Origin of the sequence: Chryseobacterium sp. MFBS3-17, from assembly GCF_020687745.1 — a bacterium.
GTDB lineage: Bacteria > Bacteroidota > Bacteroidia > Flavobacteriales > Weeksellaceae > Marnyiella.
Genome location: NZ_JAJEWK010000012.1, coordinates 346,029 through 403,405, shown reverse-complemented (window position 1 = coordinate 403,405; position 57,377 = coordinate 346,029). Strand labels below are relative to the sequence as shown.

The following is a 57,377-nucleotide window of genomic DNA, read 5'->3' as shown; positions in this document are numbered from 1 at the left end:
ATCCAGGCTTACGCTGTTTGCTTTTGCTTTTGCGCTTACCAGAAAACTGAATTCCGGTCCTGCTTCCAGATAAAGGTTGGGCATAGCGTTGTACTGAAACATCACCGGCACAGAAATATAATCCAGATTCACTGACGCATCACCATCCTTGGCACCTTTGCCATTATACAGAACCTCCGGCTGAATACTGAAACTGGAAGCCAGCGGCATATTCATGAAAGCACCTGCGTGGAAACCTACTTTGGCATCGGCTTCCAGATTGGTTATATTAGTAATGTTGAGGCCAGCCTTAACCCCAAACGACTGAGCATTTACCGCTCCGAAAAGTGCCACAGCACCTGCAATGAAAATCTTTTTCATGTTAAAATGATATATAAATTTAAATCAATCAGAATTTATAGGTAATTCCGAACTTACCTCCATTGAACACAGTTCCGGCATTAGCCTCGGCGTTCAGTCCGAAATTATTGGTGATAAAGTAACGGCCGCCTACCTGTGCAGAAAATCCTGCTTCAGAACGGTGTGGCCTGCGCCAGTTGTCATTTTCCGGATGGTCATAATTGAATGTATTGAACCCAATAGTAGCACCGGCATAGAAGTCCCAGTTGTTTGGGATGCCAATCAGCGTATTGAAGTGGTAGTTTCCGTTGAATCCGATTCCGAACCATCTTCCGTCTGCGTAATTATCATAATGTTTGGATCCGAAACGGGCTTCAACTCCCAAGGTTACATCCGGGTGAATTCCGTAATCCAGTCCTGCATACACACCTACATTATCTGCATACCGGTGCGGAAACGCCAGACCTGCATTGAGTTGTAAATCTCCTTTTTGTGCTCTCTGGCCAAAAGCGGTTGCAGATAAAACGACCGCAGCTCCTAATAATAACTTTCTCATAGTCCTTCTTTATTTAGGGGCAAAGATAAACATAGAAAGCGTAGGGTAAAGACCATCTGTGCAAAATCAGATGATTATATAAAAATTACTGAAAAAGATATAATATTTACTTTAATATTTAAAGTAAATGCGAAAAATTCCGGCGTTACTCATCCTTCATTCGTTTTTCCTCCCGGCTGTAGGCGTGGATAATTTTCCGGACTACCGGGTGACGCACCACATCTTCCTCGGTGAGATGTACAAAACCGATTTCATTCACATCCTTCAGAATCCTCATGGCTTCCTTCAGTCCGGATTTTTGTTTCAGGGGCAAATCTACCTGGCTCGGGTCTCCGGTGATGATGAATTTGGCATTCATCCCCATTCTAGTCAGGAACATTTTCATCTGCGAATGGGTGGTATTCTGGGCTTCATCCAGTATGACAAAAGCTTCATCCAGCGTACGCCCGCGCATGAAGGCAAGCGGTGCCACCTCGATTATTTTTTTCTCTATAAACCCTTCCAGCTTTTCATGCGGAATCATGTCCCGCAAGGCATCATATAAAGGCTGAAGATAGGGATCCATTTTTTCTTTCAGGTCGCCGGGCAGAAATCCAAGACTTTCACCGGCTTCCACTGCCGGCCGGGTCAGGATGATGCGTTTCACTACTTTATCCCGCAAGGCACGGGCAGCCAGTGCTACAGAGGTATAGGTTTTGCCGGTACCGGCTGGACCGATGGCAAAAACCATGTCTTTCTTCTCGCTTTCGCGCACCAGTTTTTTCAGATTGGTGGTTTTGGCTTTGATGACTTTTCCGTTGACCCCTTTTACAATAATATCCTGGTCAAAAACCAGTTCTTTCTCTGCAGCATCTTTTATATGAAGTATATTTTCCACATCCTTCAGCGTGATGCTGTGATTTTTGGAGATAAAACTTACAATATCATCCAGTTTCAGCCGTAAGACATCCAGGGTTTCCTGATTTCCCATGGCAAAAATCTGGTGATCCCTGCCCGTGATTTTCAAGGTGGGAAAGGTAGATTTTATGAGATTAAAAAATTGATTATTGACGCCGTAAAATATTTTAGGATCGATACCCTCCAGATCATAATTGAGTTCAAACATCCGGTAATTATTATAATTGATTCAGTTTTTAAATGTATCATTTAATTTTGAAACCAGGAAATTTTTGTTATCCACAATGACTTTCGTTTTCTAATATTTAAACTATTTTTGCACTTCACTACTATTTTTCTGCTGCACAAATGCCTATTATTACCTTAACGTCAGATTACGGATATACAGATTACAGACTGGCCGCCATAAAGGGCAGCATTTTGTCTCGAAATCCTGATGCGAAGATTGTGGACATTACGCATAACATACAAGCTTATGACCTGCAGCAAACAGCATACATTGTAGGCAATGCCTACCGGCACTTCCCACCGGGCAGCATTCATATCATATCGGTAGACAGTTCTTACCATAAAGAGCGCAAATACATCATCTATAAGGCAGACGGCCATTATTTTCTGGCTGCAGACAATGGCGTGCTCAGTCTCATTTTTTACGACATCAAACCGGAAAAGATTTATGAAATTACCATCAATACAAGGTTTGATGATGTGGTGAATTTCGCCACCACTGATATTCTGGTGCCTGCAGCACTGCATCTTCAGAACGGTGGCCTGCCGGAGGTCATAGGGCGGAAATACAAAACACCCAGAGAACTTTCTTTTCCCAACGCGGGATCCAAAGACGATTTCATCTTCGGCGAAGTACTGTATATAGACAATTACGGAAATATTATATCAAATATCACCAAAAAACTTTTTGATGAGATGATGAGCCTGCATACTTCTTTCAGCATCAGGTTCCGGACGCTGGCGCTCAGCAAAATTTACCGTACGCATACCGGGGTCGTGACCGACTGGGAGACCGAGCATGAACAGCACGGCAAACCTGCAGCCATCTTTAATGACTCCGGCCTGCTGGAACTTACCATCTACAAGGGAACGGCAGAAAATGGCGCGCGGACACTCTTCGGACTGAAGGTAGGTGAACCCATCTATATTGAGTTCAAAAAGAACTAAAGCAGCAAGCACCCTCTTCCCCGTTTTTGGTGAACAGCAGTGTGCATCTCTTGCCACCATTGCTTTCTTACAGCAGATGCCACACCATTTAGAATGCGGAACAGAGCCCCTGTCTTGTTAAAAATTACAGATTTCTCAATTTTTAAGCAAATTTTTATATATTTGTAAAAATCTAAAATTTAAAAATGGCAGAATACAAGTTATTACTTCCTTCGATGGGCGAAGGCGTGATGGAAGCTACGATTATCAGTTGGATGGTGAATGAAGGAGATGTGGTAAAAGAAGATGATTCCGTAGTAGAAATTGCTACCGATAAAGTGGATTCGGATGTTCCGACACCGGTTTCGGGGAAAATTGTAAAGATTCTCAAACAAAAAGACGAAGTAGCCAAAATAGGCGAAGCAATTGCCATCCTGGAAATTGCCGGCGAAGGTGAAGCGGTAGCGGCACAACCTCAGGAAGCCAAATCCCACCAGGAAGTCCAGTCCGAAATCCCGGCACCAGCTGCTGCAGATATTCAGGAACTTGAAAAACCACTGAGCACAGCAACTCCAACATTTTCCGGAGACCTGTACCTGTCGCCACTGGTAAAAAATATTGCCCAGCAGGAAAATATTTCTGAAACCGAGTTGCAATCCATCAAAGGCAGTGGACTGGAAGGCCGCATTACAAAAGAAGATATTCTGGCTTACGTGAAAAACCGCGGCACTGCTCCGGCAGCAGCTCCTGTTCAGCCTCAGAAAACCGCAGCTGCACCGGCTCCGGCAGCTGTTCCGGTTCCGGTTTCAGAGGGAGACGAAATTATTCAAATGGACCGCGTGCGCAAAATCATTGCAGATGCAATGGTGAACTCCAAGCGTACTGCTCCGCACGTAACCTCCTTCATCGAGACCGATGTAACCAATGTGGTAAAATGGAGAGCGAAAAACAAAGGTCTTTTTGAAAAGCGCGAAGGCGAAAGACTCACCTTCATGCCGATCTTTGTAAGAGCGGTTGTGAAAGCGATTCAGGACTTCCCGATGATCAATGTATCGGTGGACGGAGATAAAATCATTAAAAAGAAAAACATCAATATTGGTATGGCCACTGCCCTGCCGGATGGCAACCTGATTGTTCCGGTAATTAAAAATGCAGACCAGCTTTCACTGAGCGGACTGGCAAAAGCCATCAACGATCTGGCGTACAGAGCAAGAAACAAAAAACTGAGACCGGAAGACACTCAGGGGGCTACTTATACCATTTCTAACGTGGGAAGCTTCGGCAACCTGATGGGCACCCCGATTATTCCTCAGCCGCAAGTAGCCATTCTGGCCATCGGAGCCATCGTGAAAAAACCTGCTATACTGGAAACTCCGGACGGTGATGTGATTGCCATCAGAAACCTGATGTTCATGTCCCATTCCTATGACCACCGTGTGGTAGACGGATCTCTGGGTGGCATGATGCTGAAACATGTTCACGATTATCTGGAAAACTGGGATCTGAATACTGAAATTTAATATCCCTTTCATAATATTTAGAACCTCCGCTGCACCGGAGGTTTTTTATTGAATGCTGATGAAACCAAAATATTTGGAAAGACCTGCAGATAATTAACAATTTACTTGCATGTTACGGTGATAATTGATACTTTTGCACCTCGAAATAATTAACTAATTTTTTAACATTATGAACAATTACGAAACTGTTTTCATTTTAACTCCCGTTCTATCTGACGCACAGGTGGAGGAAGCAGTGAAAAAATTTGAAGATCTTTTGACTTCACACAATTGCGAAATCGTTGCCAAAGAAAATTGGGGACTGAAGAAATTGGCTTATCCTATTCAGCTGAAAAAGAATGGATTTTACACTTTGATCGAATTCAAAGGTGAAGGTACTGTAGTAGCAGATCTGGAACTTGCTTTCAAACGTGATGAGCGCGTAATCCGTTATCTGACTACAAAACTGGACAAACACGCAGTAGAGTACGCAGTGACAAGAAGAGCAAAAAACAAAACTGCAAAAGCTTAATTTTAACCCTTAAAAAATTACAACAATGGCAATAGATGATATGGCTAAACAAGCCTCCGCTGGTGGTGAATCTGAAGTAAAATTCCTTACCCCTCTGGATATTAATACAAAATCTGCAAAAAAATACTGTAGATTCAAAAAATACGGAATCAAGCATGTAGATTATAAAGATGCAGATTTCCTTCTTCAGTTCGTAAACGAACAAGGGAAAATCCTTCCAAGAAGATATACCGGAACTTCCCTGAAATATCAGAGAAAAGTTTCTGCAGCCATCAAAAGAGCAAGACACCTTGCCCTGATGCCTTACGTGGCAGATATGCTGAAGTAAAAATTATAAAGCAATTTTGTTGCTGAATTATCAATTAAAATTCTAACTGTTCCGGCCATCCGGAATGTAACAAAGGACAACAACAATGGAAATTATTCTAAAAAAAGACGTTGAAAACTTAGGACTGGAGTTCGACGTGGTAAACGTAAAACCGGGATATGCAAGAAACTTCCTGATTCCTCAGGGTTATGCAGCACTTGCTACTCCCAAAAACAGAACTGCTCTGGCTGAAACTCTGGAATCCAGAAAAGAAGAAGAAGCAAAACTGATTGCAGATGCTACTGCTACTATAGAACAACTGAAGAAAACTCCACTTACCATCGCTACAAAAGTTGGTTCCGGCGACAAGCTTTTCGGTTCTATCAATAACGCCAACCTTTCTGAAGAACTGGCGAAAGCAGGTATTGAAATCGACAGAAAATACATCAAAATTCCTGGAAACAACATCAAGAGAACCGGTAAATTTACCGCTTTGGTGAGACTTCACAGAGATGTGGAATACAATTATGAGTTCGATGTAATTTCTGACGCTCCTGTAGAAGCTCCGGCTCCTAAGGAAACGGCAAAACCAGCAGCTGCTGCAGAAGAAACTCAGACTGAGGAAGCTTAATAAGCCCCTTCAGTAAAGATAAAACCGGTTCAGACGAACCGGTTTTTTTTATGGAATGAACTGATGAGTAAAATAACCATCGGTTTGCTAATTCACTTACCGTCATTTTGAAAACTTTCAGCTGCTGTTTGCTCCCTCCTTTTACCTTTACCAAATAATTGCCTTTGGCTAAACGATGCTCCAGACCGAAGTGCTGTACCTTGTTTTTTGATAGCTGGCTGGAGAAAACCATTCTTCCCGAAGCATCATAAATATGTACACTACAGAATTCTTTCTGCAGAATGCTTCCCTGCAGGCTGAAGTTTCCATTGTTGGGATTATTGAACAATACCAGATCTTTGGTACTGTCTGTTTCAGAAGTTGACATAGGGTTCATCAAATCAAATCTGGCCACATTATTTTATGCGAAAACCATGGCTATGGTTTTATTAAACAGGTTATCCTGTTGAACACTCACTGAAAGTTTTTATATGTACTTTTGAATTTTTCAATCTCAACAAAACCTATAATCCATCCCCTTTTCGCCCCCGGAATTCCTTCATGGTATCATAAATCCCGAACACATCGCGCATGACCCAATCAAAAACAGGCAGCGGCAACAAGCCCTGAGACAGCCGGATGAACCAATACGGCATGGGCATTGCCAGTAATTTTGTTTTCTTTTCTATGGCACAAATAATCCTTTCTGAAGCTTTTTCGGGCTCCAGCACCGGCAGCACCCGTGATTTCACCCCGTCAAACATCCCGGTACTGATGTAGAAAGGCATCACCGTGGTCACTGCAATATCTTTTTTCAGTTGCTGCATTTCCAGCCGCAAACTGTCACTCCACCCCGTCGCAGCCCATTTGGAAGCCGCATATACCGACATTTTGGGATTGGAAATCAGCCCTGCAGAAGATGCTATAGTACATACCGCACCCGAATTTCTGCGCAGCATCTCTGGCAAAAATTCCAGGGTCACATGCATGGGCGCGTCTGCATTGATTTTCATGCTTTTGGAAATATCGTCATGACTGTGTTCATGAAACATTTTGCCCACCACAATACCGGCATTATTGATGATGACATGCGGCACACCTGCCACAGAACGTGTCTGCGCTGCTGCCCACTGAATCTGTTTCACATCCGAAAGGTCCATCACAATCCCCGTGACCTCGCCGCCAAGACTTGAAAATGCTGATTCGGTCTGCTGCAAACCTTCGGGATTCAGATCCCAGATAACCAGATGAGCAGCACCCCTTTCCAGCACTTTACGACCCATTATCTTCCCGATTCCGAAAGCACCGCCGGTAATCAGTACCGTTTTATCTTTAAAATCCATATTGATATAATAAACAGGCACCAATTTAGTTGAATTAATAATACCCAATGTCTTTTTAAATAAAAAAAACAGAACTTTGAGTACAGAAAAACCACCCCTTATGACGCATTTTGAGCAAATACTTGAAAATCAACGCATATTCTTTAAAACCCATAAAACCAAAGATCTGACTTTCAGAAAAAGCAAACTGCAACAACTGAAAAAATTGCTGAGCGATAACGAAAAACAACTGTACGAGGCCATTCACAGTGATTTTGGAAAGTCAGGATTTGATACCTATACCACAGAAATTGCAATCCTGTACAGTGATATTGATTACTATACTAATAACCTGAACCGTCTGGCCAAACCCAGATCCGTAAAAACAAATCTGGTTAATCTGCCCGGAAGCAGCAGCGTTTACAGTGAACCGCTGGGATGTACACTGGTGATAGGTGCGTGGAATTATCCTTATCAGCTTTCCCTGGCTCCCATGATTGCGGCCATTGCTGCCGGAAACACCTGCATCATTAAACCCAGCGAGGTGGCGCCGCATACTATGAAGCTGATGGCAGAACTCATTAACTATCATTTTCAGCCCGAATATCTGTTTGTTGCTGAAGGTGGTGTAGAAGAAATGACCGAAATTCTGAAACTGAAATTCGACAAAATATTTTTCACCGGAAGCCCGAAAACAGGCCGCATTATTTATGAAGCCGCTGCCAAACACCTGACACCCGTTACCCTGGAACTGGGCGGTAAATCACCGGCCATAGTCACCGAAAGTGCGGACTTGGAACTGGCGGCCAAAAGAATTGTCTGGGGAAAATTCCTGAATGCCGGCCAGACTTGTGTGGCTCCTGATTATATTCTGGCAGATGAAAAAATCCAGACCAAACTGCTGGAGTATCTGCGCCACTATATTCAGAAATTTGAATACGGCCCCGAGCAGCCCCAATATACCCGCATCATCAATGACCGCCATTTTGAACGCCTGAAGGCGCTTATTGATCCACAAAAGATCTATTATGGCGGAAAATCTGATGCTTCACAACGCTATATAGAGCCTACCTTGCTGCAAGATGTATCCTGGGATGATGCCGTAATGCAGGAAGAAATTTTTGGTCCGGTGCTGCCCGTACGCTCCTACCGCTATTACCGGGAAGCCCTGAATGAAGTCCTGGAACAGGAAAAACCGCTGGCTGCCTATCTCTTCAGCAAGAATGATGACGAAAAGGATCTTTTTACCAGGCTTTTATCCTTCGGTGGCGGCTGCATCAATGATGTCGTGATGCATCTCAGCAACCCGAATCTGCCCTTTGGCGGCGTGGGCAACTCGGGCACGGGTGCTTACCACGGAACGTTCGGTTTTGATGCATTTTCCCATAAAAAATCAGTACTGAGCAAAGCGGTCTGGGGCGAACCCAACTTGAAATACCCGCCATATTCTGACGAAAAAATGAGATGGATCCGCAAAGTGATGTAAGCAGTTTTGATTTATCTGTGGTGCGCAAACAACTGTCCCAGAATAATGCCTGCAGCCATAGAGACATTCAGGCTTTCCGTGGCCTGCGAATTCCCGAAACGCGGAATTGTGATGACGTCCTGCAGCAACTCTTCCGTCTCCGGGCGGATTCCGCTGCCTTCATTGCCCATAATGATATTCACCCGCTCGGGAAAGCGGAAATCATACAGGTTGTGGCCGTTCATGTCCGTACCCAGATTCACATTGGAAGTTTGGTTAAGAAATTCCTGAAGCGGCGTGTACACCACATTCACACGGGCAAAAGATCCCATGCTGGCCTGTATGACTTTGGGGTTATAGACATCTGCAGTATCTTCCGAACAGATGATCTGGGAAATCCCGAACCAGTCTGCCAGGCGGATAATGGTTCCCATATTTCCGGGGTCCTGTATACCGTCCAGCACAAGCTGCACCGGTGGTTCGGGCTTCATCTCAGAAACCGGAAGCACACAGAGTGCTACCGAATCCCTGGGGTGTTGCAGAAAACTGATTTTGTTCAAATCCCGCTCCGTGATGGTAGTTATGGGAATATGAGGCAGATTGGAATCTATGGGATTTATAGAAAATATTTCATTAATTTTATACCCTGAATTCGGCAGTTCACGTATAATTTTGTTACCTTCAACCACGAATAACTGGTGTTTTTGCCGAAACTTTTTTTTGTCCAGAGACTGTAATATTTTTATTGTATGAGCCGTAAGCATTTAGGAAAATATCTTCAAAAATATCATATATTTTTATGTTCTGCAACCGTAATCTTTTTTCTTTACGCCTGCAGTACCACCCGAAAAGTTCCGGACGGTGAATATTTACTGGTCAAAAATAATTTCAGATATGATGGTGAGAAAATTCACGAAGATGAATTACCCGACTACGTGAGCCAGAAACCCAACAGAAAACAACTGCTCTTTCTCCCGGTGGGACTGTGGATGTACAATATGGCAGATCCGCGGTACGATACCATTCTGAATGAATACATGACCTACCCGTCTGATATGAGAAATCAAAAACTGCGGGATTCCCTGTTCATTAAATACGACCATCCCGAAATGGTGGGCAAAAATCTCTTCTGGAACCGTTTTTTCCACAATGTGGGCCAGGCTCCTGTTATTCTGGACCAGAGTAAAAGTGAAACCAGTGCCAACTCCATACGGAAGCAGCTGGTGTACCGCGGGTACTGGGATGCGGAAACAAAATTTGACCATGAACTGGATTCTGCTGCCAAAAAAGCAGAAGTTCATTACCTCATTACGCCCAACGATCCCACCTACATCAGCGAATATTATTATGATATTCCGGATCCGGCCATCAAAGGGATTTATGAAGAAAAAATTCAGGAAACCGCGGTGCGCTCCAGACAAATTCTGGATCAGACCAAACTGGAAAAGGAAGTGAGCAGAATAAACGACCTGATGCGCAGCAGAGGTTATTATCAGTTCAACAATTCCGGGCAGGAGATTTTCTATATGGCAGATACTCTGACCAGCCGAAAAAATGTGCCGGTAACGCTGGAAATACACCGCGATTCGGCAGATACACCCTATAAAAAATCTACGATAGGCAATATAGATGTGGCCGTGGTAGACAATGCCGGAGATTTCCCGGAGAATACCGCCAAAGATTCGCTGCGGGGCATCAGATTTCACAAAATTGATGACCAGTATAAGACCAATGCCCTGTGGCGGGCCGTGATTCTGAGAAACGGAGAACTCTATGACCAGAGCAATCTGGACCTTACCCGCAGGAATTTCCTTGCCATGAACAATTTCAGCGTCATTAAAGCCAAAGATTCACTGCGCCGCGGCGGCAACGGAACGCCAAATGACAGCATTATTGATGTACTTTACCTGCTGAAACCGCTGCCGAAATATGAACTGAAAGTAGCAGCAGACCTGAACTATTCGCAGCTCCTGAATCTGGCAGCGTCACCGTCTGTGGATCTTACCACCAGAAATGTTTTTGGCGGTGCAGAAAACCTGAATACGTCCATATCCTGGATTGTGGGCCGTGTGCGGAACTCCAAAGACCTGGATACCCGCGTCTGGGCTCATGAACTCTCGGCCAATGCCAGTCTGAGTTTCCCCCGGCTGTTGTTGCCATTCAGCTATTACAAACTCATCCCGAAACGGTATTCTCCCGTATCTTCCATCAATTTGGGAGCTTCATTTCAGAAGAACATCGGGATGGACCGCGTAAACCTCAATACCGGCCTTAATTATTATGCCAATGTGAATGATGTGGTGACCCACCGGCTCACCGTGCTGAATACCCAGTTGAGTCTCACCCGCAACAAAGACCGCTATTACGAATATTTCCCACGGGATGGCGAGGTCCGCAATCATATTTTTCAGCAGTATTCACCCCAGCTGAACCAGCAGTATATAGACGGACAACTGACTTCTGATCAGTACTCCAGCATCATCATCAATGATCCTTCGTTTGCAGCATCACTTGCCGGCGATGATCTGGATACCTACAACACCTTCCTGCAATCGCTCATCAACAAAGACCGGCAGACTCAGGATGTCCTCATTTCTTCCTTCATCTATAATTTTATTTATAATGAAATCGGAAAGAAAGAATTTGAAAATCCGTTCTATTTCAACGGTAAAATGGAAGTAGCCGGAAACCTGCTGAATCTGGCCTCCGGCAGTTTCAGTGAAGATGGAATCACTACCGGGGAGCAGAAAACACTCTTCAATATTCCCATCGCGCAGTTCATTAAGCTGGATTTTGATGTAAGAAAATACTTCACTTTTGGCCGGCAGACCCTCGCCGCAAGACAGTTTATTGGGGTGGGCATCCCCTACGGAAACTCCAATCAGATGCCGTTTGTACGGTCTTATTTCAATGGCGGATCCAATGATATCCGTGCCTGGAGACCATTTGGCGGACTGGGACCGGCAGATTCCCAACTGGACGAGAAAGTAAGGACTTTTGTGATGGACAATGTAAAGCTGACCACCAGCGTAGAGTACAGAATTCCGATTAATGACATGTATGAAACCGCTGTTTTTGCAGATGCAGGAAATATCTGGAGTCTGCGTGCCAACGGATCCGGGAACGAGTTTAAATTCAATAAATTCATCAGACAGATGGGTCTGGGCAGTGGTTTCGGACTTCGAATCAATGTGGCCTATATCACCGCCCGGGTAGATCTGGCCTACAAAATATACGACCCGAATAAACCCGAGGGAGACCGCTGGCGTTTCGACAAAATTCAGCCGCTGAAACCCACGCTGAATTTCGCTTTCGGATATCCGTTTTAAAACACTAAAGTCTGCTGCAAAAGCGGACTTTATATTTTATAAACCCGGGACAAACCACCAGGTTTTTCCTCCAAAAAAACTCCTCAGGATTTCGTCATATTGAAACTAACCACTCTGGTCATCGTCCCGAAAGAAATTAATCTTTCTCTGATTAATAAGCATAACCTGATCAAAAAATGAATCAATCCGGTGATATGCCCAGCAGAAAATACAGCACTGCGCTTACCCGGGCCAGCACTTCGCGGGACTGATTGCGGTAGAAACTCTCCGGCCGGGAAACATCTTCTGCATCAAAACCCAGTGCATTCAGCTGATTGTTCCGCGCAAAAAACAATGCCCGCAGATTATGAAATCCCTGGGACACAATGATGACATCCCGCGCTTGATAAACTTCCTTACAGCGGATGATGCTCTGGTGCGTGTTAAATCCCTTCGGGTCTTCTATGATGATGTTTTCCGGAACACCCTGCTGATAGACCAAAAAACGCTTCATGGCCGCCGGTTCATCATATCCTTCACTTTTTTCGCCACTCACAATGATTTGTTTCACTTTGCCGTGATGATACAGCAATGCCGCAGCATCCATACGCTTCAGAAAATAAGGATTGGCAGCACCGGATCTCATTCTGGGAGAGGTACCCAGCACCAGTGCGGTTTCCCGGTGCGGAATCTTGGAAATCTGAGTGTAGGTACGGCCGTTGGTCAGTGAGAACACCCAGAAATTGGCAAGCATCATGAGCAAAATCCCGACTTCCAGCAGGGATAAAGAGGTGCGCACCAGATTCCAGAGTTTCTTCATCAATATTGGTTTACTGTAATTCTAAATCAGATCAAAATTAAGTTTTATTTTTTTGCTCATGGCCACAGACATACAGGCCAGAATTTTCCCGGAAGCTTCCTCCTTCTCGGTCAGGTATTCATTCTCCAGCAATTCTACTTCTCCTTCCTCCAGCATACATTCGCAGCTGCCACAGATTCCGGATTTGCAGGAATAAGGCACCGGATAGCCGTCTATAAGCAATTGCTGCAGTAATTTTACTTTATTGTTCTTCAGCTGTGCCGAATATTCTTTGTTAAAGAGTTTAAAGTCAAGCGTAATATCTTCAATCAGCGGGAACTCCTTCTCCACCGGATAAATATCATCATTATACTCCTCGAAGAGTTCAAAATGAATATTTTTCTTCGGAATTCCGTTGTTGTAGCAGGCATTGGCCAGGTTTTTTATCATCTCACCTTTACCACAAATCAGCACTTCATCCACAGAATCCCAGAGGGTAGATTCCTCATCGGTATCATCAATCATCATCAGTTGGTTGATGATCAACTCCACTTTCTTCTCATCCAGGCGGCCTTCCAGAAAGGCATTGCCCACCTTTTCGCGGGAATAAAAATAATGCACTTCAAACCGGTCTGCGTACTTCTCATGCAAAGCATCGATCTCTTCTTTAAAAGGGACTTCCTGCTTGCTTTTGTTCCCGTAAAACAGAAACAGCCGGGTACGGGGTTCCAGATGCAGAATATTTTTAAAATGACTGAGCAGCGGTGTGATGCCAATTCCGCCTGCAAAACCAATGATGGTCCGGAATTCATGTGGTTTGGACACCAGCGTAAACCGGCCACGCGGCTCCGAAACGTCCAGCAGGTCACCCGGTTGAAACGCCTCGAAAAGATCTTTGGTAGAACTGTCTTCACGGTTGATTTTAATGCCGAGTGAAATCCGCTCCTCATGCGGCGCCGAGGTCATGGAAAAGTCGTTATGATAAATTTCGCCCCCGGAAGGATATTTAATGGTGACATATTGTCCTGCTTCAAAGCGGAAGGCAGGTTTCAGCGCATCGGGAATTTCAAAATCCAGAGTGAACGTATTGGCCGTAATTTTTTTCTTTTGGGTTAAACGCAGCTTGTGAAAAGCCACTTGTCTTATTTTGGGTGATTTTTTTTCTGTATCCATTGCAGGTCAAAATTAATAAAAATAAGTGATTTTTGCACACCACTACACAGGTTGGCAACGATTATTCCGGCAAGTATCCCGGGAAATACCTGATGATGTGAATGGTGGCGTATGATTTAAAATTACAATTTCTGTGATAGAGAATGAAATCTGAGCACAACATGCGTCGCCGCGGCCAGCGACTGGGATTATTTCCCGGGAAAAGCACCGCAAGTCGTGCATCTGCAACAAAAATCTTTTTTTACCTTTGTAAGATATAATCTAAGCTGAAGAACACATGAAAAAAACAATTGCATTGTTACTGGTTGCCATCACCTTTACCGCCTGCAAGAAAGAGGCAAAAACTGCGGAAGAGGATTTCTCACAAGAAACGGTAACCTATCCGGAATCCAATGAAATCACAGAACCGGCTACGCCTTTCGTTCAGGTAGAATGGTCGCCCGTGCAAACCGCGGAAATGCTGGCGGCCAAAAATAATGATACCCTGTATGTAACCAATTTCTTTGCAACCTGGTGCGGACCGTGCATGCGGGAAATTCCTCATTTCAAAGAAAAAATGGAGGAACTGAAAGACCAGCCGGTAAAATTCACCTTCATAGGCCTGGATCCGAAAGAAGACTGGGGCACTAAAGTGAAGACCTTTGCCGAGGAAAATAACCTGTCTGAAAATATAGTACTGCTGAACGGCGAACTGCTGACACCCGAATTCTTCCCTGCCAATTTCAATGAATGGGACGGAGGTTCTATTCCGTTTACGCTGATGAAAAAAGGCGACCGCACCGACGAAACCATTGGGATGATGAGCAAACAGATGCTGGATTCCAAAATTGCTTCTTTCCGGTAATATTTTTATATAATCCGCGCGCTCTGTGGAGAAAAACTTTAAAATCATTTGCCTGTTTCTCATCACCGCAATCCTGATTTCGGTGATCATTAACCTGAATACGGGGTTTTTGCCACTGAGCCTTGCCGATTTTTTTGGCAATACGGGTTCGCATGCAGAAATTGCGGGACTTCGGGTAAACCGGGTTTTGGTTATGCTGCTGGCCGGGATTTCCATTCCCACCTCAGGATTTCTTCTTCAGGAGTATTTTCAGAATCCGCTTGCCGGACCGTCGGTACTGGGCATCACGTCTGTGGCCAGTCTCAGTGTGGCATTTTATATATTCTTTGCTCAGGACTGGCTGCTCCCAGATTTTCTGCAAAACAGTTTCCTCAGTTTTTCGGCCATTGCAGGCAGCCTCCTGCTCATGCTCATCCTCATCGGATTTTCGCACCGTTTTCAGGATAAATCCTTTCTCATTATTTTTGGATTTCTGGTTTCGGCGCTGGCCGGAGCGGTCATTTCCGTATTGCAGGTCTATGCCGAAAATCAAAGTCTCAAGAATTATGTACTCTGGAGTTTTGGTGCCAATAATCAGGTTTCCGGCAGTCAGATGGCAGTGCTGGCCCTCATTGTTTTGGCCGGGCTGATCTTTAGTTTTAAAAGCATCAGACCGCTTATCGGCAATTCCCTGGGTACGGCGTATGCCCAAAGTGTGGGAGTAAACCTCACCCGGCTGAAGTTCATCATCATCCTGGCATCTTCCCTGCTGTCTGCATCGGTAACGGCATTTCTGGGGCCGGTTTTATTCATCGGGATTGTGGTACCTCATTTCTGCCGACTGCTGTATAACCCGGCAAAATTATGGCAACAATGGATACTCAATATGCTGCTGGGCATCTTCATCATGGAATTCTTCTCCATTATTTCAGAACTCACGCGCTATCCGCTGAATGTTATCACCTCCCTTTTCGGAATCCCCGTGATTTTGCTGATGATGCTCAAAAAGAAATAAATTTGGTTAACCGTTAAAAAAAACGAAGGATGTTTCTCAATATTAAAAATGCCACAATAGGATACACTTCGCCCCTCATCCGGGATGTGAATGCCGGGCTGGATACCGGAGAAATCTGCTTGCTGATTGGCAATAACGGTGCAGGTAAAACCACTTTAATCAAAAGCATACTGCACCAGATTCCATTGCTTGGTGGCGGGATATTTCTGGACAATAAGCCGGTAGAACAGATGACGTCTCAGGAGATTGCAGAAAAAAGCGCAGTGGTTTTTTCCAAAGCAGATATCCCCGCAAATTATACCGTATATGATCTGGTGGCATTGGGAAAATTCATCCATTATCCGTATTATTTTGAACTGCGAGATGAGGACAAAGCAGCGGTTTCAGAAATCATAGAAAACCTGGGCTTGCAGGTGTACCGGGATTATCCGCTGAACCGGCTTTCTGATGGTAATCTTCAGAAAGCATTCATAGGCAGGGCGCTGGCCCAGAATGCGCCCATGATTATTCTGGACGAACCGACCACGCATCTGGACGAGGAGAATAAAATTATGATTCTGAAACTCCTCCGCAATCTGGCGCGTACCCGGCATAAACTCATTCTTTTCTCCTCCCATGACTGGCGACTGGCCAAAGAGTTTTCAGACAAAATCTGGCTGGTGCGGGATCAGCAACTCACCGGCGGGATTACCGAAGATGTGCTGATCCGAAACCGGGATCTGATAGATCCACATCTTTTTCATGTGAATGATGACTATGTAGCACCCGCCATTCTGGCGCCGGATGCAGAGAAAGAAATGCTGTATTCATTTCTGCAGAAAAATATGCAGAAAGATCTTTCGGCATTCACATTTCAGTTTCAGGATGGTTCGTGGTTTATTTCCGGTAATACCCGGCAACAAAAATGCAATTCCTTTGCTGAAATCGCAAAACTGCTGCAAAACCATGATGGATTCAGCATTTAACTCCTTCAAAAATCAATATTTCCGCTTGTTTTCCTATGGGAAACATATTACTTAAAACATTAACAATCAAACATTTATAATTTTAATTAAAAAATACTATGCATGCATAGTATTTTTTATTATATTTGTCTATAACACAAAAAAGGAAAACATGAGCAAGAACAACAATGAAAAAGTAGACAGTATAGACCTTGTACTGAAGTCCACCTGGTTATCTGTTTCCAAGATGTATTCGGAACTGGCCAATGACCATTCGGCAACTGCAGTGCAGGCGCTCACACTGCTGAAAATAGACCCGAAAGAAGGCACCCGCAGCACGAATCTGGGACCCAAAATGGCCATAGAGCCTACTTCCCTCACCCGCATCATCAAACTGCTGGAAGACAACGGCTATATCTACAAGGAGAAAACTACCAATGACAAACGTGAAGTCATCATCAAACTCACAGAAAAAGGATTGAACTCCCGTAACATCTCCAAAGAAGCCGTACTGAACTTTAACCGCAGTGTGGTAGAACGCATCGCACCGGAGAAACTGGAAACCTTTAAGGAAGTGATGAATGAAATTCAACAAATTGCTACCGAACTGAATCATAAAAATAAATAAATGAAAAGACGAATCAAACACGTTACGGTATTGGGTTCAGGAATTATGGGATCCGGCATCGCCGCACATTTCGCCAATATAGGCGTACAGGTGCTGCTGCTGGACATTGTTCCGTCTGAACTGACCGCAGCCGAACAAAAAAAAGGACTGACGAAAGAAGATCAGGCTGTACGCAACAGGATTGCTGCAGAGAATCTGGAAAAGCTGAAAAAAGCCAATCCGGCACTGCTCTATACCCCCAAATTTGCCGACCGCATTACCGCCGGAAATTTTGAAGACGACCTGAAAAAAATCAAAGATACCGACTGGATCATTGAAGTAGTCGTAGAAAGACTGGACATCAAAAAATCCGTTTACGAAAAAATCGAACAGTTCCGCAAGCCGGGAACGCTGGTTTCATCCAACACCTCCGGCATCCCCATCCATCTGCTCACAGAAGGCCGCAGTGACGATTTCAAAAAGCACTTTGCCGGAACCCATTTCTTCAATCCGGTGCGCTATCTCCCGCTTCTGGAAATCATTCCCACTGCAGATACCGATCCGCAGGTGCTGAAATTTTACATGGACTACGGTGCCGCATTTCTGGGTAAAACCACTGTTCAGGCCAAGGATACTCCCGCATTTATTGCCAACAGAATCGGCGTATTCTCCATGATGAACCTGCTGCATGAAGTAAAAAACCTGGGACTGAACGTGACGGATATAGACAAACTCACCGGCCCGGTAATCGGTCGCCCCAAATCTGCTACCTTCAGAACCGCAGATGTGGTAGGTCTGGACACGCTGGTACTGGTGGCCAACGGTGTACGTGAAAGCGGTGTGGAAACTCCCGAATTTTACAACGTTTTTTCGTTGCCGGAATACATTCAGCAGATGGTAGACCGGAAATGGCTCGGCTCCAAAACCGATCAGGGATTCTATAAAAAAGTAAAAAATGACGCCGGCAAATCCGAGATCTTGGGTCTGAACCTGGAAACCATGGAATATGAACTCCAGGGAAAATCCAGTTTCCCCACTCTGGAACTTACCAAGAATATTGACAAGCCCATTGACCGCTTCAAAATTCTGACAGCAGGTAAAGACAAAGCCGGCGAACTGTACAGAAAGTCCCTGGGAGCACTTTTTGCCTACATTTCACACAAAGTACCCGAAATTTCAGATGAAGTATATAAAATAGACGATGCCATGCGTGCCGGATTCGGCTGGGAAAATGGTCCGTTTGAAATCTGGGATGCCATAGGTGTACAAAAGGGTGCAGAACTGGCCAGAGAAGCCGGATATACCGTAGCCGACTGGATTCAGAATGTGGATACCTTCTATAAAGTCAATGACGAAGGCCAAAGCATTTATATTGACAAAAACACCGGCCAATACCATGGAATACCCGGTCAGGAAGCCTTTATTATTCTGGATAATATCAGAAAAAACAAAACCCTCTGGAGCAATTCGGGAGCAGCCATTCAGGATCTGGGCGATGGCATCATCAACTTCGAAATCCGTTCCAAGATGAACTCACTGGGCGGTGAAGTACTGGACGGACTGAACCGCGCCATAGACCTTGCCGAAAAAGAATACGACGGTCTGGTCATCGGAAACCAGGCAGCCAATTTCTCTGTAGGTGCCAATCTTGCCATGATTCTGATGATGGCGATTGAACAGGACTGGGACGACCTGAATATGGCCATTGCCTACTTCCAGAAGTCCATGATGCGTGTGCGCTACTCCTCCATTCCGGTAGTGGTGGCTCCCCACGGCATGACTCTGGGCGGTGGATGTGAGATGACCATGCATGCAGACCGAGTAGTGGCCGCAGCAGAAACCTATATTGGTCTGGTGGAAACAGGCGTGGGCGTAATTCCGGGTGGCGGCGGTTCCAAAGAATTTACGTTGAGAACTTCCAGAGCCTTTCAGCAGGATGATGTGAAAAACAACCGGTTGCGGGATGCGTTCATGAATATTGCCATGGGAAAAGTAGCCACTTCTGCCTACGAAGCCTACGATATGGGCATACTGGAGGCTCATAAGGACATTGTGGTGGTTCATAAAAACCGTCAGATTGCCGAGGCCAAAAAAGTAGCCCTGCTGATGGCCGGACAAGGATATACCCAGCCGATAGAGCAAAAAGTAAAAGTGCTGGGCAAGGATGCACTGGGAATGTTCTATGTGGGTACAGACCAGATGCTCACGGGCAACTACATCTCTGAGCACGACAAAAAGATTGCAGACAAACTGGCGCATGTTTTGGTAGGCGGCAACCTATCCGAACCTACCGTAGTAACCGAGCAATATCTGCTGAATCTGGAAAGAGAAACCTTCCTGCAACTCTGTGGCGAAAGAAAAACCCTGGAAAGAATTCAGTACATGCTTCAGAAAGGCAAGCCGCTGAGAAACTAGAATAGAGACAGGGAGACATGAGAGGAGAGATTTTTTTGATCTTATAATTACTTGTCTCCGGTTCCTGTTGCTGATTTTAAAAACAATAGAATATGCATAATATAAAAAAATTAAAAATCTGGAATGACTCCATAGATTTATGCGTAGAAGTCTATAGAGCTCTGTCTGACATGCCTTCTGATGAAAAATTTGGTCTTTCCTCCCAAATTAAAAGATCTGCAGTGTCCATCCCTTCCAATATTGCTGAAGGAGCAGGAAGAGAAAGGGAGAATGAATTTTATCATTTCTTAAACATAGCGTATGGTTCTTCATATGAACTCCAGACGCAACTTATTATCAGAGAAAAATTAAATTTCATTTCACCCAAAACCAATGAAACCTTATTGAATAAATTAGATGAAGTTCAAAAAATGGTTTACGTATTTAAAGAAAACATAAAAAATAGAAACAAATAGAACGAGGAGAATCTCCACTCTCTTGTCTAAAAATCCCTGATCTAAAATGAAACAAGCATATATCATAAAAGGTTACAGAACTGCGGTAGGCAAAGCGCCCAAAGGTTCGCTGCGGTTTACCCGCCCCGACGTGATGGCCGCAACCGTGATTGAAAAATTAATGGCGGCAGTTCCCGAACTCGACAAAAACAGAATAGATGACCTCATTGTAGGCAATGCCATGCCCGAAGCAGAACAAGGCCTCAATGTAGCCCGCCTCATCTCCCTGATGGGACTGAATACCGAGAAAGTTCCGGGGGTTACGGTAAACCGCTATTGCGCCTCCGGAAGTGAAGCCATTGCCATTGCATCTGCCAAAATCCAGGCCGGTATGGCAGACTGTATCATTGCAGGCGGTACAGAATCCATGAGTTATATCCCCATGGGCGGCTACAAGCCGGTTCCGGAAACGGAAATTGCCAAAACTAATCCCGATTATTACTGGGGAATGGGCTATACTGCCGAAGAAGTGGCAAAGCAATACCAGATCAGCCGCGAGGAGCAGGATCAGTTTGCGCTGGAATCTCATCTGAAAGCCCTGAAAGCCAATGCTGAAGGCAAATTCACTTCGCAGATTGTTCCCATACCCGTAGAATACAATTATCTGGACGAAAACCAGAAAATGCAGACTAAAAAGTTTGACTTTGCGGTAGATGAAGGCCCGCGGGCAGATACGTCACCGGAAGGACTGGCCAGACTGCGCCCCGTTTTTGCCAATGGCGGATCTGTGACGGCAGGAAACTCTTCACAAATGAGTGATGGTGCTGCCTTTGTCATCATCATGAGTGAGGAAATGGTAAAGGAACTCGGTCTGGAACCACAAGCAAGACTGGTGGCCTATGCCGCAGCAGGTCTGGAACCCAGAATTATGGGAATGGGTCCTGTTTACGCCATTCCGAAAGCACTGAAGCAGGCCGGATTGCAGCTAAAAGACATTGAACTCATTGAGCTGAATGAAGCCTTTGCTTCACAATCCGTGGCCATTCGTAAAGAACTGGATCTGAATCCTGAAATTCTGAATGTGAACGGCGGCGCCATCGCCCTGGGACACCCGCTGGGCTGTACCGGTACGAAACTTACCGTGCAGTTACTGGAAGAAATGAAACTCCGCGGCAACAAGTACGGTATGGTGACCATGTGTGTGGGCACCGGCCAGGGCGCAGCATCCATATTTGAACTCCTGTAATCCAATTTTCAACCTTAAAATACAACCAAATGAGCAATACATTAACCGGCGGCGAATTTTTAATCAAAGAAGTTCCTGCCCACGAAATTTTCACACTGGAAGAACTCACCGAAGAGCAAAAAATGCTGCGTGATGCAGCCAAAGAATTCATAGACCGTGAAGTCCTTCCCCACAGAGAGCGCTTTGAAAAGAAAGACTATGCCCTTACCGAAGAAAAAATGCGTCAGATGGGCGAAATGGGCTTTCTGGGAGTGACCGTGCCGGAAGAATACGGCGGCATGGGCATGGGCTTTGTGACCACCATGCTGGCCTGCGATTTTCTATCCGGAGCCAACGGATCTCTGGCCACCGCTTTCGGGGCACATACCGGAATCGGCACCCTGCCTATTCTCCTGTACGGAACCGAAGCACAAAAGCAGAAATACCTGCCGGATCTGGCCAGCGGAACAAAATTCGGAGCGTACTGCCTCACCGAACCCGATGCCGGGTCTGATGCCAACTCCGGGAAAACCAAAGCCAGACTTTCTGAAGACGGCACCCATTACATCATCAATGGTCAGAAAATGTGGATCTCCAATGCCGGATTTGCAGAAATATTCATTGTTTTTGCCAGAATTGACGATGATAAAAATATCACCGCATTTATTGTGGAAAAAGAAGGAACGGAAGGACTTACCTTTGGCGAAGAAGAACACAAACTGGGCATCCGCTCCTCCTCTACCCGTCAGGTTTTCTTTACCGATATGAAAGTTCCGGTAGAAAATCTGCTGGGCGAAAGAAACAATGGTTTCAAAATCGCACTGAATGCACTGAACGTAGGCCGCATTAAACTGGCAGCAGCCAATCTGGACGGACAAAGACGCATCCTGGGACATGCTGCAAAATACGCCAATGAAAGAAAACAATTCGGCGTGTCCATCTCCACATTCGGAGCCATCCGTAAGAAAATTGCAGAAATGGCTACCGGAATTTTTGTAGCAGAAGCAGGTTCTTACCGAGCGGCCAAAAATGTGGAAGATAAAACCCAGGAACTCATTGCGGCCGGACTGAATCACCAGGAAGCCGAACTGAAAGGTGTGGAAGAATTTGCAGTAGAAGCATCCATTCTGAAAGTCTATGTTTCTGATCTTACCCAGCATATTGCAGATGAAGGGATTCAGATATACGGCGGCATGGGATTCTCTGAAGACACCCCGATGGAAGCCGCATGGCGTGACTCCAGAATTTCCAGGATTTATGAAGGAACCAATGAGATTAACCGACTTCTGGCGGTGGGCATGCTCATTAAAAAAGCCATGAAAGGACAGCTGAACCTGCTGGAGCCGGCTATGGAAGTGGGCAAAGAACTGATGTCTATTCCTTCCTTTGATGTTCCGGATTATTCTGAATTGCTGAGCGAAGAAAAGGCATTGCTGGCCAGCCTGAAGAAGGTTTTCCTGATGGTTTCCGGAGCCGCATTGCAGAAATACATGACCGAAATAGAGAAACAGCAGCATTTATTGCTGAATGCCTCTGAAATTCTGAATCAGATTTATATGGCAGAGTCTGCCATTCTGCGGGCTGAGAAACATTTTGAGGCCGACTCTGTGGAGGTTGCCATGGCACAGCTGAACCTGTACAAAGCTGTGGAAAAAATCATAGAAGCTGCCAAGGAAGGCATTATTTCCTTTGCCGAGGGAGATGAACAGCGCATGATGCTCTCTGGTCTCAGAAGGTTTACCAAATACACCAACTACCCGAATATTGTGGCGCTTACCGAAAAAATCGCTGCACATTTTGTGGAAAAAGAAGCGTACTAAACGATGGCAATCCATTCCAAAACCGTCTCCTCAGAGGCGGTTTTTTTGGGTTCAATATTTTTGATTAACTTTAAATAAAATTTCCATCATGAAATCATTATGTATGCTGCTGCTCGTTTTTCCGGGACTTTTCTATGCGCAGGAAAATCCGCCGGTGCAGGCGAAGTCATTGTTGCCACCGGTGCAGGCAGATGCTGATACAGCCGGCCTTCCGAAATCCGGTGCAGAGCAGATTGATTATAAAATTCTGGTTCACACACTGGAAAATCCGGAGCGGTACTATATGCAGGTGCATCAGCCGGAAGTTCCTTTGGCAAGCCTTCGCCGTTTACAGCCATTGCCGGAAAAGGAAAACTTGGAACAGGACTCCCCGTAGAAATCAGGTTTTTGGAACATTCCGAAGGTGAATATTTTACTGTGGATGAAAAAAGCAGGCACAATGGCAAAAAATATCCTCTTTACCTAAAAAAGTTCTTTGAAAAATAATTCCATTTCAGTATTTTTGGAAAAATCAAAGAAAAACGAAGATGGGGCACTTACCAAAGCTTATAGAAGACCTGGCACTAATTCTGATTGTGGCAGCCTTTGTAGTACTGATATTCCGGAGAATTAAACAGCCTTTGGTTCTGGGATACATCATTGCAGGATTTCTGGTAAGTCCCAATCTGAATATTTTCCCGTCTGTGGTAGACAGCGCCAATATTAAAACCCTGGCAGAAATCGGGGTGATTTTCCTGCTCTTCAGTCTGGGGCTGGAGTTCAGTTTCAAGAAACTCATGAATGTGGGTGGATCTGCCTCTGTCACGGCCTTCACAGAAATTATCTTCATTACTGTTGCCGGGTATTTTACCGGTAAAATGCTGGGCTGGAGTACCATGGACAGCATGTTTCTGGGTGGTATGCTGGCCAGCTCCTCCACCACCATTATCATCCGTGCCTTTGACGAGCTGGGTGTGAAAACAAAGAATTTTGCCAAAACGGTTTTCGGGGTTCTGGTGGTAGAAGACATTGTGGTGATTCTCCTCATGGTATTGCTGTCCACTATTGCGGTTACCAAGGAATTTGAAGGCACGCAGATTCTGTTTACCGTAGCCAAACTGCTGTTTTTCCTGATCTTATGGTTCCTTTTGGGGATTTTTCTCATCCCAACTTTCCTGAAAAGAATTAAGAATCTCATTGATGATGAAATCTTAATGATTCTGTCCATCGGACTTTGTCTGGGTATGGTTCTCATTGCCACTTCTGTAGGATTCTCTGCAGAGCTGGGTGCATTTGTCATGGGATCCATTATTGCAGAAACTACCGTGGCAGAAAAGGTAGAACACACCCTGAAATCTGTAAAAGACCTCTTTGGTGCGGTATTCTTCGTATCGGTAGGGATGATGATTAATTATGATGATATGGTGACCTATGCGTGGCCTATTTTCATTGTGACCCTGCTTACGATTTTCGGGAAACTCTTCAGTTCATCACTGGGAGCACTCATTTCCGGGCAGCCGCTGAAACAGTCTGTGCAGGTGGGAATGAGTATGGCGCAAATTGGTGAATTCGCATTCATTGTCGCCACACTGGGACTTTCGCTGGGCGTTATTTCAGATTTTCTGTTCCCGGTAGCCGTGGGTGTTTCGGCCATTACCACCTTTACCACTCCTTATATGATTAAAATTTCTGAGCCGTTCTATAACTGGATTGTGAAGGTGACGCCGCAGAAATATATAGACCGCATCAACAAATACTCGTCCAATACCCAAAGCATACAGTCTGAATCCAGCTGGCAGACCATTCTGAAACAGTATGCTAAAATCATAGTGATTAACGGTATTGTGATCATCGCCATATACCTGCTGTTTTCTCAGTTCATCATACCGACCATTAACCAGAATCTGGACAGCAATGACATTAAAAACATCATCGGGAATTCATTGCCCATCATTTTCATCATTCCATTTTTATGGGCACTGATGGTAAAACGCCCCAACTCTGTGGCGTACCGTGAACTGTGGACCAAAACTAAATATAACCGCGGACCGCTTCTGATTCTGGAAATCGCCCGTTTTGCACTGGGAATTTTCATTCTGGGATTCTTCCTGAACCGCTTCGCATCTACCACCATATCATTCTTCATTACCATTCCGGTAGCCATTATTCTGATTGTGACCTTCAATACCCGTATTAAGAAGTTTTACAGCCGGCTGGAGAAGCGGTTCATCACCAACTTTAACATCCGCCAGATTACAGAAGATGCTCAGGATTCCAGAAATTACTCCGGAAATCCTGAAATTTCAAGCAGCCTCGCAGCCTGGGATGTACACATTATTGAGGTAGAAGTAAAACCACTCGCAGACTATATTGGGGTACCGCTGATTGACCTGCAGTGGCGCGAGAAATACGGCGTCAACATCGGATACATACAACGCGGATCCAAGGTCATTCACTCGCCGGACCGCCACCAGGTACTGATGCCATATGACAAAGTAGGGATCATTACCACAGATGATCAGTTCCAGGTATTTAAACCGGTTTTCGACAGTGAGGAAATCGTGATGGAGGAAAGCACAGACCACATCAAGCTGGGTCGTATCCTCATCAACCATCATTCACATAAAAAAGGATTAACCATCCGCGAATCCGGTATCCGAGATAAAACCGACGGACTGGTTGTGGCCATCCGCCGTGGAGACGAGCGTATTCTGAACCCTGCCTCTACCGAAGTGTTACGCGAGGACGACATTGTATGGGTGGTGGGCGACCGTAAAAAAATTGACCAACTGAACGTAGAACTCTAGCCATGACCCGGGAAGAACTGCTGAATAAAGCCATTAAAATTGCTGCCAGAGCGCATAAAGATCAGACCGACCGGTTTGGCGTGCCCTATGTGTCACACGTGATGCGCGTGATGAATTATGGAAAAACGTATGACGAAAAAATTGTGGGGGTGCTGCATGATGTGGTAGAAGACTGCCCGGAAATTACATTAGAATACCTGCTGGATCAGGGTTTCCCGAACCATGTGGTTTTTGCCATAGAATGCCTGACCAAAAACCCTTCAGATCAGAATTATATAGAATTCATCAGGCAAATCGAGCGTTCTCCGCTGGCCATTTCTGTAAAACTGAATGACCTGAAAGACAATATGGACCTGACCCGTTTCGTAAAGCCCATTACCGAAAAAGATATGAAGCGCCTGAACAAATACCTGAAAGCTTATCTTTATCTGAAAGACAAGTATTAATCGTGAATAACTGTATAATTTCTACAGTTTAATACGGTAGCTCGCTCCTATATGAAACCACCTGCCCGGCATGGGCACACCGAAGGTTTCTGTATATTGCGCATCGGTCACATTGTTCACCAGCACATACAGTTTCAGCTGATTCAGGTGGTAGTGCACCGCCACATCCAGCAACTGATGGCTCCCCGTAGATACCCGCTCCAGATACCGGTATACGAATTGTGAAGTCAGATTTTTTGTCCAGCGGTTTTCCATTTTGCCAACTACCTGATGTTTCAGATTTTCCATGACGTACCGTGACATCAGTGCCGGATTGTGTTCCGCTTTGCTTTCCAGAAAGGTATAACCGAGAGCTATTTTTTCTACAACCGACTGAAAACGTTGTTCCAGCTCGGCCTCGAATCCTTTGGTATTGATTTTCCCGATGTTCACCGCCTGCCACGGTTCTGCCGCATCTGCCTTGATCCAGTCTATGGCATCATGGGTAAATCTGCCAAAACCGGTAATCTTGCCTGTGAATCCCCCCTTCTGAAACCGGTAACCTGCTTCTGCCGACAGCGCATTTTCCGGGAGTAAATTTGGATTCCCTGTCTCAGACGGACTGCTGTAATACAAATCGGTAAAGGTGGGAATACGGTTTACTTTGGCTGCACTTCCGAAGATTTTATGTGCATCTGTGATGCTGAAACCCACATCAATTCCCGGATAGAAAAAATCGCCGTGATCATCATAATGACTCCAGGAAATTCCCGGACTGATGCTGAGGCGGTCACTGAAAAGCGAAAAATAATGTTCAAAGAAAGCCTGAGTCAGAAAACGCTCGCGGTCTCCCAGATTGTTGCTGGACAAATATTCCTTGCGCAGTTCCACGCCCAGACCGGTGGTTCCCAGTGCCGAGGTATAGCTTCCGTTCAGCTCACCGCCCACATTATTCCCGATGTGCATATTGCGGTAAATTTCAGGCTTATTGCGCACATACTCATACATATCCTGGCCTCTGCGCCAGTACATATTTCCCTGCATGCGAAACTGATTCCACTGCTGGTCTGCAGCTACGCTTACCACAGATGCCTGAGTTTCCTCATACTGATCGCGGGCAGCCGCCGTGGCATAGAAACCGTTGGCTCCGAATTTTTTCTCCTGAATGCCGGCCTGGAAACGCAGATTTCCATTTTGAAGACGAAGGTGATTCTGATAGAAAATATTATGAATTTTGTAATCGGTATTGTACCGGTAGCCACCGGAACTGCTGGTAGAAGCCTGCACGAAATTAGAGATACGCTCATTGCCAAACTGACTGTCCAGTCCCATGGAATAGGTTTCAAAGTCGCCGCCGGCAGCAGAAACCGTCACCGTATTTTCAGAAGAGGCTTTGGTCACAATATTGATGACCCCCGCATAGGCATTTTGCCCGAAGCGCCTTGCTGCGGGTCCTTTCACAATTTCTATTTTTTCAATGGATGACAAGTCCACCGGCACACTCATGGAATTGTGCCCGGTCTGCGAATCATTCATGCGGATTCCGTTAATGAGAATGAGCACTTGTTCAAACGAACTTCCACGAAGCGAAATATCTGCCTGCACCCCGTTGGCGCCTCTTTTCCGGATATCAAAACCGGTGAAATGTGCCAGAATTTCTTCTACACTCTGCGCAGGAGTGGTCTGCAGATCTGCTTTGGTGATTACGGTCACATTTTCATTGACCTTCTTCAGCGGCAGATTCAGAAATTTACCAAATACCTGAACTTCCTCTACCTGCGTTTCTTTATCCTGAGCAAAAAACACAGTGGCCATTCCCAGACCCATCAAACATAAAAACGGCTTCTTCATGAACAAATTATTTCGCAGAAATGGTATCACTGATACAAGACCTGCCATTCTTGCCGGCAAATATAAAAAGGAATGAAAGAACTGAAAAGCAATATTGCCTGCTATTTTTTATTATGACATAGATAACTCTATGATATTTATCATTAAAAACTATGATTTTTCAGGTGTAAAATCAAAAAAAGCCGTTCAGTTCTTTTCAACAATCCGTCTTTCTCTGCGCGTCTGAATCCGCTAAAAAAATCGTAATTTTGCCTGTCTAAAATTTCACATGGCCACAACAGAACCTATCGATATAAAAAAAGAAATTTTCGTTAAGAACGCTCATCTTAACAACCTGAAAAACATAGATGTAGTCATCCCCAAAAATAAACTGGTGGTGATTACCGGCGTGTCGGGCAGCGGAAAATCTTCGCTGGCTTTTGATACGATTTATGCAGAAGGACAGCGCCGGTACGTAGAAAGTCTCAGCTCCTATGCGAGGCAGTTTCTGGGCAAACTGGAAAAACCGAAGATTGACAGCATCAAAGGGCTGGCACCCTCCATCGCCATCCAGCAGAAGGTCATTTCTTCCAATCCGCGTTCCACCGTGGGAACCACCACTGAAATTTATGATTATCTGAAACTGCTTTTTGCCAGAATCGGACATACTTTTTCACCGGTATCCGGTAAGGAGGTGAAGAAAGATTCGGTGACAGACGTGGTAAATTTCATCAGCAACCATCCGGGTCATACTTTTCTGCTCCGCGCCCCTCTGAAATTCTCCGTTGAAAGTTTCAGTCAGACACTCAATGCTCTGAAAATCTCCGGATTCACCAAACTGGAGGTCAATGGCAATGTAGCAGGAATTGAAGATTTGGAAAGCTTCGGGTTCGTACCGGAGCAGGATATGGACATTCATCTGGTGATTGACCGTTTCAGCTATGAGGATGACGAGAGTTTCCTGCAGCGGCTTGCAGACTCGGTACAGATGGCATTCTATGAAGGACACGGCTACTGCTCACTCAAAAATGCCGGTACCGCAGAAGTGCATGAGTTTTCAAACAAATTTGAGCTGGACGGCATCGAGTTTTTGGAACCGAACGTTCACTTTTTCAGTTTCAATAATCCGTACGGAGCCTGCCCGGAATGTGAAGGGTATGGCAAAGTGATCGGGATAGATCAGGATCTGGTGATTCCCAATAAAAATCTTTCGGTTTACGAAGAAGCCGTGGCCGCCTGGAAAGGTGAAAGCATGAGTGAATGGCGCAAAGACTTTATCAAAAAAGCCAAAGACTTCCCGGTGCACAAACCGTATCATCAACTGAGTAAAGAGCAGAAAGATTATCTGTGGAAAGGCGACGGCACCTCCGGTTTCCCTTCCCTGCGTAATTTCTTTAAAATGCTGGAAGGCAATCTCTACAAAATCCAGTACCGCGTGATGCTCTCCCGCTACCGTGGCAAAACCCTGTGCCCTACCTGCGAGGGACTGAGACTGCGCCCCGAAACCGAATGGGTAAAAATAGACGGCTACAACATACAATCACTGATAGAATTGCCGCTGGACGAACTGCTGCCGGTAGTACAGCAACTGAAATTAAGTGCTCATGACGCCGAAGTAGCCAAAAGACTGCTCTACGAAATCACGACCCGATTGCAGTTTCTGGAAAAAGTAGGCTTGGGTTACCTCACCCTGAACCGGACCTCCAACACGCTTTCCGGCGGAGAAAGCCAGAGAATCAACCTCGCTACCAGCCTGGGAAGCTCGCTGGTAGGCTCCATTTATATCCTGGATGAACCTTCCATCGGGTTGCATTCCCGCGATACCGAAAACCTGATAGAAGTGCTGAAAAGCCTGCGAGATCTGGGCAATACGGTCATTGTGGTAGAGCATGACGAAGATGTGATGCGGGCAGCAGACTACATTATAGACATTGGTCCGGAAGCCGGGTATCTGGGAGGCGAACTGGTCTTTGCCGGAAATTTTGATGAACTGAAAGAATCAGACTCGCTTACGGCTCAGTATCTTACCGGCACACTGGAAATAAAAGTACCTCAAACCCGGCGCAAACCGAAAGAATGGATCCGGGTAAAAGGCGCACGTCAGAATAATTTGAAGAACATAGACGTGGACATTCCGCTGGAAAGTCTGGTCGTCATTTCCGGTGTATCGGGCTCCGGTAAATCTACCCTGATGAAGGAAGTCCTGAGTACAGAAATCCAGATTCAGCTGGGTATGGGCGGCAAGAAAGGCGATTATGATGCCGTGGAATTCCCTAAGAAGCTCATTAAGAACATAGAACTGATTGATCAGAATCCCATCGGGAAATCCTCACGCTCCAATCCGGTAACCTATCTGAAAGCGTATGATGACATCCGGGATCTTTTTGCTCGGCAGAAACTGTCTAAAATGATGGGCTATAAAACCAAACACTTTTCCTTTAACGTGGACGGTGGCCGCTGCGAAGCGTGCAAAGGTGAAGGAGTAATCAATGTGTCCATGCAGTTTATGGCAGACATAGAACTGGAATGCGAAGCCTGCAGGGGAACTCGTTTTAAAAATGAAATCCTGGAGGTAAAATATGATGACAAAAATATTTCAGACATCCTGCACATGACCGTGGATGAAGCGCTGGACTTCTTCCGGGACAATGATGAGAAGAAAATTGTGACCAAACTGCAACCCTTGCAGGACGTGGGTCTGGGTTATTTGCAATTGGGTCAGAGTTCCTCTACCCTTTCCGGGGGCGAAGCGCAACGCATAAAACTGGCTTCATTTCTGGTAAAAGGCAGCACTACGGACAAAACGCTTTTTGTTTTTGATGAACCTTCTACCGGTCTGCATTTTCATGACATCAACAAATTGCTGCAATCCCTGCAGGCACTTATAGAACTGGGGCATTCGGTGATTGTGATTGAGCACCAGCCGGACATCATTAAAACCGCAGATTATATTATTGACATTGGCCCGGAAGCCGGAAAATACGGTGGTGAAGTGGTTTTTTCGGGAACTCCCGAAGAGCTGGTTCATAACACAGTATCTCATACGGCAAAATATATTGCTGCCAAACTTTAAATATGAAAAAAGGAATTCCGAACCGGAATTCCTTTTTTGATAATATGACATCACCGTTTATTTATTCACCACCATTTTAAAGGTTTTCAATACGGTTCCCTGGTTGGCAGATACTTTTACCATATATGTGCCCGCAGAAAGTGTTCCGGCTAGGTCGATATGCTGGGTTTTGCGTTTTGCCAAAGGTTTTTGTACAATCAATCTGCCGGCAAAATCGTAAACCTGTACCGTGGCAGCTTCCTTTTGCAGTACACTTCCGCTCAAATAGAAGTTCCCGTTGTTTGGGTTATCATACAATACCAGATCCTGACCCGCGCCCGTCTCCGCTACAGACAGTTCCTCCTTCAGGGTGAACTTGGCCATGAAGCCAAAGGTTTTTCCGGGAGATGGATCAATCATGGCGGGGAAAGCCGCGCCGTGGGTAACAATCTTGGTAGATGCACCGGTGGAACCCCACAGAATCAATGCGCCGTTTGACAGCAGCTTAGCCATCCAAATAAGATTCTGTATGGGTAAAGGATCCGTTCAGGACAAACTGGTCATAATAAGAAGTAGTGTACCCCGCTACCTTATCAACGACTCCACCCACAAACATATTGCCCTGAGAATCAACAGGAAACACATTCCCCTTATACTCATTAGCAATTTTCGTTCCTGCACCGCCTATATAGGTGCCCCATTCCCGGAAATAAGGGAAGTCGTTTTGGGCATGCACGCACAGCATCGAAAAGAAACTCAGTATAAAGAATATAATTTTTTTCATAATGACAAGATTTTTAAGTGTTTAACTCCATAAAACTAAAACTATGCAAATTTTTTTCTCATGAATGCGAATTTTATAACCCTTTTAGAATCATTCTAAATAAACTTATCCACAATAAAAAGTGGATAACCTGTGAATTTTAACATTAAATTCATCTTGCCTTTCAAAAAAATGTGTACATTTACCCTGTAAAAGCAACCGAAAGTGAACGCGCTGCACCCCATATTACCCAAAATAAGCATAATATTACTTAATATAAAAACTTAAGAGAAGCACTGTCGGCTTCTCTTTTTTGTTGTTGTCTAACTAAAAAAATGAGATGTTTTATCTACTGAGCCCGCTCCTGAAGAGCGGGTTCTTTCTGCACCATGACGCGACTTGCAGAAAGGTATGGGTAAGATACCGTTTAAATTGAATTCCCATGAAAGAAAAATCTAAAGATCCGCTGCACGGCAAAAGACTGGATGCCATTCTGGAAGAACTGCTGGCGTATTACGGTGGTTTCGGAAAACTAAGTGAACAAATCAGCATCCGCTGTTTTACCGATAACCCCAGCATCAGTTCCTCATTAAAATTTCTGCGCAAAACGCCCTGGGCCAGAGCAAAGGTAGAAAGCCTCTATCTGTATGTACTGCGCCAGAAAAAAAAGAATGATTCCGGGGGAACTTAAGCAGGAAAGCTGGCCGGTGCGGCTCCGGTATCCATTGAAAAAAGACTATATTTGCCGGGTATTTTGTGAACATCTTCACAATGAAAAGACCATTTAATATGACAATAGAAAACAATCATGTGGTAGCGGTAAAATACATTCTGCATACCCTGAACGAAGACGGCAGCAAAACGCTGGTTGAAGAAACCACAGCGGAAAATCCCCTGACTTTCCTGTATGGTGTGGGAGTGATGATTCCCAAATTTGAACAGGAAATTCTGGGTCTGAAAGCAGGCGACAAAACCGACTTTGTTATCGCTTCTGATGAGGCGTATGGCCCCAGACAACCCGATGCCCTGGCCAATCTCTCTGCAGAGATGTTCAAAGAATCCGGAATGCCGCCGGTAGGTGCTCTACTGCCGCTGTCTGATGACCGTGGAAACAATTTCCAGGCAGTAGTGGTAGAAGTTACAGAAGACCATGTAGTGGCAGATCTGAACCACCCTATGGCCGGTAAAGACCTGGACTTCCAGGTAGAAATCGTGAATACCCGTCCGGCTACAGAAGAAGAACTGGCGCACGGCCACGCACATGGCATAGACGGAACAGAATCTCACTAAGCCGCTGTGTCTGTCACCTGAAAACATCAGAATGCCCGGAATTTCCGGGCATTTTCTGTAAGTAGCTCTACCGGGAATCGAACCCGGATCTGAAGTTTAGGAAACTCCTGTTCTATCCGTTGAACTATAGAGCTGACGGGTTTTCAGATTTTTAAAATTCCCCACCGCCAATTTCCGGTTATTTGCGGTCTGCCGTAATCCGGGCATCACGGTTGGCGAGTTCCCATGCCGTGGCAAAAATAAGCCTGGTGCGTTTTTTCAGTAATTCATAATCTATTTTATCGGCATCATCAGTAGGTTTGTGATAATCCTCATGAATGCCGTCAAAATAAAAGATGACCGGGATTCCGTTTTTGGCAAAATTATAATGATCTGAACGGTAATACAATTGCTGAGGATCATTGGGATCATCATACCTGTAATTCAGATTCAGTTTCTGGGTGGCTGCATTGGTTGCCTCGCTGATTTGTTTTAACTCCGAAGACAGCATTTCCGAACCTATGGCGTACACATAATCGGTACCGCAGTTTTCCGGATCGCAGCGACCTATCATGTCAATGTTCAGGTTTACCACCGTATTGGCCAGCGGATACACCGGATTTTCGGCATAATATTTAGATCCCAGCAGTCCGTGTTCCTCGCCCGTCACATGGAGCAATAAAATGGAACGCTTCGGACCGCGGCCATTATTCTTGGCCAGTTTAAAGGCTTCAGCAATTTCCATCAGTGCCACAGTGCCACTGCCATCATCATCGGCACCATTGTACACCACCCCGTTGCGCGTGCCCACGTGGTCATAATGCGCCGAGATGACAATGACTTCGTCCGGCTTTTCATTTCCTTTGATGAAGGCCAGAATATTCTCGGAATCAGGCAGATTTCCGCGACGGCCCCGCAACGCTTCACTTGGGACGTGCTGGTAGTAACTGGCCAGTGCATCCGGATGAGAAACGCCCATTTTTCGGTATTCATCAATCATATACCTGCCGGCCTTTTTCTGACCTTCTGAGCCGGTTTCGCGGCCCTCCATTTCGTCTGAGGCAATGATGTACAGATGTTTTTTCAGATCCTCTGCGGTAATGGATTCATACGATTTTTGAAATGCAGAACCTCCGGGTCCGTGCTGTGTGGTCTTGCAAGAGGTAAGCATGAGGCCCAGTAAAAGGGGAACCAGTAATTTTTTCATATTTATTTAATTTTTTCTGTTGGATGAAAATTCCTGAATCAGTGGCGGTACCTGCTGATGATTCGGGTTAAAAATCAGCATAAAAATATCAAAAAAAATCACAAACCACAGAAAATACTTAAATTTATGGGATGAAAATTCCAAGAAAACACTCGGGCAGCGATCTGACCATCTTCTCCGAAATGTCTGCTTTGGCCATGAAGCATCAGGCAGTAAATCTTTCTCAGGGATTCCCGGATTATGATACAGACCCGGCACTGCAGAAATTGCTGGGCGAAGCAGCGGAAAAAGGTTATAACCAGTATGCCCCACTGGCAGGGAATCCCCAACTGATTGAAAATCTGGTCACCTTTAATGCGCAGCGGCGGGTGCCGGTACCGGTGCATGCCTCAGAAATTACCATCGTACCGGGGGCTACCTACGGCATTTACTGTGCCCTGGCGGCCGTTTTACAGCCGGGCGATGAAGTGATTGTGCTGGAACCCTGCTATGACAGCTATGTTCCCTCCATAGAAATGAACGGTGGCGTTCCGGTTTTTGTGCAGCTCAATGAAAACTTTGAACTGAACTGGAATGATCTTGCAGCGGCCATTACCGAGAAAACAAGAGCCATCATTGTGAATTCACCGCACAATCCTACCGGCAAGGTTTGGGAAAAAGAAAGCATGGAAAAGCTGTGGAATGTGGTAAAAGACACCGAAATCATGATTATTTCTGATGACGTATATGACCTGCTGATTTATGATGACAGTGAATTTCATTGCCTTTTTAACCATCCCGGACTGCGCCAGCGCATGTTCAGTATTTTTTCATTCGGGAAGATGTTCCACATCACCGGCTGGAAGATTGGTTATGTGCTGGCCCCCGAAGAATTGAGTGTAGCCTTCCGAAGGGTGCACCAGTACCTCACCTTTTGTGTCAATTCGCCCGCGCAGTATGCCCTGGCCAAATACCTTGAAATTTTTGACGAAAAGGAAAACCGCCGGAGCATGCAGCAACGTCGTGATCTGTTCTGCGAACTGATGAAGGAAACCCCTTTTGAAATTGCAGAACCTGCGCATGGCAGTTATTTTCAGGTGGCGGGCTTCCGGAATATTCAGCCGGAGATGAGCGATAAGGAATTTGCCGTCTGGCTGACCCGTGAGAAAAATGTGGCCACCATTCCGGTGTCTGCGTTTTATCATGATCAGAAAGACACAGGAAGCGTCCGGTTTTGCTTCGCCAAAAAAGAAGAAACCATCCGGAATGCGGTGGCGCGGCTGAGGGAAATTGAGCGTATCTGACCGCAACCCAGCCCGTCTCCTATCTCGTGTCTCCCAGTCTCATGTCTCGTATCTGATTATTTCCTATCTTTATCAAAAGTAACCTTGTGGAAAATTCTTCAGATCTGCTATTGAAAAGCCGAGTGCATTCGGCCGGTGAAACCAATATCTTCAGTGAGATTGGTTATTTTTCTGACCTGCACCGGGCGGTGAACCTTGCCCAGAATGCCCCTGACTATGATTTTGATCCGCGGCTGAAAAATTTTATGATAGAGGCCATAGATGTGGACATGAATCCCTATGCGTCAGAATTTGTACACCCGCTGCTTCTGGAAAGCATCAAAGATTTTAACCTGAAGCGGGAACGGCCGTTAACCCTCACCGACTCAGAAATTTCCATCGTTCCAGGTTCTACCTATGGATTGTACATTGCCTTTACCACCTTCATAGAGCCCGGAGACGAAATCATCATCATAGAGCCGGGGTACGACACCTATATTCCGGCGGTGGAAATCCGGCATGCCCGACCGGTTTTTGTACCTCTGGACGATGATTTTAATATCGACTTTAACCGCATAAAGGAAGCCATTACAGAAAAAACCCGTGCCATTATTGTCAATACTCCGCACAATCCCTCGGGTAAAATGTGGACTGCCGCCGACTGGGATTCGCTTTGGGAAATCATCAAAGACGGGCCGGTGATGGTGATTTCAGATGAAGTTTATGATCTGATTTATTACGATGACCATACCTTTTGCAGTGCCTACGAACATCCGGGCATCCGTGAACGGTGTTTCTGCATTTATTCCTTTGAGAAAATGTTTCATGTATCCGGCTGGAAAGCGAGTTATGTGGTATCTTCTCCTGCGAATACGCGCGCCTTCCGAAACATTCATCAATATTTGTGCTTTACCATTAACTACCATTCCCAATATGCCGTAGCCCGCTATCTGCAGGTATTTGACATTCACGAAAACAGACGTTTTTTTGAACGCAAACGCAATCTCCTGCTGCAACTGACCGCCGGTTTGCCCCTCACGGTTTCTGAAAAAACTGCGGGCGGCTATGCACAGATTTTTTCATTCGCCGGAATGAAGCCTGAAATGAGTGACCGCGAGTGCTCACTTTGGCTCATAGAACATGCCGGAGTTGCCTCCATTCCGGTATCCGCCTTTTATCATGATTACCGCAATACCGGAAAAATCCGGCTGAGTTTTGCCAAAAAAGACGAAACCCTGCATAAGGCCGCAGAAAACCTGCACAAGTTCTTCAAGTACTAATAAAATTTGACATAAATCGTTAATTATCAGATAATTAACGTATTAAAATTATCATTCACCGAAGGTATCCTTACAAAATTCATGATCCTGAAAGGCAATAAATCACTAATCTTGCATGTTATTTATAGCATAGAGTAAAATTATTTTGATATGAAAAAAACAGCCTTCATTCTTGCTGTAGTGCTCACGGGAATCACTTCCTGCACTTCAGACCGCGACGAACCGGCACCCCAGGCAAATCTGCTTCTGGGAACCTGGCATCCGGACAGCAATAAAATTATTTCCGGGACTGATGCCAGCTATCTGGGTGAGCTGCCTATGACCGCCTGTTACAAACAGACCAGTTATCTGTTTAAAGCGGATCAGACGGTCTATAATAAGGAGTACAGCGATGAGACGGGCACCTGCACCTTTATGGAGGAAACCATGCCGTACAGCTATGACCCGGTGAATCAACTGCTGATGATTGACGGAGAAATCACGCCGGTACTTCAGCTGACTGATACCCTACTGCAAATTCAGATGAACGATACCAGTTTTGACTATAATAATGATGGTACCCCCGATTATCTGGTGATTACCCTGAAAAAATAAACCTCGTAACATTCATAAAAAGCCGCCCCGAAAATTCTTTTCGGGGCGGCTGCTTTTACAGGATTATGATCCTTTTACATGGAAAGAACGCGAACGTCTATTCTTCTGTTTTTGGCTTTACATTCGTCGGTGTCATTTTCCGGACACACAGGATGCTCGGGACCATAGCCCTCTGCTTCTATCCTGTCTGCTGCAATGCCCAGTTCCATCAGTTTCAGTTTGGCTGTTTCGGCACGCAGTTTAGACAATGTGCGGTTAGATTCATCATTTCCAGTATTATCTGTATATCCGCCCATCTTCAGTCTGAGGTTTGGATAAGCATTCAGCAGTTTATACACATTGTTCAGTGCATCCAGTGATTCGGGCTTCAGCTGATCACTTCCCGATTCAAAGAACAGATTTTCTACGGTAAACCACTGATCTTTGTTGAGCAGAAACGTCTGATCATTCTCGCCCAGAGCTACTGCCAGCAGGGCAACCTGACTCTTTTCACCAATATTCATGATATCGCCGTTCGGTAGTGGCAGCGTCGCCGTATTTCCGGTATGGTACACAAAATCTCCGGCCTCATTGAAAGTCCCGGTGGGTTCTTCCAGCATTAACACCACTTCTTCTTCAGCATGTGCTGCAGCACCGTGACCCAATCCGGCAGCAGCCAGTTGCAATGAAGCCAATTTCTCATCACGGTTTTCCTTTATTTTATCAGCATGCATCACAGCCAAAGTAGGTGCAATAACCAGTGAAACAATAGACATCAATTTAATCAGAATATTCATGGAAGGACCGGAAGTATCTTTAAAAGGATCTCCCACAGTATCTCCGGTTACCGACGCTTTATGCGGTTCCGAACCTTTGTAGAAAGTTTCTCCGTTAATGTCAACCCCTTTTTCAAAAGATTTCTTGGCATTATCCCAGGCGCCTCCGGCATTGTTCTGGAACATTCCCATCAATACACCAGACACAGTAGCGCCGGCCAGGAATCCTCCCAGTACTTCAGGCCCGAAGATAAATCCTACCAATAGTGGTGAAATAATAGCAATGGCACCCGGCAGCATCATTTTTCTGATGGACGCATCTGTGGAGATGGCCACACATTTTTCATACTCCGGTTCCGCTTTACCTTCCAGAATTCCCGGAATTTCGCGGAACTGACGTCTTACCTCTTCCACCATAGCCATAGCAGCCTGCCCCACGGCAGTAATGGCCAGGGATGAAAATATGAATGGAATCATGGCTCCCACAAACAATCCGGCAAGCACGTCTGCGCGGTAAATATCAATGCCGTCTATGCCTGCAATTCCTACAAAGGCTGCAAAAAGTGCCAGAGCGGTAAGCGCTGCAGAAGCAATGGCAAAACCTTTTCCTGTAGCTGCGGTGGTATTTCCTACGGCATCCAGAATATCGGTTCTTTCACGAACTTCTTTGGGTAGTTCACTCATCTCGGCGATTCCACCGGCATTATCAGCAATAGGCCCGAAAGCATCTATGGCCAGTTGCATGGCTGTAGTAGCCATCATCCCTGCGGCGGCAATGGCCACACCGTATAATCCGGCACATAAATAAGAACCGTAGATACCGCCGGCCAGAACCAGAATAGGCAGTAAAGTAGATTCCATTCCTACGGACAATCCGCCGATGATATTGGTGGCATGTCCGGTAGAAGATTGTCTTACAATGCTGCTTACCGGTCTTTTACCCATAGCAGTATAATATTCTGTAATGATGCTCATGAGCGTACCCACAACCAGTCCCACAATGATGGCGCCAAACACGCCCATTTTGGTGAATTCGTGACCCCGCAGCACCATGGTATCAGGCATCAGATAATTCACAAGGAAATAAGAAGAAACTGCTGTGATGATGATACTTCCCCAGTTCCCCAGGTTCAGTGCATTCTGCACATTGGAAGTAGAGGCACCGTCAGTATCGCTGATTTTCACAAATAAAGTCCCGATGATGGAAAACAGGATTCCGAAACCGGCAATGAGCATGGGAAGCAAAATAGGTGCATATCCGCCAAAGGCATCCACGGACAGGGTTTCTCTGCCCAGAACCATGGTAGCGAGCACGGTGGCCACATAGGATCCGAAGAGGTCTGCGCCCATACCGGCCACATCTCCTACGTTATCTCCCACGTTATCTGCAATGGTGGCAGGGTTTCTGGGATCATCTTCCGGGATTCCGGCTTCCACTTTCCCCACCAGGTCAGCGCCCACATCGGCCGCTTTGGTATAAATACCGCCGCCTACTCTGGCAAACAAGGCTATGGATTCTGCACCCAGTGAAAAGCCTGTAAGGATTTCAATGGTTCTTTCCATTTCCACCGTGTCTACACCGGCGCCGGGAGCAAAAATTTGTTTGATGATGATGAAGAGTGCGCCCAGTCCCAGCACAGCCAGTCCGGCAACCCCCATTCCCATCACAGATCCTCCGGTAAAGGACACTTTCAGGGCTTTGGCAAGGCTGGTTTTGGCAGCTTCTGCGGTTCTTACATTGGCCTTGGTAGCAATATTCATCCCAATATAGCCTGCTGCGGCACTGAATACGGCTCCAATGATGAAGGCCAGACCAATGGTCCAGTGGGAATTGCTGTTAGAGAAGCCCATTAAAGCCAGTAAAATGGCTACGATCACCACAAAATAAGTAAGGATTTTGTACTCGGCTTTCAGGAATGCCATCGCTCCGTCGGCAATATGCCCGCTGATGGCTCGCATTTTCTCATTTCCTGCATCCTGTTTTTTGACCCAGTTGCTTTGGAAAAAGGTATACAACAGCGCGACGACCCCGAATACGGGTACCAGATAAAACAATTCTGTCATAGTTTAAAATTTTTAATGAATGTTAATAAGATATTAAAGATAATAAAAACATCCATACACAGACGTAATTGTCCCTGTTTTTTTGCAAACAGCCAAATGCAGCGCATAAAAAAAGCAGACCTGAGTCTGCTGATATCTGAAATAAACGGGGGTCTATCCGCCGAATTTATTGGCATAATCCGTCTGGGAAGCCTGAATCACTTCTTTGGCGTGATCTGCCCCGTACACCTCCTGAATGCGGCACTTTGCAGGCTCATCCGGCAGGTTTTTATAGGTAAGGAAGTAGTGCATCAGCCTTTTCACTTCGGCCTGCGGGAGTTCGGAAATATCACGGAAATGCCCAAAAGCGTGATCACCCACCATCACGGCAACAATCTTATCATCTGCCTCACCTTTGTCTATCATTTTGAATCCGCCGATGGGCACTGCCTCCATCAGCATGCCGCCGGCGTGGATGCTGTGTGAACTCAGCACGCAGATATCCAGCGGGTCATGGTCTCCCATGGTCACATCATCTGCACCGCTTTCTACGGCCAGTTTCATGACCTCGTTATGGCAGTAGGTTCTGGGAATAAAGCCATACAGCGCCGGGATGATGTTGGAAAACTGCTGCGGGCGGTCCACCTTGAGGTAACCACTTGCTTTATCTACTTCATATTTAATAGTATCACTGGGAACTATCTCTACAAATACATTGACCACATGGGGCGCATCTTCACCTGCGGAAATCCCATGCCATGGGTGTGCTTTAAAATTTGGTATCATTATTTTTATTGAAATTCTTTAATATCTGTTAAGTGACCAGCAGAACTTCCCTGCGCAGTTGTTCTATGGTTTGTGCAATAAAGTCGTCCCCGTTCATATAATTCATGAGGAAAACGGTTTTGAAATCGCTCAGTGTAGCGCCATCCCCTACATTTTCATAGGTATCCATCAGGATCTTCAGCAGAGCGGCCTTGGCATTCACAATATCCTGCCATGTATTTCTGGTAATGTACAACTGCTGGGAAGAGTTGTAATCAAACTCCTCGTTAATGGATTTCTCGAGCAGATAAACGTATTCATGCTTGGCCAGATCTTTGTCAAATTTATTGACCAGATTGGCAGGTTTCAGCCTTTCCAGAAAAAGTACCATTCGCTCATAGGCCTGGCTTTTGTTCTCACTGTTTCCCTTTACCGAAAGCATTTTCAGTTCTTTATTTTTCATTTTGATGTACTGAAAAACAAACTGCCGGAAAAGCACCAGAAACGGAATTGCCAGAATGAGGGCAAAGAAGTATGGAAATAGCGGTGAACTGATATAGCGGTCTATGTTAAACATTGCTGAGTTTGAGACTGCAAAAATAGCAAATTATCACGTACCACGAACGAATTGGGTGTGGTAATCTTTGTAAACCTTTGTTTAAACTCTGGTTATTTTATAAATGAGCTCTCTTTTTCCGTCTCCCAATGAAAATCTTTGCCGTTCTTCTGCCGAAAAACGGGTACGGTAATCAATGATTTCAATCTGAACATCAGGACTTTGCAACCGTTCTGCCAAATCATTTCCGTAGAGCCGCATCAAATCCTTTTCACCGTAGGCCGCCAGTTTTTGTTCCGGAGTTTTCAGGGTTTCATCTTCTTTGGTCTTTGCTGCCTGCGGCTCCATGAGGGAAAGCAGAAACAGTGTACCGCCGCTGCGCAGCACCCGGTACAGTTCAGATACCGCCTTTTGCTCATCGGGAATATGACCCAGCACGTGCGAACAGATGATGAAGTCAAAATAAGCATCAGGAAAAGGAATTTCGGTAATATCTACCCTGTGGGTGGCGAGATTGGGGTTGATATCTGCATCAATATAGTTCAGATGATCCTTAAAGAATTTTTTCAGTGCATCTTCCGGCGCAAAATGGAGTATGGCGGGCTGGTCTTGAAAAATGCGGGTTTCATTTTTAAGATAGAGATAGAGCAACCGGGAGCGCTCCAGTGAACCACAGCCGGGACAAACTGCATTGGGCCGGGTCTCCAGCCCGTTTCCCTTGGGCAGAAATCGGGAGAACGATTTTTCGCAGCAGGGGCAGTAATACGTATTCCCTGCAAGAAAGATACTCTTCAGTTTTCGCAGTTCAATGTGAACTTTAAGCCTTAATTTTTCCGGGACGAGGCGCCGGTACACTTTCTTAATCATATTTAAGGATATTAACCAGAACAAAATCCGCTATGTTCGTGACAAATTTACTTTGGAAAAATTAATACAGATCAGCGAAAGTATGATGATGATGTAATAGCCAATCATCATGCGGGTCACCAACATCGGGAAGATTAAAAATCTGATGAACACTGATGCGTAGATAATCGCAAAAAACGACACAAGAAACAGGAATTGCTTATGGGTCATTTCTGAGAATCTTCCTGCCATAATCAGTACGATAAACATCAGCAATATTGGATAATATGAACTATTAAACTCAAAGAAAATTTTGCTCTTCAACACCCGGAGATAATCTGCCAGTTGCAATATTCCTGGATTAGAAACCGGATACAGCTGTACCTCCACAAATTGATTCATAAACAAGATTGTCCAGGGCACTTGATTAAAATACTGCACCACCAAAAAAGAAGCAGCCACATAAAAATATGAGGCCAGCAATTTCGGTCTGCTTACCTGCCATTGCTTAGCTGAAACAAGTAATAGTACTGTCAACAATGTGTACAGAATTATATAATCCGGTCTGGTAAACACACACAGCATCGCAAAAATGGTGACCGCCCAAAGGTCGCGTCTGATTACAAAAAAATAGAAACTGAGCAGCAACAGCAGGCAGGAGAGATTGTCTGGCGCCGCATGTCTGGCCCCATCCAGCAGAGGTTTGAGCAATGAGAAGAACAAGGTAAACAGGATTGCCAGATAATGATTTCTTAAAATCCTGACCAAAAACAGGAGAATGACCACTAAAATCAGTACATATGAAATTACTGAAATTGCAAACGTGGCAGCAGCAGCACTAAGTCCCAGTTTAAAAAAAACATAATTGATAAAATCATAAAACACTAAAAATAAAGGGAGGTGAATAAACATAGAATTCTTCTAAATATTCCTTGCAAAATTTATAAAATTAAAGAATAATCTTCTTCTGGTATGTTGAATTGCATAATATTTAAATAATATAGCACCGAAACTTTTATTAAAATCTGCTATGTTTGGCACCATTGACCCTTCAAAATCTAACACCAATTCTGAATTACTGTTATTCTTTATAAAATAATCAAGCAACCACGCAAAAGCTCCTTTATGCTTGGAACTTCTGGTGGACAGCAGTAAAATACGCTTGTTTCCACTATGAAGAAGTAGTATACTTGCGATCAGATTATTCTCAGACCGGAGCGCATAAAATGTATATAGCTTTCGATTCTTCACTTCACGAATAAGATTCTGAAACGATTCTGAGCCGTAAAATTCGATCATATATGGATATTTCGCCAATAACTCTTTAAAAATCTCTTCTTCGTGAAATATATCTGTAATTGTAAAATTCTCATTATCCATACGCCGGATGTCCTTTTTGCGGTCACGGCGATAGTTATGAAATATTTTATCATAATCCTCTTTCAGTGGCAACAAGTAGTTATGTCTAGAAACTGCATTTTGTAAAGAAAACTGAAAGTTACTTTCATTGAAGTGATAGCTCAGTACATTTGTTTTTCTAAACGCAGCTATAAATCTTCTAAACAACAACTCACTTGGTTCTTCTGAAAAAAAAATTCCAAGTTGTTGACAGAAAATAGGTTGAGAAACAATCTTAACGCCAAACTTTCGAATAAGCGGCAAAGGCATTACTGCTTCATAATCTCGCAAGACAAGACAGTCCCATAATTTATTTGTTTGCGCATCCAGATACCATGTTTCTGCATATACGGAATAGTTTGCTGCCTTTTTCAGGCATGCACTGTACTTTTCAAAATCAATTTGGTGATGATTCAATTTTCTAATCATAACAATCCCTCATCTGCAAAACTGAAATAAGCGTCCTGACTTACGATTAAATGGTCTATTAAAAAAATGTTGAGCAGTTTGCCGGCTTCGGCCACGGTGGTGGTAATGCGCCGGTCTTCGTTGCTGGGCTTTAAGCCGCCGGAGGGATGATTGTGCGCAATGAAAATGCCGGTGGCATAATACTCCAGCGCTATTTTGAACAGAATCCGTACATCTACCAGTGAGAAGGTAATTCCGCCGGTGGAAAGTCTGCGATAATGCACTACTTTATTGCTTTGATTCACATAAATTGCCCAGAATTCCTCGGTCTGCAAATCACCGAGATAGGGTCTGAAAAAATGAAAAGCATCCAGGCTGCTGCTGATTTTCTTCAGTTCCGGCACCTCCTGTGCTGCCCGTCTGCGGCCTATCTCCAGCGCCGTCAATATAGAGATGGCTTTTGCCTCGCCCACCCCGTTGAATTTCTGTAAATCTGAAATGCTGAGTTTGCTGAGCTGATGCCAGTTGTCTCCCACCGATTTCAAAATCTTCCGGGCCAGATCTACGGCACTGTCCTGGCGGCTGCCACTGCCCATAATAATGGCGAGCAATTCTGCATCTGAAAGGCTGTTTTTTCCTTTCAGCAGAAATTTTTCGCGCGGGCGGTCGTCTTCGGCAAGATGTTTTATGGACAATTTCATGATCCGGCGTTTTTGGATGCATCAAGATAAGGAGAAAAGTTTTTTCCTACAAGCGAAAAGCGTCAGAGAATCATTCCGTCTTTCATCACCAGTTTTCGGTCGGTAATTTCGGCCAGACCGGCGTTATGGGTTACAATCACAAACGTCTGGTTGTACTTGTCCCGGAGGTCAAAAAACAAACGGTGCAGATCATCTGCATTTTTGGAGTCCAGGTTTCCCGTAGGTTCATCTGCATAGATGATTTTGGGTGAATTGATCAGTGCCCGCGCCACGGCTACCCGCTGTGCCTCACCGCCGGACATTTCTCCGGGTTTATGGTGCAGCCTGCCGGTAATATGCAGATCCTCAAAAAGCCGGTATGCATTTTCCAGGCTTTCTTTTTCATTTTGCCCGGAAATCCGGGTGGGCAGCAGCACATTTTCCAGCGCGGTAAACTCCGGCAAGAGCTGGTGAAACTGAAATACGAAGCCTATGTTTCTGTTCCGGAATTTAGAAAGTTCACGGTCTCTCATATTCACAAAAGACTGTCCGTTCAGAGTGATTTGGGTCTGGTGTTTATCTGGATGGGTGGGCGCATCCAGCGTACCCAGAATCTGGAGCAGCGTAGATTTTCCGGCACCGGACTCGCCTACAATGGAGACCACCTCACCTTCTTTCACATGAATGTCCACACCTTTCAGAACTTCCAGATCACCATAGGATTTATGAATGTTTTTTGCTTTTATCATACGGCCAAATTTAGCAAAATGAAATGAATATTGAGCAGGCAGTGCAGAGAAGTTATTATCCGCAATACCGCTTTTCCGGAAATCAGTTTTCGGTGGATACAATTTTAATCATCGTAGATATTTCCCTTCTGTTTCCATTCCCGTTTTTCTTTTTGTTGTCGCTTGCTTTTATTGATTTTCTCGTCTTTGTTTTCATCGGTTCTGAAACACATGAACGACCGGGAGTTGAAAGCATTTTGTTTGATCATCAATCCATTGTACGGGCAATACGGCAAGCCACAGTCGTGAATGGAATAGGTTCCGAAATTGCGGTGTTTGATTTTTTTGTCTTTCAAAATCTTCTGCTGATTTTCACGGATGATGCGCCAGGCATTTTGCACATCACCGTCGGTCATTTCTTCGCCCAGATAAAAAACTTCAAAATAGGTTCTGGGATCTTTAAGTTGCAAAAAATCAAAGGTTTTCTGAAAATACTGATGCGCAAAATCCCGAATTTCCAATTGATCTTTCAGCGCTAAAGATTCGTTTTCGATCAAAGAACGGTATAATCCCAGCGTGTTGAAATCAGAATATTGTTTATGATTTTCGATGAAAAACAAGTATTCGTCTTTGGTTAACTGATAATAAGGTTTGCCTATTTTCATAGTTTAATGGTTAATTTCATCCTGTAAATCTTTCTTCAACAAGGTCGATTGAAAACGGTCGATGGCTTTCAGAATTTTCTCACGGTTTTTGGTGCGAACGGGTAGCTGAAACGAATCGGTTTTTGTCTCTTCCACTGGCAAAACCTTCCATGTTTTGGTTTCGGGGTCTCGTTCTTTCGCTTCTGTTTTCTGACTGATATTCTCACCGAACCATTCCACTTTCAAAAATACCCATTCCGGAAAATGATCAAAATAAAATTGATCGCCGTAAGTAAAACCAACGGACTTGATTCTGAATTCGAGTGGATAAAACTGATACGTATCTTTCCGTACCTGTTCTTTATATTCCTCCAGAAAAAAACGGTTGGTGCTATGCGTTTCGCTCATCAACTGATTTTCTGAAACCGATAATTTATTGAATTTAAAATCTGTATATTCTGACTGCCGCAACCGGATTCTTCCCTTTTTACCTTCAAAAAACGCTGCTTCGGTTTGAAGCAGTTGTACCACTTCTTTCCATGCTTTTTCTGCCAGAGTTTCCGGATCATTATATTTCTGGGCTGCAAGTGACAGGCTGGCAAGGAAAAAGAAAAGGAGAATAATTTTGGATTTCATCGATTGTGAATTTTCGTGAATAAAAACTTCTGTTATGATTGAATGTTTTCTTGGCATTCTACATTTAAATGTTTTAAGGTAACTTTTACCACACGAAAGAGTTGACTTCGTCAAATCATCAATTTCATGCGTTAGTAGGGAGAATTGAAAGCATGAAAGTTTTCGGCGTGCGTTCGTTCATCATAAAACGATACATCATTTACAGCAATTCAGTTGCTTCCGAAATCCTCATTTTTTGTACGAAATACTCACTGTTCTCCATGTGATTCAGCGAATTTAATCTAATAGGCACTGATCTAGTTAAAATCACTTGAATTCTTTCAACCAGTCTTCCCTTAAAGTTTTATACTTACCATCTTTCCATAGTAAATATGCGGTAAATCCTTTTTGTTTATCAAGTTTATTTGCATCATCAAAGTCATCCGGGAAGATTAACAGATAGTCAAACTTTTCGGCAGAATGCAATTTGGATAATTGGTCATTAACATTTTCAGTCAGTTGCGTAGTATGATACAAAGCATTTTCAAAATTAAAAAGATCTGCCTTCATCAAATACTTTGGTTGTATCATTACTTCTCTGCCTTTGGTATTGAGTGGAAGTTCTGCTATTATTTCTTTGCTTTCAATATTGATAATTTTCATTGTACATCATACGCTTCGGTACGACAGGGTGCCTTTGCTTTGGCATCAAAGCTTTTCGTAACATGAGCATATTTTGAGCCTTTTTCAAAATAACTCATATATCGATACTCAAATTTCGCTGGAATTGCCACCGTTATATTTCCATAATCGCTAAATCTGTACCCAAATTTTCCATTTTCTTCGAAAGTTTGCCACGCACGCAAGTCATCAGAATTTTTCTGTGAGAAAGACGTGATGCTGAACAGCAATAAAACTGCTGTGATGATTGATTTTGTTTTCATGTATAATAATTTTAGAATAATTTAAACATTTTTTTTCGATTAAGTTCTGTCTGGTATTGTTCAGTACGCTCTTTTAGAAGCGGATATAATTCCTGAGGCCATTCTGCGTCTAATTCTAACGGAAATGTCTCTTCTTCCCCCAATTCCCTTATTGCTTTGTAAATAGTGATGTGCCTGATGTATTTCCTAATAACATCGGTCAATAACTGGTCAGGTTCTGCAAGATGCGTATAATTCATGATAATATCAAGAATCTCATCGTGATTTTTCAAAACATAATTTTTCTCGATGGTATCGGCTAACCGGAATTTGAAGCTATCGTTTTTTTCTTTTTTGGAAAGTATGCTTTGCCAGATTGCGTTGTCCTTTTCAACTCTTATCAGGATAGGCCAATAAAATTTTTGAAGTCTGTTCTCCAGTATTTCTATCTTTTTGTTTCTTACTCCAAGATAGATTTCATAAGCTGACTTAGCTAAAAAACCTGATGCAGCTATCATTGCAGGAACTACGATTTCTTTAATCATATTGGATTTATTGTTACATTTCTCATATACACACACAGCTTTCGCAATACCTGAGCGATGCTTAAAAAATGACACAGAAAATACTTGGGGAGAGGAGGGTCATAAGAAAATAGTGCTGATCCTATAAAAAGAATCAGCACCGGATCTCTCCTGTGAAATTTCGTCATCATTTGTGTATTTGTTTTGTATCAACAAAAATAGATTTAATATCTTTAGCAAAAAATAGCTACATATAGCCATTTTTTGAATATCAGACAATAATAATATGGGCGATATACAAAGACTGCAACGCATCTGGGATCAGATTCCCAAATCCGTTTCTTCCCAAATGGACCTTTCACAAAGGGAAATTATAGAAAAGTACATGGATCTGTTCCATTTCGGAGATTATTTTTATGTGATTTTCAATACCCGCACCACACAAATGGAATATGTGAGTCCGCAACTGACCAAAGTTCTGGGCTACCTGCCAGATGAATTCCGCCTCAGCCTGCTGCTTGAAAATTTACATGCTGATGACTTGCCCTACTATTACCATTACGAACAAAGTGCGGTCCGATTTTTTACACAACTGGCCCCCGAATTGTTTCTGAAATACAAATTTGCCTATGATTTCCGTGTAAAAACTGCCACAGGCATATACAAAAGGGTGCAGCAACAGATTGTTCCCGTTTATTATTTTCCGGAAGGCGGCGCCAGAACACTGGTAATTTTCACCGACCTCACTCATTTTAACATCTCCGGCATTCCGAAATTGTCATTCATCGGCATGGATGGTGCACCTTCGTTTTATAATGTGCACACCAGCATGATGTTTGAGCGCAGCCCCGCTGTATTTTCAAAGAAAGAGCAGGAAATTTTACAATTGATGGCGCAGGGTAAAAAAAGTGAAGAAATCTCAACACTACTGAACCGAAGCATTTTCACCATCCGCAATCACCGCAAAAATATCCTGGCTAAATCCGGATGTAAAAACGTACAGGAACTTTTGGTCCAGACGATACGTGAGGGTTGGGTGTGAAAGCTCACCGTTTTAACGGTGGGGGCACAATACATCAAAAAAAACACGGTTAAAACCGTGGGTTGTCCGAGTCATACAGTTTTAAAAACTCTTCGTACTCCTGCTCGAAGCTTTTTTTGAGATGATGAGACTTTTGATTGCGAATATAGTCATACGTTTTTTGTTGCACAGATTTACTTACCGAAAACACCGCATAGCCGGTTTGCCAGGCAAATTTGTATGGCACCAAATCCTGCTGGTTGATAGAGTGAGAGGTAATACCTTTTACGTGTTTGATTACTTCTGCTACACTCCTGTTGGGATTTAGAAAGAAAAGGATATGAATATGATCAGGAATCCCATTTATAATCAAAACAGGACAGCCAGACACACCCATTTCTTCTTTAATCATTTGATGGATATGATCTTCTGCTTCCGGTAAAATAAACGGTTGATGATTCTTGGTGCCCCAGACGGCATGTACCAAAATATTACTGAAGGAGTGAGACATGATTGTTATTTATTGGATAAATGTAGTTAAAAAATGTACAGGAAAATCAAAAGCCCACCGATAAAACGGTGGGCAAAAATTTTAATAGTATACAAAGATCATCTTACAGCAACAACGTCAGTGGTTGCTCCAGATAAGTTCTCAAGGTCTGAAGGAACTCTGCTCCGGTTGCACCATCTACCACACGGTGGTCGCAGGCCAGCGAAAGTTTCATGGTGTTCCCTACCACAATTTGTCCGTCTTTTACAATAGGTTTTTCCACAATGGCCCCTACCGATAAAATAGCAGAATTCGGCTGGTTGATGATGGAGGTAAAGGTATCAATGCCATACATTCCAAGATTGGAAACAGAGAATGTAGAACCTTCCATTTCATTGGCTTTTAATCCTCTGGATTTTGCCCGGCCTGCCATATCTTTCACCGCAGCTGAAATCTGGGTATAATTCATCTGGTCCGCATTTTTCAGCACCGGTACCACCAGCCCGTCGGGAACTGCTACCGCCACGCCTACGTTGATATTACCATGATGCAAGATCCGGTCTTCTTTCCAGGAAGAATTTACCTGTGGATGTTTTCTTAAGGCCATTGCTGTGGCTTTAATCACCATATCATTAAAGGAAATCCGGGTATCCGGCAGTGAGTTGATTTCTTTCCGCGCCTGGATTGCCTTATCCATATTCACCTCAATAATCAGATAATAATGTGGCGCTGTGAATTTGGATTCAGACAAGCGTTTTGCAATAATGGTTCTCACCTGTGAGTTTGGTGTTTCGCTGTCTTCGCCCTGTATAAAATTCATAGCCGGCTGCGCTGCCTTTGGAGCTGCAGCAGCGGTTTCAGATCCAGCAGATTTTTCAGACGGTTGATAATTTTCAATATCTTTCTTTACAATTCGGCCATTTTCACCGGAACCTTTCACTGCAGAAATGTCAATGCCTTTTTCCTCGGCCATTTTGCGGGCCAGTGGTGAAATCGCAATCCGGTCTCCCAAATCATTATCTGAACTTTCTGAAGATGCAGCAGGCGAAACTGTAGAAGTTTCTTCTTTTTCCGACGCTTCTTCTTTTTGCGCTGCAGGTTTTCCCTTGCCACCACCACTGAGGATTCCGGACACATCTGTCCCGGCAGGGCCGATGATGGCGAGTACGGAATCTACCGGTGAACCTTCTCCTTCTGCCACTCCCTGATAAAGGAGAGTTCCGTCAAATTCTGACTCAAAATCCTGTACCGCTTTATCGGTTTCTATTTCGGCCAAAAGATCACCTTCCTTCACGGCATCACCTACATTTTTATTCCATTTGGCCACTTTACCTTCGGTCATGGTATCAGAAAGTCTGGGCATGGTAATCACTTCTACCCCTTCAGGAATTTCAGCAGATTCGGCACTTTGCGTCTCTACAGTTTCTGAAGTTTCAACGGCCGTATTTTCGTTTTCGGTTTTAAATTCTTCGGGAACGTTACTGTCGGTACTGCTTCCACCACCGGTAAGTCCGGAGATGTCTTCGCCTTCATTCCCTATGATGGCCAGTACAGAATCCACAGGCGCAGATTCTCCCTCCCGGGTACCGATGTAGAGGAGTGTACCTTTTAACTCAGATTCAAAGTCCTGTACGGCTTTATCGGTTTCTATTTCAGCCAAAATATCTCCTTCATTGACCGCGTCGCCCACATTTTTGTGCCATTTTGCAACCTTGCCTTCCGTCATGGTATCAGAAAGGCGGGGCATTGTAATTACTTCTGCCATAATTGTATGCTGTAATAAGTTCAGAGCACACCGGTTGTGTGCTCCGGGATTTTACTTAATATTATTTTCTACTTTGTTCAGGAACGGATAATCTTCCTGTTCATATACGTACTCGTAAATCTTTTCCGGGTCCGGATAGGGTGAATTTTCCATAAACTCTATACACTCTTCCACGAACTCGCGGGATTTCTGATCCATGGCTTCCAGTTCTTCTTCTGTAGCCCAGTTGTTTTCCAGAATCCGTGATTTTACAATCCGGATAGGATCTTCCTGCTTGTATTCCTCTACTTCATCCTTGGATCTGTATGGTTCTGCATCAGACATGGAATGTCCTCTGTAACGGTATGTTCTGGCTTCAATAAAGGTAGGCCCGTCTCCTCTTCTGGCACGTTCAATGGCTTCATACGCTGCTTCTGCCACTTTTTCCGGATCCATGGCATCCACCGGAAGGCAAGGCATTTCATACCCAAGCCCCAGTTTGTAGATGTCCTCATGATTGGCGGTTCTTTTTACAGAAGTACCCATGGCATACTGGTTATTTTCTACCACAAAAACTACCGGCAACTTCCAGTTCATGGCCATATTAAAGGTTTCATGCAGGGAACCCTGGCGTGCGGCACCGTCTCCGAAGAAACAGATATTCACCCCGCCGGTCTCAAAATATTTGTCTGCAAAAGCAATTCCTGCTCCCAAAGGGATCTGGCCGCCTACAATTCCGTGGCCGCCATAAAATCTTTTCTCCTTGCTGAAGATATGCATAGAACCACCCATTCCGCCGGATGTCCCTGTGGCTTTCCCACAGAGTTCTGCCATAATTCTTTTCGGGTCCACGCCCATCGCCATCGGATGGATGTGACATCTGTAGGCAGTAATCATACTGTCTTTAGTCATATCCATGGCGTGTACAAAACCTGCCGGAATGGCCTCCTGCCCGTTATATAAATGTAAAAAACCTCTTATTTTTTGTTTCAGGTACAGAGAACGGCATTTGTCTTCAAACCTCCTCCACATCGTCATATCAGAATACCACTGCAAGTAAACTTCTTTAGAAAATTCTTTCATTGTAAGTGAAAATTAGACAGCAAAAATAAGAAAAATCTTTGTGATTAAAGCCCATCCGGTCTTTCATTTATAATTAAAAAACTATTTTTGATTATTGAATCATTATTATGTCCGGAAACAACACCTCAGAATCCTTCATTATCCCCGCTTCCAGATTTATTTCCAATTTTTTTAACCCCATCAATTCGCTTTGTCTGTACTTCATTTCTCACAGCTACCTGAATTACAGCCTGCGTACTGCCTTATCAGAATTTCTGCCCATGCTCCTTATCTTGATTCTGCCGGTTATCCTGTGGATTTCCTGGAATGTAAGGAAGGGAAAATACACCAACATGGATGTTTCTAACCGTAAGCAGCGGCACAGCCTCTATATTGTGGTGGTAGCAGCAGCCGTATGTTACCTCATCATTAATTATCTGATAGACCAGCAGGTAGATGTGGTGGTGCTGTTTCTTCTGCTTCTGTTGATTCTGATGCAGATCAGCAATTTTTTCATTAAAAGTTCCATGCACACTTCACTTAATGTATATACGGCTGCCCTTTTCTTTGTGCTGAGTCCGCTGGCCGGAGCCGGCTGGTTCATTATAGCAGTGCTGGTAGGACTTACCAGAGTAATTCTGAAAAGGCACACTGCCCGGGAAGTTATTATGGGTTCTGTTCTGGCTGCAGTGGTATCTTTTATGTATCTTTATACCCATATTCAGATGCAGTAAATCTGCTTTTCCTGAAGACGAAATCTTTTTTTATCTTATGATCATCATTACCCCGCTTACTACCGCCGAAGAAAAGCTGATGCTGCTGCTCTGGAAACTGGAAACATTTTATATGAAAGATGTGATGGCCGGTCACCCCGAGCCCAAACCTCATCAGAACACCGTGTCTACCTATCTGAAAATTCTGCAGGAAAAAGGCTATCTGAGTGTGACCAGAGAAGGCCGGATTTTCCGGTATTCTGCAGCGATACCGTATGATGAATACCGAAAGTTTCTGTTGAAGAACTTCATTGAACAGTTTTGCAATAACTCCGGCGCCGAACTCCTGGCTCTGCTGAAAGATGAAAAGTGGATTGAAAAAGAGGCGATCAAAAAACCGGAGGTTACACCTAAGAGAAAATCCCCGAAAAGGAAAGAATTTAAGATTGCAGAAACCGTTCTGAATCCCAAAATAAAAATAAAAAAGAAGAAAAAGAAGAAAAAATAAAATCTCCTTCTTTTTTTCCAAAAAATCCGGAGTATGAAAGCAAAAATTTCAGAAGTTCTGGTCACCACCCGGAAACTTGCCAGGCGCTACTCCATGGTGATGACCATGGCCATCATAGCCGCCGTATCTGCCGCCACCGCGATAGAAGCCGATGGCCGCAGCGGCTATTTCCCTATCCTCAAACTGCTGATCACCGCCTGCCTGGGAATTTCCATGATGTTTACCGTGAAAATGCTCTCCCAAAGAATCGGACTCCACCGGTGGATGGAAACAGGTGTACTGCTGTTCCTCACCGGTTTTTATTTCCTGCTGCCTGCTCAGGAAAAGGACTTCACCGTGATGTACGCCTTTATTCTGATTCCGGCTTTCATATTGTCCCACCTTCTGGTTTCTTTTCTGCCGTTTTTTGGCGAAAATAAGTCACTGAGATTTTGGCAGTACAATAAGAATCTATTTATCAATTCCTTTCTTACCTTAGTGTTCACCCATGTGCTGGTGGGCGGTGTCATGCTGGCCATTCTGGCGGTGGACAAGCTGTTTGAATTTAATTTTAACAATACGGTTTATCCGCAGACCTATACCCTTCTGGCTATTGCAGGCAGTTGCTTAATTTTTCTGCTGTTCTGCGAAGAAGGTCTTCCTGCGCTGGAAGCAGACCAAAACTATCCGCAGATTCTCAAATTCTTCACTCAGTATATCCTAATTCCGCTCCTGCTGATTGATGTGATCATCCTCTATTTTTACTCGGCGAAAATTCTGATGGCGTGGGAACTGCCCCGCGGCTGGGTTTCCTATCTGATTCTCATCTATTCTGTAACCGGAATTCTGGCGTTATTACTGGTATATCCGCTGGAGCAAACCCGTACCCGCTCCTGGGTGAAAATATTCAGAAAAGTTTTTTTCTACACGCTGGCGCCACTGATGATTCTGCTGTTCACCGCCATTTTCACCAGAATTCTGGCGTACGGATATACGGAACCCCGGTATTATGTACTGCTCCTGGCCATCTGGATTACCGTGGTTCTTTTGTATTTTATTTTTGCCAGAACTGCCACCATCAAATTTATTCCGGTCTCACTTTTCGCTTTCGGCATCTTTTCCCTAGTATTTCCTTACTTTACCGCACTCTCGGTATCACAGCGGAGCCAGAAGGATGAATTGATGAAAGTACTTCAGGAACATCGTCTGCTGGAAAATGGCACTATTAATTTTAGCAAAACGGTCTCCTCAAAAATTGCAGATGAAGTTTCAGATAAATTCAGTTTTCTGTATCAGCGGAAGGAAGAGGAATTTGTAAAAAATCTGCTGAATAAAGAATCTCTGGAAAAGTTCAGCCGGGAGGTAAATCAGTCCCGCTATAACAATGTGCGCGGTGCCGTAACCGGACTTTTCTCTAATATCCTTTATGAAAATCGCGAGGGCGTCAACCATACCGTATACATCAACAAAAATATGGTGGTTAAAACCACCGGCTATGATTTCACCACCATACTCAGTGCCCGCAGCATGGTTAGCGACAGCATTATTATTCCTGTAAACAGTGATACCATTACCATCAGGGATTTGCGTGCGGGTAAAACTCCATCATGGACCATTGGTGTAAACGGGAGCGAAACTGTTGATATTCTGCCGGAAATTAAAAAACGTTTTCCGGTGCGCCATTCCAGGGAAATGGAAATTCCGGTGTCAGACCTCTCTACCACTGTTGAGTTTGAAAAATACCGCATCAGGATTGTCTTTGAAAGCATTTCTGGTGAAGGCACAGATTCCGGCAGATATTTTCTGAACAACGGATTTCTTCTGATTGACGAAAAATAATTGCCATCATCATGGCACCCGCTTACCGGCAGAGGCTTCCAGAATCCTGAACCAGTCCGTTCTTTCCAGTTGAATATCCAGCGCTTTCTTAAACAGAACAATGTTTTCTGCACGGGAAGTACCGGCTACAGGAATGATGCCGCCGGGATGCTTCAGCAGAAATGCCAGCAACAACTGGTTTTCTTCTGCATCATATTGACTACAGAGACCGGTCAATATTTTTTTCAGGCGCTGGTTCTGTTCCGAATGCGGATTACTGAAGTAATCTCCCATAACCGAATAGGCCATCGGACGCAGTTTTTTCATCATCAGCTGGTCCAGTGTTCCATCATAGAAGGTTTTGGTTTCATTGGCAGAAATATTCAGCTGATTGGTTACCAGAAAAGGGAAACAGCTCCAGATAAGTTCAAACTGAGACGGTGAAAAATTACTTACCCCAAAATCCAGGACCTTCCCGCTGCTCCTCAGAATCCCGAATGCCGCTGCAATTTCTTCCGGATCCATCAATGGAGAAGGCCGGTGCAATAGCAGCAAATCCAGATAGTCGGTCTGTAAATTCTTCAGGCTTTCATCTACACTGTTCAGAATATAGGCTTTGGAATAATGATAGGTTTTCAAATCATAATGGCGACTACCGCCCGGATATTGAATGCCACATTTGGTTACCAGCCGGTAGTCTGCACGGTTCACATTCATGGCAGCAACAGCGTCACCAAAAAGTTTTTCCGTGGTATAACCGCCATAGATATCGGCATGGTCAAAGGTATAGAAACCGTTATCAAACGAGACTTCCACCAAATTCTGCACTTCAGAAACAGATAAATCTGCACCCCAGCTGCCCCAGCGCATGGTTCCCATTACTACAGGTGAAAAATTCATAATATTTATTTTTTCCAAAAGTATATCTTTTTTGCACACCAGAATACTTCATTCCTGACATAATATCTCTAACTTTGATGATCCAAATCTACTGTTATGAAAAATTTATCTCTCCTCTTTCTCCTTACAGGCCTCTGGCTGCAGGCACAATTTGTAAGCCCCGGAACCGGTATTACCTATACCCTTACCAGCCTTTCGGCCGCAGCGCCCACGGTACTTGTCAATAACGGCACTTCCTACACCATGACTGCAAATGTGACCATCACCGCCGGCGACACCCTGCTGATGGACGAAAACACGACCCTCAACATAAATCCGGGGATTAAACTTACCGTGGCGGGCAATTATATGACCACCGCAACTGCCCTCATCATTACCTCCGGCGATGCTACTAACTTTTTTAATGGAATTCAGTTTGATGCAACCGCTCAGGTAGAAATGAGAAACACCACACTGGAGTACGGCGGCGGAATCCGTGTTTCCACCGGTAATTTCCTGATGGACAACTGCATTGTGCGCTTTTTCCGGAACGGACTGGTCACTT

Annotated in this window: 58 protein-coding genes and 1 tRNA gene (2 of these 59 cut by a window edge); 29 read left to right on the top strand and 30 right to left on the bottom strand. The window is 44.5% G+C overall.

Annotation, left to right across the window (positions count from 1 at the left end):
• From LKO26_RS12220 to LKO26_RS12210, 3 genes are all read right to left on the bottom strand, one after another.
• On the bottom strand, positions 1-360 hold the 5' portion of the coding sequence (locus LKO26_RS12220) for a porin family protein (RefSeq protein ID WP_227588167.1). The gene continues 183 nt to the left of window position 1, outside the view; only the first 360 of its 543 coding nucleotides appear in the window; its start codon is at positions 358-360; its stop codon lies beyond the left edge, outside the window.
• 28 nt (positions 361-388) lie between these two features.
• Positions 389-895 carry an outer membrane beta-barrel protein gene (locus tag LKO26_RS12215; protein WP_227588166.1) on the bottom strand — a complete coding sequence of 169 codons (507 nt, stop codon included), beginning with the start codon at positions 893-895 and terminating at the stop codon, positions 389-391.
• A gap of 145 nt (positions 896-1,040) precedes the next feature.
• A complete protein-coding gene (locus LKO26_RS12210) occupies positions 1,041-2,000 on the bottom strand; it encodes a PhoH family protein (RefSeq protein ID WP_227588165.1) in 960 nt (319 codons plus the stop codon).
• Between the two features lie 140 nt (positions 2,001-2,140).
• On the opposite strand from LKO26_RS12210, the gene LKO26_RS12205 reads away from it, so the two are divergent.
• From LKO26_RS12205 to rplI, 5 genes are all read left to right on the top strand, one after another.
• The gene (locus LKO26_RS12205; protein ID WP_227588164.1) at positions 2,141-2,968 is read left to right on the top strand and encodes an S-adenosyl-l-methionine hydroxide adenosyltransferase family protein; all 828 of its coding nucleotides are present in this window, start codon (positions 2,141-2,143) and stop codon (positions 2,966-2,968) included.
• A 185-nt stretch (positions 2,969-3,153) separates the two neighbouring features.
• The gene (locus LKO26_RS12200; protein WP_227588163.1) at positions 3,154-4,467 is read left to right on the top strand and encodes a dihydrolipoamide acetyltransferase family protein; all 1,314 of its coding nucleotides are present in this window, start codon (positions 3,154-3,156) and stop codon (positions 4,465-4,467) included.
• Between the two features lie 169 nt (positions 4,468-4,636).
• Positions 4,637-4,978, top strand: a complete 342-nt coding sequence (gene rpsF, locus LKO26_RS12195) for a 30S ribosomal protein S6 (protein ID WP_227588162.1) — start codon at positions 4,637-4,639, stop codon at positions 4,976-4,978.
• Between the two features lie 25 nt (positions 4,979-5,003).
• Positions 5,004-5,306: a 30S ribosomal protein S18 gene (gene rpsR, locus LKO26_RS12190; protein WP_227588161.1), complete on the top strand. Its 303-nt coding sequence runs from the start codon at positions 5,004-5,006 to the stop codon at positions 5,304-5,306.
• A gap of 85 nt (positions 5,307-5,391) precedes the next feature.
• Positions 5,392-5,916, top strand: a complete 525-nt coding sequence (gene rplI / locus LKO26_RS12185; protein WP_227588160.1) for a 50S ribosomal protein L9 — start codon at positions 5,392-5,394, stop codon at positions 5,914-5,916.
• Here the strand turns inward: rplI and LKO26_RS12180 are convergent.
• Both LKO26_RS12180 and LKO26_RS12175 read right to left on the bottom strand, forming a co-directional pair.
• Positions 5,858-6,283 (bottom strand): T9SS type A sorting domain-containing protein, encoded by a 426-nt coding sequence (locus LKO26_RS12180; protein WP_227588159.1) that lies wholly within the window; start codon positions 6,281-6,283, stop codon positions 5,858-5,860. The two genes, rplI and LKO26_RS12180, sit on opposite strands and share 59 nt — an antisense overlap.
• Positions 6,284-6,419: 136 nt before the next feature.
• Positions 6,420-7,238: an SDR family NAD(P)-dependent oxidoreductase gene (locus LKO26_RS12175; protein ID WP_227588158.1), complete on the bottom strand. Its 819-nt coding sequence runs from the start codon at positions 7,236-7,238 to the stop codon at positions 6,420-6,422.
• A gap of 100 nt (positions 7,239-7,338) precedes the next feature.
• Here LKO26_RS12175 and LKO26_RS12170 point away from each other — a divergent pair, with 100 nt between their 5' ends.
• A complete protein-coding gene (locus LKO26_RS12170; protein ID WP_227588157.1) occupies positions 7,339-8,703 on the top strand; it encodes an aldehyde dehydrogenase in 1,365 nt (454 codons plus the stop codon).
• A gap of 11 nt (positions 8,704-8,714) precedes the next feature.
• Here the strand turns inward: LKO26_RS12170 and LKO26_RS12165 are convergent, their stop codons facing one another.
• Entirely contained in the window at positions 8,715-9,446 is a 732-nt protein-coding gene (locus tag LKO26_RS12165; protein ID WP_227588156.1) for a TrmH family RNA methyltransferase, read from the bottom strand.
• Between LKO26_RS12165 and LKO26_RS12160 the strand changes: the two genes are divergently transcribed.
• Complete coding sequence (locus tag LKO26_RS12160) at positions 9,432-12,011, top strand: BamA/TamA family outer membrane protein (protein WP_227588155.1); 2,580 nt, start codon at positions 9,432-9,434, stop codon at positions 12,009-12,011. The genes LKO26_RS12165 and LKO26_RS12160 overlap by 15 nt on opposite strands.
• Before the next feature lie 181 nt (positions 12,012-12,192).
• On the opposite strand, the gene LKO26_RS12155 is transcribed toward LKO26_RS12160, so the two are convergent.
• Both LKO26_RS12155 and LKO26_RS12150 read right to left on the bottom strand, forming a co-directional pair.
• Entirely contained in the window at positions 12,193-12,810 is a 618-nt protein-coding gene (locus tag LKO26_RS12155; RefSeq protein WP_227588154.1) for a vancomycin high temperature exclusion protein, read from the bottom strand.
• Positions 12,811-12,831: 21 nt separating this feature from the next.
• Positions 12,832-13,962 carry an iron-sulfur cluster-binding domain-containing protein gene (locus LKO26_RS12150; RefSeq protein WP_227588153.1) on the bottom strand — a complete coding sequence of 377 codons (1,131 nt, stop codon included), beginning with the start codon at positions 13,960-13,962 and terminating at the stop codon, positions 12,832-12,834.
• 277 nt (positions 13,963-14,239) lie between these two features.
• Between LKO26_RS12150 and LKO26_RS12145 the strand changes: the two genes are divergently transcribed.
• From LKO26_RS12145 to LKO26_RS12095, 11 genes are all read left to right on the top strand, one after another.
• A complete protein-coding gene (locus LKO26_RS12145) occupies positions 14,240-14,806 on the top strand; it encodes a TlpA family protein disulfide reductase (RefSeq protein WP_227588152.1) in 567 nt (188 codons plus the stop codon).
• Between the two features lie 25 nt (positions 14,807-14,831).
• Positions 14,832-15,800, top strand: coding sequence for an iron chelate uptake ABC transporter family permease subunit (locus tag LKO26_RS12140; RefSeq protein WP_227588151.1), 969 nt, complete (start codon positions 14,832-14,834; stop codon positions 15,798-15,800).
• A 29-nt stretch (positions 15,801-15,829) separates the two neighbouring features.
• A complete protein-coding gene (locus LKO26_RS12135) occupies positions 15,830-16,765 on the top strand; it encodes an ABC transporter ATP-binding protein (protein ID WP_227588150.1) in 936 nt (311 codons plus the stop codon).
• Between the two features lie 151 nt (positions 16,766-16,916).
• On the top strand, positions 16,917-17,372 hold the full coding sequence (locus tag LKO26_RS12130; protein ID WP_227588149.1) for a MarR family winged helix-turn-helix transcriptional regulator: 456 nt from the start codon (positions 16,917-16,919) through the stop codon (positions 17,370-17,372).
• Positions 17,373-19,766 (top strand): 3-hydroxyacyl-CoA dehydrogenase/enoyl-CoA hydratase family protein, encoded by a 2,394-nt coding sequence (locus tag LKO26_RS12125; RefSeq protein ID WP_227588148.1) that lies wholly within the window; start codon positions 17,373-17,375, stop codon positions 19,764-19,766.
• Between the two features lie 92 nt (positions 19,767-19,858).
• On the top strand, positions 19,859-20,221 hold the full coding sequence (locus tag LKO26_RS12120; RefSeq protein ID WP_227588147.1) for a four helix bundle protein: 363 nt from the start codon (positions 19,859-19,861) through the stop codon (positions 20,219-20,221).
• Positions 20,222-20,267: 46 nt separating this feature from the next.
• Positions 20,268-21,446 (top strand): thiolase family protein, encoded by a 1,179-nt coding sequence (locus LKO26_RS12115; protein ID WP_227588146.1) that lies wholly within the window; start codon positions 20,268-20,270, stop codon positions 21,444-21,446.
• 29 nt (positions 21,447-21,475) lie between these two features.
• Entirely contained in the window at positions 21,476-23,245 is a 1,770-nt protein-coding gene (locus LKO26_RS12110) for an acyl-CoA dehydrogenase family protein (protein ID WP_227588145.1), read from the top strand.
• An 88-nt stretch (positions 23,246-23,333) separates the two neighbouring features.
• Positions 23,334-23,621, top strand: coding sequence for a hypothetical protein (locus LKO26_RS12105; RefSeq protein WP_227588144.1), 288 nt, complete (start codon positions 23,334-23,336; stop codon positions 23,619-23,621).
• Positions 23,622-23,772: 151 nt separating this feature from the next.
• Positions 23,773-26,031: a cation:proton antiporter gene (locus tag LKO26_RS12100; RefSeq protein ID WP_227588143.1), complete on the top strand. Its 2,259-nt coding sequence runs from the start codon at positions 23,773-23,775 to the stop codon at positions 26,029-26,031.
• Positions 26,032-26,033: 2 nt separating this feature from the next.
• Positions 26,034-26,477 carry a phosphohydrolase gene (locus tag LKO26_RS12095; RefSeq protein ID WP_227588142.1) on the top strand — a complete coding sequence of 148 codons (444 nt, stop codon included), beginning with the start codon at positions 26,034-26,036 and terminating at the stop codon, positions 26,475-26,477.
• Between the two features lie 21 nt (positions 26,478-26,498).
• Here the strand turns inward: LKO26_RS12095 and LKO26_RS12090 are convergent, their stop codons facing one another.
• Positions 26,499-28,307 (bottom strand): TonB-dependent receptor plug domain-containing protein, encoded by a 1,809-nt coding sequence (locus LKO26_RS12090; RefSeq protein WP_227588141.1) that lies wholly within the window; start codon positions 28,305-28,307, stop codon positions 26,499-26,501.
• 268 nt (positions 28,308-28,575) lie between these two features.
• On the opposite strand from LKO26_RS12090, the gene uvrA reads away from it, so the two are divergent.
• On the top strand, positions 28,576-31,359 hold the full coding sequence (gene uvrA / locus LKO26_RS12085; RefSeq protein ID WP_227588140.1) for an excinuclease ABC subunit UvrA: 2,784 nt from the start codon (positions 28,576-28,578) through the stop codon (positions 31,357-31,359).
• Between the two features lie 57 nt (positions 31,360-31,416).
• Here the strand turns inward: uvrA and LKO26_RS12080 are convergent, their stop codons facing one another.
• Positions 31,417-31,851, bottom strand: a complete 435-nt coding sequence (locus LKO26_RS12080; protein WP_227588139.1) for a T9SS type A sorting domain-containing protein — start codon at positions 31,849-31,851, stop codon at positions 31,417-31,419.
• Entirely contained in the window at positions 31,844-32,122 is a 279-nt protein-coding gene (locus LKO26_RS12075; RefSeq protein ID WP_227588138.1) for a hypothetical protein, read from the bottom strand. The genes LKO26_RS12080 and LKO26_RS12075 overlap by 8 nt, the downstream gene beginning before the upstream one ends.
• A 421-nt stretch (positions 32,123-32,543) precedes the next feature.
• Between LKO26_RS12075 and LKO26_RS12070 the strand changes: the two genes are divergently transcribed.
• Both LKO26_RS12070 and LKO26_RS12065 read left to right on the top strand, forming a co-directional pair.
• A complete protein-coding gene (locus LKO26_RS12070) occupies positions 32,544-32,792 on the top strand; it encodes a VF530 family DNA-binding protein (protein ID WP_227588137.1) in 249 nt (82 codons plus the stop codon).
• Between the two features lie 80 nt (positions 32,793-32,872).
• Positions 32,873-33,391, top strand: a complete 519-nt coding sequence (locus tag LKO26_RS12065; protein WP_227588136.1) for a peptidylprolyl isomerase — start codon at positions 32,873-32,875, stop codon at positions 33,389-33,391.
• Positions 33,392-33,453: 62 nt separating this feature from the next.
• Here the strand turns inward: LKO26_RS12065 and LKO26_RS12060 are convergent.
• A tRNA-Arg gene (locus tag LKO26_RS12060) sits at positions 33,454-33,525 on the bottom strand.
• 44 nt (positions 33,526-33,569) lie between these two features.
• The gene (locus tag LKO26_RS12055) at positions 33,570-34,577 is read right to left on the bottom strand and encodes a M28 family metallopeptidase (RefSeq protein ID WP_227588135.1); all 1,008 of its coding nucleotides are present in this window, start codon (positions 34,575-34,577) and stop codon (positions 33,570-33,572) included.
• A 131-nt stretch (positions 34,578-34,708) separates the two neighbouring features.
• Between LKO26_RS12055 and LKO26_RS12050 the strand changes: the two genes are divergently transcribed.
• The 3 genes from LKO26_RS12050 (at position 34,709) to LKO26_RS12040 (ending at position 37,713) form a co-directional block, all read left to right on the top strand.
• Complete coding sequence (locus LKO26_RS12050) at positions 34,709-35,860, top strand: methionine aminotransferase (RefSeq protein WP_227588134.1); 1,152 nt, start codon at positions 34,709-34,711, stop codon at positions 35,858-35,860.
• An 86-nt stretch (positions 35,861-35,946) separates the two neighbouring features.
• The gene (locus LKO26_RS12045; protein ID WP_227588133.1) at positions 35,947-37,119 is read left to right on the top strand and encodes an aminotransferase class I/II-fold pyridoxal phosphate-dependent enzyme; all 1,173 of its coding nucleotides are present in this window, start codon (positions 35,947-35,949) and stop codon (positions 37,117-37,119) included.
• A gap of 150 nt (positions 37,120-37,269) precedes the next feature.
• Positions 37,270-37,713 (top strand): hypothetical protein, encoded by a 444-nt coding sequence (locus tag LKO26_RS12040; RefSeq protein WP_227588132.1) that lies wholly within the window; start codon positions 37,270-37,272, stop codon positions 37,711-37,713.
• Positions 37,714-37,787: 74 nt separating this feature from the next.
• On the opposite strand, the gene LKO26_RS12035 is transcribed toward LKO26_RS12040, so the two are convergent.
• The 13 genes from LKO26_RS12035 to LKO26_RS11975 form a co-directional block, all read right to left on the bottom strand.
• Entirely contained in the window at positions 37,788-40,532 is a 2,745-nt protein-coding gene (locus LKO26_RS12035; protein ID WP_227588131.1) for a sodium-translocating pyrophosphatase, read from the bottom strand.
• Positions 40,533-40,685: 153 nt separating this feature from the next.
• Positions 40,686-41,297: an inorganic pyrophosphatase gene (locus LKO26_RS12030; RefSeq protein ID WP_227588130.1), complete on the bottom strand. Its 612-nt coding sequence runs from the start codon at positions 41,295-41,297 to the stop codon at positions 40,686-40,688.
• 28 nt (positions 41,298-41,325) lie between these two features.
• Positions 41,326-41,853: a hypothetical protein gene (locus LKO26_RS12025; RefSeq protein ID WP_227588129.1), complete on the bottom strand. Its 528-nt coding sequence runs from the start codon at positions 41,851-41,853 to the stop codon at positions 41,326-41,328.
• A gap of 81 nt (positions 41,854-41,934) precedes the next feature.
• Entirely contained in the window at positions 41,935-42,699 is a 765-nt protein-coding gene (locus LKO26_RS12020) for a class I SAM-dependent methyltransferase (protein WP_227588128.1), read from the bottom strand.
• Between the two features lie 30 nt (positions 42,700-42,729).
• Entirely contained in the window at positions 42,730-43,590 is an 861-nt protein-coding gene (locus LKO26_RS12015; protein ID WP_227588127.1) for a hypothetical protein, read from the bottom strand.
• Between the two features lie 9 nt (positions 43,591-43,599).
• Positions 43,600-44,505, bottom strand: coding sequence for a hypothetical protein (locus LKO26_RS12010; RefSeq protein WP_227588126.1), 906 nt, complete (start codon positions 44,503-44,505; stop codon positions 43,600-43,602).
• Positions 44,502-45,179: a RadC family protein gene (gene radC, locus LKO26_RS12005; protein WP_227588209.1), complete on the bottom strand. Its 678-nt coding sequence runs from the start codon at positions 45,177-45,179 to the stop codon at positions 44,502-44,504. Before radC ends, LKO26_RS12010 begins: the two co-directional genes overlap by 4 nt.
• Before the next feature lie 68 nt (positions 45,180-45,247).
• Positions 45,248-45,913, bottom strand: a complete 666-nt coding sequence (locus tag LKO26_RS12000) for an ABC transporter ATP-binding protein (protein ID WP_227588125.1) — start codon at positions 45,911-45,913, stop codon at positions 45,248-45,250.
• A 104-nt stretch (positions 45,914-46,017) separates the two neighbouring features.
• Positions 46,018-46,557: a hypothetical protein gene (locus LKO26_RS11995; RefSeq protein WP_227588124.1), complete on the bottom strand. Its 540-nt coding sequence runs from the start codon at positions 46,555-46,557 to the stop codon at positions 46,018-46,020.
• 3 nt (positions 46,558-46,560) lie between these two features.
• Positions 46,561-47,172, bottom strand: coding sequence for a hypothetical protein (locus LKO26_RS11990; RefSeq protein WP_227588123.1), 612 nt, complete (start codon positions 47,170-47,172; stop codon positions 46,561-46,563).
• A gap of 306 nt (positions 47,173-47,478) precedes the next feature.
• On the bottom strand, positions 47,479-47,814 hold the full coding sequence (locus tag LKO26_RS11985; RefSeq protein WP_227588122.1) for a hypothetical protein: 336 nt from the start codon (positions 47,812-47,814) through the stop codon (positions 47,479-47,481).
• Positions 47,811-48,095, bottom strand: coding sequence for a hypothetical protein (locus LKO26_RS11980; RefSeq protein WP_227588121.1), 285 nt, complete (start codon positions 48,093-48,095; stop codon positions 47,811-47,813). The genes LKO26_RS11985 and LKO26_RS11980 overlap by 4 nt, the downstream gene beginning before the upstream one ends.
• Before the next feature lie 11 nt (positions 48,096-48,106).
• Positions 48,107-48,619: a hypothetical protein gene (locus tag LKO26_RS11975; RefSeq protein WP_227588120.1), complete on the bottom strand. Its 513-nt coding sequence runs from the start codon at positions 48,617-48,619 to the stop codon at positions 48,107-48,109.
• A gap of 265 nt (positions 48,620-48,884) precedes the next feature.
• Here LKO26_RS11975 and LKO26_RS11970 point away from each other — a divergent pair, with 265 nt between their 5' ends.
• Positions 48,885-49,640, top strand: coding sequence for a LuxR C-terminal-related transcriptional regulator (locus LKO26_RS11970; protein ID WP_227588119.1), 756 nt, complete (start codon positions 48,885-48,887; stop codon positions 49,638-49,640).
• Between the two features lie 49 nt (positions 49,641-49,689).
• On the opposite strand, the gene tnpA is transcribed toward LKO26_RS11970, so the two are convergent.
• From tnpA to pdhA, 3 genes are all read right to left on the bottom strand, one after another.
• Positions 49,690-50,130 (bottom strand): IS200/IS605 family transposase, encoded by a 441-nt coding sequence (gene tnpA, locus LKO26_RS11965; protein WP_227588118.1) that lies wholly within the window; start codon positions 50,128-50,130, stop codon positions 49,690-49,692.
• 103 nt (positions 50,131-50,233) lie between these two features.
• A complete protein-coding gene (locus tag LKO26_RS11960; protein WP_227588117.1) occupies positions 50,234-51,874 on the bottom strand; it encodes a pyruvate dehydrogenase complex dihydrolipoamide acetyltransferase in 1,641 nt (546 codons plus the stop codon).
• A 51-nt stretch (positions 51,875-51,925) separates the two neighbouring features.
• The gene (gene pdhA, locus LKO26_RS11955; protein WP_227588116.1) at positions 51,926-52,936 is read right to left on the bottom strand and encodes a pyruvate dehydrogenase (acetyl-transferring) E1 component subunit alpha; all 1,011 of its coding nucleotides are present in this window, start codon (positions 52,934-52,936) and stop codon (positions 51,926-51,928) included.
• Positions 52,937-53,043: 107 nt separating this feature from the next.
• On the opposite strand from pdhA, the gene LKO26_RS11950 reads away from it, so the two are divergent.
• From LKO26_RS11950 to LKO26_RS11940, 3 genes are read left to right on the top strand one after another with little or no spacing between them, the layout of a single operon-like run.
• Positions 53,044-53,649, top strand: a complete 606-nt coding sequence (locus tag LKO26_RS11950) for a phosphatase PAP2 family protein (protein WP_227588115.1) — start codon at positions 53,044-53,046, stop codon at positions 53,647-53,649.
• Positions 53,650-53,686: 37 nt separating this feature from the next.
• Positions 53,687-54,136, top strand: coding sequence for a BlaI/MecI/CopY family transcriptional regulator (locus LKO26_RS11945; RefSeq protein ID WP_227588114.1), 450 nt, complete (start codon positions 53,687-53,689; stop codon positions 54,134-54,136).
• Between the two features lie 33 nt (positions 54,137-54,169).
• Positions 54,170-55,954, top strand: coding sequence for a DUF4153 domain-containing protein (locus LKO26_RS11940; protein ID WP_227588113.1), 1,785 nt, complete (start codon positions 54,170-54,172; stop codon positions 55,952-55,954).
• A 9-nt stretch (positions 55,955-55,963) separates the two neighbouring features.
• Here the strand turns inward: LKO26_RS11940 and LKO26_RS11935 are convergent, their stop codons facing one another.
• Entirely contained in the window at positions 55,964-56,833 is an 870-nt protein-coding gene (locus LKO26_RS11935; protein WP_227588112.1) for an aldo/keto reductase family oxidoreductase, read from the bottom strand.
• Between the two features lie 96 nt (positions 56,834-56,929).
• On the opposite strand from LKO26_RS11935, the gene LKO26_RS11930 reads away from it, so the two are divergent.
• Positions 56,930-57,377, top strand: partial view of a T9SS type A sorting domain-containing protein gene (locus tag LKO26_RS11930; protein WP_227588111.1) — the 5' end (the start) only. 1,010 nt of this gene lie beyond the right edge of the window; 448 of the gene's 1,458 nt are visible here — the first part of the coding sequence; its start codon is at positions 56,930-56,932; its stop codon lies off the right edge, out of view.

Excerpts from the sequence above, each read along its gene's own strand:
- LKO26_RS12215 (WP_227588166.1), bottom strand. The coding sequence starts at position 895 with ATGAGAAAGTTATTATTAGGAGCTGCGGTCGTTTTATCTGCAACCGCT.
- LKO26_RS12210 (WP_227588165.1), bottom strand. The coding sequence starts at position 2,000 with ATGTTTGAACTCAATTATGATCTGGAGGGTATCGATCCTAAAATATTT.
- LKO26_RS12205 (WP_227588164.1), top strand. The coding sequence starts at position 2,141 with ATGCCTATTATTACCTTAACGTCAGATTACGGATATACAGATTACAGA.
- LKO26_RS12200 (WP_227588163.1), top strand. The coding sequence starts at position 3,154 with ATGGCAGAATACAAGTTATTACTTCCTTCGATGGGCGAAGGCGTGATG.
- rpsF (WP_227588162.1), top strand. The coding sequence starts at position 4,637 with ATGAACAATTACGAAACTGTTTTCATTTTAACTCCCGTTCTATCTGAC.
- rpsR (WP_227588161.1), top strand. The coding sequence starts at position 5,004 with ATGGCAATAGATGATATGGCTAAACAAGCCTCCGCTGGTGGTGAATCT.
- rplI (WP_227588160.1), top strand. The coding sequence starts at position 5,392 with ATGGAAATTATTCTAAAAAAAGACGTTGAAAACTTAGGACTGGAGTTC.
- LKO26_RS12180 (WP_227588159.1), bottom strand. The coding sequence starts at position 6,283 with ATGTCAACTTCTGAAACAGACAGTACCAAAGATCTGGTATTGTTCAAT.
- LKO26_RS12175 (WP_227588158.1), bottom strand. The coding sequence starts at position 7,238 with ATGGATTTTAAAGATAAAACGGTACTGATTACCGGCGGTGCTTTCGGA.
- LKO26_RS12170 (WP_227588157.1), top strand. The coding sequence starts at position 7,339 with ATGACGCATTTTGAGCAAATACTTGAAAATCAACGCATATTCTTTAAA.
- LKO26_RS12160 (WP_227588155.1), top strand. The coding sequence starts at position 9,432 with ATGAGCCGTAAGCATTTAGGAAAATATCTTCAAAAATATCATATATTT.
- LKO26_RS12165 (WP_227588156.1), bottom strand. The coding sequence starts at position 9,446 with ATGCTTACGGCTCATACAATAAAAATATTACAGTCTCTGGACAAAAAA.
- LKO26_RS12155 (WP_227588154.1), bottom strand. The coding sequence starts at position 12,810 with ATGAAGAAACTCTGGAATCTGGTGCGCACCTCTTTATCCCTGCTGGAA.
- LKO26_RS12150 (WP_227588153.1), bottom strand. The coding sequence starts at position 13,962 with ATGGATACAGAAAAAAAATCACCCAAAATAAGACAAGTGGCTTTTCAC.
- LKO26_RS12145 (WP_227588152.1), top strand. The coding sequence starts at position 14,240 with ATGAAAAAAACAATTGCATTGTTACTGGTTGCCATCACCTTTACCGCC.
- LKO26_RS12135 (WP_227588150.1), top strand. The coding sequence starts at position 15,830 with ATGTTTCTCAATATTAAAAATGCCACAATAGGATACACTTCGCCCCTC.
- LKO26_RS12130 (WP_227588149.1), top strand. The coding sequence starts at position 16,917 with ATGAGCAAGAACAACAATGAAAAAGTAGACAGTATAGACCTTGTACTG.
- LKO26_RS12125 (WP_227588148.1), top strand. The coding sequence starts at position 17,373 with ATGAAAAGACGAATCAAACACGTTACGGTATTGGGTTCAGGAATTATG.
- LKO26_RS12120 (WP_227588147.1), top strand. The coding sequence starts at position 19,859 with ATGCATAATATAAAAAAATTAAAAATCTGGAATGACTCCATAGATTTA.
- LKO26_RS12115 (WP_227588146.1), top strand. The coding sequence starts at position 20,268 with ATGAAACAAGCATATATCATAAAAGGTTACAGAACTGCGGTAGGCAAA.
- LKO26_RS12110 (WP_227588145.1), top strand. The coding sequence starts at position 21,476 with ATGAGCAATACATTAACCGGCGGCGAATTTTTAATCAAAGAAGTTCCT.
- LKO26_RS12105 (WP_227588144.1), top strand. The coding sequence starts at position 23,334 with ATGAAATCATTATGTATGCTGCTGCTCGTTTTTCCGGGACTTTTCTAT.
- LKO26_RS12100 (WP_227588143.1), top strand. The coding sequence starts at position 23,773 with ATGGGGCACTTACCAAAGCTTATAGAAGACCTGGCACTAATTCTGATT.
- LKO26_RS12095 (WP_227588142.1), top strand. The coding sequence starts at position 26,034 with ATGACCCGGGAAGAACTGCTGAATAAAGCCATTAAAATTGCTGCCAGA.
- LKO26_RS12090 (WP_227588141.1), bottom strand. The coding sequence starts at position 28,307 with ATGAAGAAGCCGTTTTTATGTTTGATGGGTCTGGGAATGGCCACTGTG.
- uvrA (WP_227588140.1), top strand. The coding sequence starts at position 28,576 with ATGGCCACAACAGAACCTATCGATATAAAAAAAGAAATTTTCGTTAAG.
- LKO26_RS12080 (WP_227588139.1), bottom strand. The coding sequence starts at position 31,851 with ATGGCTAAGCTGCTGTCAAACGGCGCATTGATTCTGTGGGGTTCCACC.
- LKO26_RS12075 (WP_227588138.1), bottom strand. The coding sequence starts at position 32,122 with ATGAAAAAAATTATATTCTTTATACTGAGTTTCTTTTCGATGCTGTGC.
- LKO26_RS12070 (WP_227588137.1), top strand. The coding sequence starts at position 32,544 with ATGAAAGAAAAATCTAAAGATCCGCTGCACGGCAAAAGACTGGATGCC.
- LKO26_RS12065 (WP_227588136.1), top strand. The coding sequence starts at position 32,873 with ATGAAAAGACCATTTAATATGACAATAGAAAACAATCATGTGGTAGCG.
- LKO26_RS12055 (WP_227588135.1), bottom strand. The coding sequence starts at position 34,577 with ATGAAAAAATTACTGGTTCCCCTTTTACTGGGCCTCATGCTTACCTCT.
- LKO26_RS12050 (WP_227588134.1), top strand. The coding sequence starts at position 34,709 with ATGAAAATTCCAAGAAAACACTCGGGCAGCGATCTGACCATCTTCTCC.
- LKO26_RS12040 (WP_227588132.1), top strand. The coding sequence starts at position 37,270 with ATGAAAAAAACAGCCTTCATTCTTGCTGTAGTGCTCACGGGAATCACT.
- LKO26_RS12035 (WP_227588131.1), bottom strand. The coding sequence starts at position 40,532 with ATGACAGAATTGTTTTATCTGGTACCCGTATTCGGGGTCGTCGCGCTG.
- LKO26_RS12030 (WP_227588130.1), bottom strand. The coding sequence starts at position 41,297 with ATGATACCAAATTTTAAAGCACACCCATGGCATGGGATTTCCGCAGGT.
- LKO26_RS12025 (WP_227588129.1), bottom strand. The coding sequence starts at position 41,853 with ATGTTTAACATAGACCGCTATATCAGTTCACCGCTATTTCCATACTTC.
- LKO26_RS12020 (WP_227588128.1), bottom strand. The coding sequence starts at position 42,699 with ATGATTAAGAAAGTGTACCGGCGCCTCGTCCCGGAAAAATTAAGGCTT.
- LKO26_RS12015 (WP_227588127.1), bottom strand. The coding sequence starts at position 43,590 with ATGTTTATTCACCTCCCTTTATTTTTAGTGTTTTATGATTTTATCAAT.
- LKO26_RS12010 (WP_227588126.1), bottom strand. The coding sequence starts at position 44,505 with ATGATTAGAAAATTGAATCATCACCAAATTGATTTTGAAAAGTACAGT.
- LKO26_RS12000 (WP_227588125.1), bottom strand. The coding sequence starts at position 45,913 with ATGATAAAAGCAAAAAACATTCATAAATCCTATGGTGATCTGGAAGTT.
- LKO26_RS11995 (WP_227588124.1), bottom strand. The coding sequence starts at position 46,557 with ATGAAAATAGGCAAACCTTATTATCAGTTAACCAAAGACGAATACTTG.
- LKO26_RS11990 (WP_227588123.1), bottom strand. The coding sequence starts at position 47,172 with ATGAAATCCAAAATTATTCTCCTTTTCTTTTTCCTTGCCAGCCTGTCA.
- LKO26_RS11985 (WP_227588122.1), bottom strand. The coding sequence starts at position 47,814 with ATGAAAATTATCAATATTGAAAGCAAAGAAATAATAGCAGAACTTCCA.
- LKO26_RS11980 (WP_227588121.1), bottom strand. The coding sequence starts at position 48,095 with ATGAAAACAAAATCAATCATCACAGCAGTTTTATTGCTGTTCAGCATC.
- LKO26_RS11975 (WP_227588120.1), bottom strand. The coding sequence starts at position 48,619 with ATGATTAAAGAAATCGTAGTTCCTGCAATGATAGCTGCATCAGGTTTT.
- LKO26_RS11970 (WP_227588119.1), top strand. The coding sequence starts at position 48,885 with ATGGGCGATATACAAAGACTGCAACGCATCTGGGATCAGATTCCCAAA.
- tnpA (WP_227588118.1), bottom strand. The coding sequence starts at position 50,130 with ATGTCTCACTCCTTCAGTAATATTTTGGTACATGCCGTCTGGGGCACC.
- LKO26_RS11960 (WP_227588117.1), bottom strand. The coding sequence starts at position 51,874 with ATGGCAGAAGTAATTACAATGCCCCGCCTTTCTGATACCATGACGGAA.
- pdhA (WP_227588116.1), bottom strand. The coding sequence starts at position 52,936 with ATGAAAGAATTTTCTAAAGAAGTTTACTTGCAGTGGTATTCTGATATG.
- LKO26_RS11950 (WP_227588115.1), top strand. The coding sequence starts at position 53,044 with ATGTCCGGAAACAACACCTCAGAATCCTTCATTATCCCCGCTTCCAGA.
- LKO26_RS11945 (WP_227588114.1), top strand. The coding sequence starts at position 53,687 with ATGATCATCATTACCCCGCTTACTACCGCCGAAGAAAAGCTGATGCTG.
- LKO26_RS11940 (WP_227588113.1), top strand. The coding sequence starts at position 54,170 with ATGAAAGCAAAAATTTCAGAAGTTCTGGTCACCACCCGGAAACTTGCC.
- LKO26_RS11935 (WP_227588112.1), bottom strand. The coding sequence starts at position 56,833 with ATGAATTTTTCACCTGTAGTAATGGGAACCATGCGCTGGGGCAGCTGG.